The sequence below is a fragment of the Actinomycetospora soli genome, assembly GCF_021026295.1.
Lineage (GTDB): Bacteria > Actinomycetota > Actinomycetes > Mycobacteriales > Pseudonocardiaceae > Actinomycetospora > Actinomycetospora soli.
Window position 1 is genome coordinate 1 of record NZ_JAJNDA010000015.1, and the last position, 56,766, is coordinate 56,766.

Sequence of the window (56,766 nt, forward strand, 5' to 3'; positions counted from 1 at the left end):
GACATCCCGCCGCCCCCGTAACCGCCGGAGGACGACGAGGTGACCGAGGAGGACATGTACGCCGAGGCGCACGCCGACCCCGGCGGCGGCGAGCGCGTCGCGGCGCGCAATCCCGACGACGCCGCGATGGAGCTGCTCACCCAGCACCTCGGCGCCCGCCGGGTCGACGGGCGCTGAGGCGCCCGCCGCGCCGCGAGGTGCACGTCAGGCACATCCGGTCGCCCGGGACGCTGCCTGACGGCACCTTCGCGGCACGCGTGACTCAGCCCAGGACGCGCCCCAGGAAGTCGATGGCCCGCGGGTACGCGTCGAGCCGGTTGGCGCGCTTGGCCAGCCCGTGGCCCTCGTCGTCGTAGACCACCAGCTCCACCTCGACGCCGTTCCCACGCACGGCGGCCGCGACCTGCTCGGCCTCCGAGAGCGGCACCCGCGGGTCGTTGGCGCCGTGGATGACGAACAGCGGGGCGCGGACGTCGGTGATCCGGTTGAGCGGGGAGGCCGACTCCAGGAACTCCCGGTCGCGCTCGAGCGAGCCGTACTCCCGCTCGCGGTGCGCGCGGCGGTACGGCGAGGTGTTCTCCAGGAACGTCACCAGCGACGAGATGCCGACGATGTCGACGCCGGCCGCCCACCGCTCGGGCTGGAACGCGACGCCCGCGAGCACCATGTAGCCGCCGTACGAGCCGCCCCACAGCGCCGAGCGCGCCGGGTCCAACCCGAGCTGCGGCAGGAACTCGTGGATCGCGGCGAGGTCGGCGACCGAGTCGAGCCGACGCTCCACGTCGTCGAGCGAGTACCAGCGCTTGCCGTAGCCGACCGACCCGCGCACGTTCGGGACCAGCACGGTGTGTCCCTGCGCGACCAGCGCCTGTGTGATCGGCGAGAACGAGCGGACCGACTGCCCCTCCGGCCCGCCGTGGATGATCAGCACGCTCGACCCGGTGGGCGCGGCGGGGGCGTAGACGAAGCAGGGGACGGTCTCGCCGTCGGGCGTGGGGATCCCGACGCTGGTCGGGGTGACGAGGTCCAGACCGTCGAGGTCCTCGGACCACGACGCGACGGTGCCCGTGCGCCCGGTCGCGGCGTCCACGAGCACGACGTCCGCCGCGACGGTCGGCGACGTCCACGTCAGCGCGAGGCCCTGCGAGTCGGCCGACCATCGCGGCAGCGTGAGGAAGTCCCCCACCCCGACGCCGGGTGTGACCACGTCGCGCAGGTGCGCGCCGCTCTCCGCGTCGTGGATCGCGAACCGCGAGGACCCGTCGTCGTCGGTGACGACCAGCAGCAGCCGACCGTCGGGGGAGAGCCGCCCGGAGACGTCGTGCGCGTCGTCCGTCACCAGGTAGGAGACGTTTCCCGGGAACGACGCGGTCGGGTCCAGCCGGGCGATGCCCGTCCGGTCGCGCCCGGCGTTCGTGGTGACGAGCGCGGCCGAGGAGTCCGGCAGCCACTGCAGGCCCCCGAAGATGGCCGGCTCGTCGGCGGAGGTCACCTCGGTGGTCCCGCTGCCCGAGAGCAGCAGCACCTGGGAGCTCAGCGCCGACGTGCCCGGCCGCGTCATCAACGCCGCCGACCCGTCCGGCGCCACCGCTGCACCCCCGACCATGCCGCCGCCGTCGTAGAGCACCGTCTCCTCGCCGCTCGCCACCTGGCGGAGCACGAGGTCGAAGTCGACGCCGTTGCGGCGGTTCGTGGCGTAGACGACGCGCCCGTCGTCGAGGATCTCGGCGAGGGAGTGGATGTAGCGGGGGTCGCGGACGAGCGGCTCGAGGTCGTCGGTGCCGAGGGGAGCCTCGACGTCCTCGGGGCGCAGCAGGGAGAGCTGGGCGCGCTCGTCGCCGTCGGTGTCGTGCGAGACGACGATCGTGCGGGGCTCGACGCCCTTGAGGTAGCGCCCGGAGCACGCCCCCGGCAGCGCGGTCAGCGGGCGGCGGCTGCCGTCGGGCGCCAGCTCGACCAGCTGCACCGTGCCGGAGGTGTCGTCGCCGGCGAGGACCCGGCCGTCGGCCGCCACGTCGAAGGCCCGCCACGTGCGGGCGGACAGCAGGCGGGTCACGAGTTCGGCGGTGTCGCTCACGGCCCCACCCTGCCAGCCGGAACCCGCGGCCGTCGTCGGGAACGGGAGACGCCCTACCCTGGGGGTGTGCAGCCAGGACAGCCGGACATGCCCGACATGGGTGCCCTCCTCCAGCAGGCCCAGGCCATGCAGGAGCAGCTCATGAACGCCCAGGCCGAACTGGCGGAGACCGAGGTGACCGGCCAGGCCGGCAACGGCCTCGTCACCGTCACCCAGACCGCCGCCGGGGAGATCCGCGGGATCACGATCGACCCGAAGGTGGTGGACCCGAGCGACGTCGAGACCCTGCAGGACCTCGTGCTCGGCGCGCTCGCCGACGCCGCCGACGCCGCGCAGCAGCTCCAGGCCGAGAAGATGGGCCCGCTCGCCGGTGGGCTGGACATGGGCGGCGGCCCGCAGTTGGGGATGTAGCGAGCGTGTTCGAAGGCCCGGTCCAGGACCTGATCGACGAGCTCGGCCGGCTCCCCGGGATCGGGCCGAAGAGCGCCCAGCGCCTGGCGTTCCACCTCCTCGGTGCCGAGGAGGCCGACATCACGCGCCTGCAGGACGCGCTCGGCAAGGTGAAGGCCGGCGTCGTGTTCTGCGAGGTCTGCGGCAACGTCAGCGAGAAGCAGCGCTGCCGCATCTGCGCGGACGCCCGACGGGACGCGACGCTCGTCTGCGTCGTCGAGGAGCCCAAGGACGTCATGGCCGTGGAGCGCACCCGCGAGTTCCGCGGGCGCTACCACGTGCTGGGCGGCGCGCTCGACCCGATGGGCGGCATCGGGCCCGACCAGCTCCGCGTCCGCGAGCTCCTGCGCCGCATCGGCGGCCAGCCCACCGAGGGCGGGGAGCAGGAGCCCGAGATCAGCGAGGTCATCCTCGCGATGGACCCCAACACCGAGGGCGAGGCGACCGCGACCTACCTCGTCCGGCTGCTCCGGGACTTCCCGGGCCTCACGGTGACGAAGCTGGCCAGCGGCCTGCCGATGGGCGGCGACCTCGAGTTCGCCGACGAGCTGACCCTGGGGCGGGCGCTCGCGGGGAGGAGGCCTACGGCCTTGTGAGTACTTGTGACGGTCATACCCGTCACAAGTACTCACGGGTGTTCACCTCGTGGCCCGCGCGTACCGGGCCGCGAGGGTGCGGACGTGCTCGGCGAGGGCCGGCGGCTCGAGGACCCGGAAGTCCAGGTCGAGGAGCCCGACGAACACCGCGATCATCTCGAGGCTGTCCGCCCCGGTCACGAGGATCGACCGCTCGTCGTCGAGGGCCTCCACGGCCCCGACGGCGGGGTTGATGCGGGCGATCACCTCGTCCGCGGGCGCAGCGACCTCGATCCGGGCGTGCACCGCCCACCCGCTGCTGGCCACCTGCCGGACCACGAACGCGGCGTAGTCGTCGGCGGCGTGCACCCCCGGCTGCGCCGGCAGCGTCCGCGGGACGAAGCGCGCCCCGTGCGGGGGCCGCAGCCGGACCCGGTCGAGCCGGAGCGGACGCCACGACCCGTCCGCGACCTCGACGGCGACGAGGTACCAGCGCTGCTGCCAGCGCACGACGCGGTACGGCTCCACGGTCAGCGGCGGGGTCGGGGCGAGCTCGGTGCTCGCCGGGTCGACCCCGTCGTCGAGCCGGAGGCAGCGGCGGTCGCGGACCGCGGCCGACACCACCCGCAGGACGTCCGCCCCGACCTCGGGCTCCGGGTCGGTGCTCGCCGTCGTCCGGGGTCCCTCGACGGTCGAGTCGTGCAGGGCCGTCAGCTCGCGGCGCAGCCGGTCGGGCATCACCTGCTCGAGCTTGCGGAGGGCGCTCGCGCTGCTCCGGTCCACGCCCGCGACCCCCGCCGCCGCGCGGAGCCCCACCGCCACCGCGACCGCCTCGTCGTCGTCCAGGAGCAGGGGCGGGAGCGACCCGCCGGCGCCGAGCCGGTAGCTCCCCGTGCGGCCCGTCGTGGACTCCACGGGATAGCCGAGCGCCCGGAGACGGGCGACGTCGTTCCGGACGGTGCGGACCCCGACCCCCGTCCGGTCCGCCAGCTCCGGGCCGGTCCAGGACGGCCGGGTGGTCAGCAGCGCGAGGAGCGCCAGGAGCCGGGTCGAGGTCGTCGTCATCGTCGACGAGGATGGTTGGTTAACGAGGAACGATCCATACCTGGTTGCTTCCTACCGTTCTCCCATGAGCACAGCACCGGCCACCATCCGCCCCTTCACCGTCGCCGTCGGGCAGGCCGACCTCGACGACCTGCAGGACCGCCTCGCCCGCACCCGCTTCCCGGCGCCCGCGCCGGGCGACGACTGGACCTACGGGACCCCGACCGCCTACCTGCGCGAGATGGTCGAGGCCTGGCGGTCCTTCGACTGGCGGGCGGTGGAGGAGCGGATCAACCGCTTCGAGCACGTCCTGGTGGAGGTCGACGGCCGGACGGTCCACGCGATCCACGCCCGGTCCGCGGAGCCGACGGCCACCCCGCTGCTGCTCGCGCACAGCTACCCGGGGTCGTTCCTGGACTTCGTCGACATGATCGAGCCCCTCGTCGACCCGGTCGCGCACGGCGGCCGGCCGGAGGACGCCTTCCACGTCGTGGTGCCCTCGATGCCCGGCACCGGGTTCAGCCCGGCCGTCGACGAGCCCGGCTGGACGACGCGGCGGACCGCCGAGCTCTACGACCGGGTGATGCGCGGTCTCGGCTACGAGTCGTACGCCGTCCACGGCAGCGACGTGGGTGCGACCGTGGCCCGTGAACTCGGCCTGCTGGCCCCGGCCGGGCTGCTCGGGATCCACGTCCTGCAACTGTTCTCGTTCCCGTCCGGCGACCCGGCGGAGTTCGAGGGGTTCGGCCCCGAGGAGTACGCCGCCCTGGAGCACATGCAGTGGTTCCAGGCGGTGGGTGGCTACAACCAGATGAACGCGTCCCGGCCGCAGACGGTGGGCGCCCTGCTCGCGGACTCGCCGGTCGCGCAGCTGGCCTACGGCGAGCTGTTCGCGTCGTTCGGCAACGGGACGAGCCTGTTGACCCGCGACCAGGTGCTCGCCCAGGTCACGCTCGCGTGGCTGACCGACAGCGGCGCCGCCGCGGCCCGGTACTACCTCGAGGACGCCCGCGCCGCGGCCGAGCCGGCCGTCAACCACACGCCGACCGCCGTGCTCGTCTTCCCGGACGACTTCCGGACGATCCGGTCGCTCGCCGAGCGGGACAACTCCGCCGTCGTGCGCTTCACCCGGGCGACCCGGGGCGGGCACTACGCGTCGATGGAGAACCCGGCCGAGATCGTGGCGGACCTGCGGACTATGAGGTGGCCGGAGGCCTCGTGAGTACTTGTGACGGTCATACCCGTCACAAGTACTCACGGGACGAAGTCACCTCAGCGCCCGGTTCACCGCCGACACCACGGCCTTGAGCGAGGCGGTGAGGATCGAGCCGTCGATGCCGATGCCCCACACCTCGACGTCGGCGCCGGCCCCGTCGCCGACCGCGGCCTCGACGTAGGCCGCGGCCCGGGCGTCGTCGCCGGCGGCCATGGCGTGCTCGGCGTAGTCGAGGACCCGGACGTCGTAGCCGACGGAGGCCAGGGCGTCGACGAAGGCCGCGATCGGGCCGTTGCCGACGCCGGTCACCTCGTGGATCTCGCCCTCGACCTTCAGGGTCGCAGTCAGCTCGGCCTTGCCGTCGTCGTGCGTCGCGACCCGGGAGCTGACGAGCTCCAGCGGGCTGCGCCGCATCAGGTACTCCTCGGCGAAGATGTCGTACATCTCCTTGGCCGAGACCTCGCCGCCCTCGGTGTCGGTGACCTCCTGGACGCGGCGCGAGAACTCGATCTGCAGCCGCCGCGGCAGCTCCATCTGGTGCTCGGTCTTCATCAGGTAGGCGACGCCGCCCTTGCCCGACTGCGAGTTGACCCGGATGACGGCCTCGTAGGTGCGGCCGACGTCCTTCGGGTCGATGGGCAGGTAGGGGACCTCCCAGGGGTGGTCGGCCACGTCGTGGCCGGCCGCCGAGGCCTCGACCCGCATCGCCTCGAGGCCCTTGTTGATCGCGTCCTGGTGGGACCCGGAGAAGGCGGTGAAGACGAGGTCGCCGCCCCAGGGGTGGCGCTCGCCGACGGGCAGCTGGTTGCAGAACTCGACGGTGCGCCGGACCTCGTCGATGTCGGAGAAGTCGATCTGCGGGTCGACGCCCTGGCTGAACAGGTTCATGCCGAGGGTCACCAGGCAGACGTTGCCGGTGCGCTCGCCGTTGCCGAACAGGCAGCCCTCGACGCGGTCGGCCCCGGCCTGCACGCCGAGCTCGGCGGCGGCCACGCCGGTGCCGCGGTCGTTGTGCGGGTGCAGCGACAGGATGATCGAGTCGCGGCGCGCCAGGTTGCGGTGCATCCACTCGATCGAGTCGGCGTAGACGTTCGGGGTCGCCATCTCCACCGTCGCCGGCAGGTTGACGATCATCGGGCGCTCGGGGGTGGGCTCCCAGACGTCGCCGACCGCGTCGACGATCTCCTTGGCGTAGGAGAGCTCGGTGCCGGTGTAGGACTCGGGCGAGTACTGGAAGCGCCAGTCGGTGCCCGGACGCTTCTCGGCCTCGGCGCGGACCAGCTTCGCGCCGTCGGTGGCGATCTTCGTGATGCCGTCGCGGTCGGAGCGGAACACGACGCGGCGCTGCAGGATCGACGTCGAGTTGTACAGGTGCACGACCGCGGAGTGCGCGCCCTCGAGCGACTCGAAGGTCCGCGTGATCAGTTCCGGGCGGGCCTGGGTCAGCACCTGGATGCGGACGTCGGACGGCACCGCGTCCTGGGTGATGATCTCGCGGACGAAGTCGAAGTCGGTCTGCGACGCGGCGGGGAAGCCGACCTCGATCTCCTTGTAGCCCATGCGCACCAGCAGGTCGAACATGCGGCGCTTGCGGGCGGGGGACATCGGGTCGATCAGGGCCTGGTTGCCGTCGCGCAGGTCGACGGCGCCCCAGAGCGGCGCCTTGGTGATGACCGTGTCCGGCCAGGTGCGGTCCGGTACCGACACACGCTCGACCAGGTCGGCGAACGGGCGGTAGCGGTGCACCGGCATGCGACTGGGCCGCTGGGTGTTCCAGAACGGCTGGTCGGCCGGGATCTCGCCGTCGGGGTGGACGACGGTCTCGCGGATGCCGGCGGCCGGCATGTCAGGGGTGATGCTCATCAGGGTCTCCGTGCGGCGGTGCAGGAATCCCGGAGGTGTGTGGTCCGGGCCGACCGGCGAGCGCGCATCACCCGCGGCAGGGGGCCGGTCTCGGTCAGACCCCGCCGCGGCTGGGAAGGAGCAGCACGCTGAACATCGCCCGTCACGGTAGACCCAACCACCCCGGGTCGGGCAAGCGGGCGCACCCCGTGACGCGGACCACCGCTCGGCGACCACCCGGATGCGCGGTACCGGTTCGGCTTACCAGTCGGTAGTGATGCGTGCCATCATCTGCGCCATGACCCAGGACGCCGACACCGGCTCCCAGCGCAAGGCGAACACCTCGGCCGACCTGCGTGCGCTCGCGAGCAAGTCGCTCACCCTCGCCGCGTCGGTCATCAAGATCCTCTGCACGATCTTCGCCGCGATCCTCGTCATCCACATCGTGCTGACGGTGGCCTCGGCGAACCCGCAGAACGGGATCACGACGTTCTTCGCGGACGCCGCGAACAGCCTCACGCTCGGCATCGGGGACCTGTTCCTGCCGGCCAGCGAGTCGCTCAAGGTGATCCTGAACTACGGCCTCGCGGCCGTGGTCTGGCTGGTCATCGGGGCGGTCGTCGCGCGCATCCTCAACGCGCTGGCGCCCTGATCACAGGCCCGGCCCGGGCGATCTGACCTCGGCTAGGGTGGACGCGCACACGTCCACCAGAGGAGCCGGAGGTCGGTCGCCGTGGCGCTCGTCGTCCAGAAGTACGGCGGGTCGTCCGTCCAGTCCGCGGAGCGCATCAAGCGCGTGGCGGAACGGATCATGCGCACCCGCAAGGACGGCAACGACGTGGTGGTGGTCGCCTCCGCGATGGGTGACACCACCGACGAGCTGACCGATCTGGCGCTCGCGGTGCACCCGGCGCCGCCGCCGCGGGAGCTGGACATGCTCCTGACGTCGGGCGAGCGCATCTCCAACGCGTTGCTCGCCATGGCGATCAACGCCCTGGGCGGTCGCGCCCGGAGCTTCACCGGCTCGCAGGCGGGCATGATCACCACCGGCAAGCACGGCGACGCCCGGATCATCGAGGTGACGCCGGGGCGCATCTTCTCCGCGCTGGCCGAGGACGGGGTCGCGCTGGTCGCGGGCTTCCAGGGCGTGAGCGCGGACTCCAAGGAGATCACCACGCTCGGCCGGGGCGGCTCGGACACCACCGCTGTGGCGATGGCGGCCGCGATGCAGGCCGACGTCTGCGAGATCTACACCGACGTGGACGGCGTCTACTCCGCCGACCCGCGCATCGTCCCGAACGCGAAGCTGCTCGAGACCATCACCTACGAGGAGATGCTCGAGATGGCCGCGTGCGGGGCGAAGGTGCTGCACCTGCGCGCGGTGGAGTACGCGCGCCGCGAGGGCGTGCCGCTGCGGGTGCGGTCCTCGTACACCGACCAGCCCGGCACGACGATCGTCGGGTCCATCGAGGAGCTCAGCGTGGAACAGGCCGTCCTCACCGGGGTCGCGCACGACCGGTCCGAGGCCAAGGTGACCGTCGTCGGGGTGCCCGACCAGCCGGGCTTCGCCGCCCGCATCTTCCGGGCCGTCGCCGACGTCGACATCAACATCGACATGGTGCTGCAGAACATCTCGCACCTGAAGACGGGCAAGACCGACGTGACGTTCACGCTGCCGGTCAAGGACGGGCCCCGCGCGGTCGAGGCGCTCTCCGCCGTGCAGGCCGAGGTGGGCCACGAGGAGGTCATCTACGACGAGCACGTCGGCAAGGTGACCCTCGTCGGCGCCGGCATGCGCAGCCACCCCGGCGTCACGGCGACGTTCTGCGAGTCGCTCGCCGAGGCCGGCGTGAACATCGAGATGATGAACACCTCGGAGATCCGCATCTCCGCCCTGATCCGCGACACCCAGCTCGACGACGCCGTGCGCGCCCTGCACGAGGCCTTCGACCTCGGCGGCGACACCGAGGCCGTCGTCCACGCCGGCACCGGTCGCTAGGAGACCCGCATGACCACCCTCGCCATCGTCGGCGCCACCGGCGCGGTCGGCTCCGTCATGATCGACATCATCGACGCGCGCGAGACCGTGCCGTGGTCGGAGATCCGGCTCATCGCCTCGCCCCGCTCCGCGGGCAAGCGCCTCACCGTCCGCGGGCAGGAGATCGAGGTGATCGCGCTGTCCGAGGAGGCCTTCGACGGCGTCGATATCGCGATGTTCGACGTGCCCGACGAGGTCAGCGCCACCTGGGCGCCGGTGGCCGCCGCCCGCGGTGCGATCGCGGTCGACAACTCCGGCGCGTTCCGCATGGACCCCGACGTCCCGCTGGTCGTCCCCGAGGTCAACGCCGAGGCCGCGCGCACCCGCCCCAAGGGCATCGTCTCGAACCCGAACTGCACGACGCTGTCGATGATGGCGGCGATCGGGGCCCTGCACCGCGCCTTCACCCTCACCGAGCTGGTCGTCGCGAGCTACCAGGCCGCGTCCGGCGCGGGCCAGGAGGGCATCGACCGCCTGCAGGCCGAGGTGTCCGCCGTGGCGGGCAAGGACGTCGGCCACCGTGCCGGCGACGTGCGCGAGGCGCTCTCGGCCGCGGGCCTGTCCGCCGAGTCACCGTTCCCGGCGCCGCTCGCGCTCAACGTCGTGCCGTGGGCGGGGTCCTACAAGGACGGCGGGTGGAGCTCCGAGGAGCTCAAGGTCCGCAACGAGTCCCGCAAGATCCTCGGGATCGACGACCTCAAGGTGTCGGCCACCTGCGTGCGCGTCCCCGTCGTCACCACCCACGCCTTGGCGGTGCACGCGACGTTCGCCTCGCCGGTGGAGGTCGAGACCGCCCGCCAGGTGTTCGCGGCGCAGCCGTCGATCGTGGTCGTCGACGAGCCGCGCGAGGGCCGGTTCCCGACGCCGGCCGACGTCGTCGGCGAGGACCCCACCTACGTGGGCCGCGTCCGGCAGGCGCTGGACTTCCCGAACACGCTCGACTTCTTCGTGTGCGGCGACAACCTGCGCAAGGGCGCGGCGCTGAACACCTACGAGATCGCCGAGGAGCTCGTGCGTTCCTGACGGCGGGTGCCGACGGCGGGTGTCGCGGGGTCGGTGGATCGGGTAGCTCCGCCGGATCGCACTTCACCGGACGAGAGGTGACCCCGTGACCGCCGACGACCTGACCACGAACGTCGCCACCGACGACGCCGGCATCCCGGTGCAGAGTCAGGAGTTCTCCATGACGGTCGGGCCCGGTGGCCCGATCCTGCTCCAGGACCACTACCTGATCGAGCAGATGGCGAACTTCAACCGGGAGCGCATCCCGGAACGCCAGCCGCACGCCAAGGGCTCCGGGGCGTTCGGCACCTTCGAGGTGACGCAGGACGTCTCGGCGTTCACGAAGGCCGCGGTGTTCCAGCCCGGGGAGGTCACCGAGGGGATCATCCGGTTCTCGACCGTCGCCGGGGAGCGCGGCAGCCCCGACACCTGGCGCGACCCGCGCGGGTGGTCGCTGAAGCTGTACACCCGCGAGGGCAACTGGGACATGGTCGGCAACAACACGCCGGTGTTCTTCGTCCGCGACCCCATGAAGTTCCAGAACTTCATCCGCAGCCAGAAGCGCCGCGCCGACAACGGGCTGCGCGACCACGACATGCAGTGGGACTTCTGGACGCTCTCGCCGGAGTCGAAGCACCAGGTCACCTGGCTGATGGGCGACCGCGGCGTGCCGGAGACCTGGCGGCACATGAACGGCTACTCCAGCCACACCTACATGTGGATCAACGCCGCGGGCGAGGAGTTCTGGGTCAAGTACCACTTCATCTCGGACCAGGGCGTCGAGTGCATGACGCAGGACCGTGCGGACGAGATGTGCGGGATCGACAACGATCACCACCGCCGCGACCTGTTCGAGGCCATCGAGCGTGGCGAGTTCCCGTCGTGGACGCTGAAGGTGCAGATCATGCCCTTCGAGGACGCGAAGACCTACCGGTTCAACCCGTTCGACCTCACGAAGGTGTGGCCGCACGGCGACTACCCGCTGCAGGAGGTCGGGCGGCTCACGCTGAACCGCAACCCGGTCGACTTCCACACCGAGATCGAGCAGGTGGCGTTCGAGCCGAACAACCAGCCGCCCGGGCTCGGCCTCTCGCCCGACCGGATGCTGCTGGCCCGCGGGTTCTCCTACGCCGACGCCCACCGGGCCCGGCTCGGCGTCAACTACAAGCAGATCCCGGTCAACGCGCCGAAGAACCCGACGAACGCCCAGACCCATGCAGGCGCGATGCGCGTGGTGAACAGCGTCGACCCGGTGTACGTGCCCAACTCGAAGGGCAGCCCGCAGGTCCCGCAGGGCCAGGTGAACCAGGTGCCCTCCTGGTACGCCGACGGGGACATCCAGCGGGCCGCCTACGTGCAGCACCCGGAGGACTCCGACGAGGGCCAGGCGCGGACGCTGATGATGGAGGTCTGGGACGACGACGCCCGCGACCGCTTCGTCACGAACGTCTCCGGTCACCTCGCGGGCGGCGTCGGCGAGGACGTCCTCGAGCGGGCGTTCGACTACTGGCGCTCCATCGACCAGGGCATGGGCGACCGCGTCGAGCAGGCCACGCGGGAGCTCCTCGGCCAGGAGTCCCGGCAGCTCGCCCAGAGCTGACCCGCCGTCCGCCCAGGCTCGCCTCACCTATCGTGGGGCGGGTAACGGCATGGCCGGGCAGATTCCGGGCGAACCTCGTGTTGAACATTCCGTGAGCGGCCGACGCGACCGGCCGCGGGAGGAGAGAGACACATGACCACCGCGCCCATCACGAGCCCCCTGGCCGCCGAGGCGCAGGACGTCGTCGGCCGGGTGCTGCAGGAAGCCGTCGCCGACCTCACCGACCTGTCCCTGATCGGGAAGCAGGCGCACTGGAACGTCCTGGGCCGCACCTTCCGGGACGCCCACCTCCACCTCGACGAGCTCGTCGACCTGGCGCGCACGCAGACCGACGAGGTCGCCGAGCGCGCCGCGGCGCTGGGCATCTCGCCCGACGGCCGCGCCGAGACCGTGGGCAAGGAGAGCGGACTGCCGACCTTCGACGAGGGCTGGCACTCCGTCGAGGACGTCACCGCGAGGATCGTCGAGATCCTGGCCGTGCTGGTCCAGCGCCACCGCGCGCGCATCGCCGAGACCTCAGAGCCGGACCCGGTCACCGAGGACCTGCTGATCGGGCAGACGGCGAAGCTCGAGGAGGCCCACTGGATGTGGCAGGCCAAGCAGGCCGCCTGATCGCGGTGCACGACCTGGAGTGAACGAAGGGCCCCTTCCGTCGGGTAGACCGACGGGAGGGGCCCTTCGCTCGTCGCGGATCAGTACTTTGAGCCCTTCCTCGGGTCGAAGTAGTGCCCCTTCTCCAGGTCCTCGAGCAGACCCGGGCCGGTCGGCACCCAGCCGGTCAGCTCACGGGTGATCGCGTTCGTGGCCGGGCTGTCGAGGCCGAGGAAGCCACCGAGGAACCCGAAGTGCTCGTCGACCCGCTCGCGGGGGACCGACTCGACCGGCACGTCCAGGTGCCGGCCGATGACCTCGGCGATCTCGCGGAGCGGGATCCCCTCGTCGGCGACCCCGTGCAGGACCGAGCCCGCCGGAGCGACCTCGATCGCGAGGCGGAACAGACGCGCCGCGTCCTCCCGGGCGACCGCCGTCCACCGGGCCGACCCGTCGCCCGGGTAGCCGGAGACCCCCCGACGGCGGGCGATGTCGACGAGGGTCGGGACGAAGCCCGCGTCCCCGTCGCCGTGGACGGTCGGGGAGAGCCGCACGACCGAGGTGCGCAGGCGCGGGGCGAGCGCGAGGACGGCGGTCGCGGAGGCCTGCCGGCCCGCCGCCATCGACGTCGCCGCGGGCACGTCGCATTCGGTCGCGGGCCCGCCCGACGCCAGGCCGAGGATGCCGCCGGCGATGGTGAGCGCGCCGCCGTCGGGGAGGCCCTCGCCCAGGGCGGTGATCGCGGCTTGGTCCGAGGCGACGGCGTCGGCGAACCCGCCGCTGAAGGCGATGTCGTGGCGGAAGGCGAGGTGGACGACGGCGTCGGACGCGGCCGCGGCGGACCGGAGGACGTCGAGGTCGGTGACGTCGCCGCGGACGGTCGTGGCACCGGCGGCCTCGACGGCGGCGGCCGAGGCGTCGGAGCGGGCGAGCCCGGCGACGGTGTGGCCGACGGCCAGCAGTTCCGGGACGACGGCGGAGCCGATCCAGCCGGACGCACCGGAGACGAACACGCGCATGGGGATGACCTCCGAGGGGACCGAGGTCGCCGATGTCAGCGACTGACATCGACGCTACACCCTCATGTCAGAGTCTGACATCCCTAGGATCGGGCGCATGGGTCGATGGCAGCCGGGTGCGCAGGGGCGACTGCAGCAGGCGGCGATGGAGCTCATCGGCGAGCGCGGCTACGACCGGGTGACCGTCGCCGAGATCGCGGACCGGGCGGGCCTCGCCGAGCGCACGTTCTTCCGGTACTTCGCCGACAAGCGCGAGGTGCTCTTCGCGGGCCAGGACGACTTCCACGCGGTGATCCTCGAGGCGCTCGCCGGGGCGCCGGCCGGGACGGACGCACTGCCGGCCGTCGTCCTCGGCCTCGAGGCCACCGGCCGCTGGCTGGACGACGAGCGCCGGCCCGGCTCCCGGGCCCGGCAGGCGGTCATCGACGCCCATCCCGAGCTGCAGGAACGGGAACTGATCAAGCTCGCACGGGTCAGCACGGCGATGGCGGAGGTGCTGCGGGGGCGCGGGGTCCCCGACGGCGAGGCGGTGCTGGCCGCCGACGTCGGGGTCGCCGCCTTCCGGCTCGCGTTCGCGCGCTGGGTGGTCGACGACGCGCACGACCTGCCCTGGCACCTCCGCGCCGCGGTCGAGGTGCTGCGCGCGGTCGTGGCCTGAGCTATCCCTGCGCGTCGCCCAGGTGGCTGCGCGCCGCCTCCTCGAGGTGGGTGAGGTCGCTCGCGATGCTGCACCAGGTGAAGCCCTCGGCGAAGCGCCGGGACGCGACGGCGCCGCTCGGGGTGTGGATGCCGGCGATGATGCCCGCCGCCGCGCACGCGGCCCGGACGCGCTCGAGGGCCCGGTCGAAGACCTCGTCGTAGGCGGGGTCGTCCGGCGCGGCGCCGCCGAGGCCGAGGCGCAGGTCGGACGGGCCGATGTAGAGGCCGTCGACGCCGGGCACCGCGGCGATCTCCTCGACCGCCTCCAGCCCCTCGGCCGTCTCGATCATGGGCAGGCAGAGGACCCGGGCGTCGGCCTCGGCGGGCCTCGTCGGGAACCGCAGTTCCGCGCGGACCGGGCCCATCGAGCGTCGTCCCGTCGGCGGGTAGCGGCACGCGGCGACCGCGGCGCGGGCGTCGTCGGCCGAGTTCACCATCGGGATGATCACCCCGGCGGCGCCGGCGTCGAGGGCCTGGCCGATCCAGAACTGCTGGTTGTCCTGCACCCGCACGAGCCCGGCGCAGCCGCGGGCGTCGAGGGCGGTCAGCCCGTCCAGCAGGGCGCGGTAGTCGAGCAGCCCGTGCTGGGCGTCGAAGCAGACGTAGTCGTACCCGACGCCCGCCACCCGCTCCACCGCCTGCGGGTTGTCCGACAGCACCCAGTAGCCGATCGTCCGCGCGCCGCTGCGCAGCTTCTCCGCGAGAGTCACACCGGACCTCCTACCCTGGGATCGGGACCGACATGCCGAGCGCCCGGCGGACGAAGGCGATCTCGGCCGCGGTGTGGTTCAGCGTCTCGGACACCACGAGCGACCCGTGCCCGGCGTCGTAGCGCACCATCGCGTAGGGCTTCCCGCGCTCGGCGAGCGCGTCGAGGTAGTTGTCGATCTGCCGGATCGGGCAGCGCGGGTCGTTCTCGCCGGCCAGCACGAGCACGGGGGCGGCGACCTCGCCGACGTAGGTCAGCGGCGACGCGGTGCGGTACCGCTCGGGGACGTCGGTGGGCGACCCGCCGAAGAGCGACCGGTCGAAGGCCCGCAGCGGCTCCATCTCGTCCTCGTAGGCCGCGACGTAGTCCGCCACCGGCACGCCGGCGGCCCCGACGGCCCAGCGTCCCGGCTGGACGCCGAGCCCGAGCAGCGTCAGGTAGCCGCCCCAGGACCAGCCCTCGAGCACGCACGCCGCCGGGTCGGCGAGGCCGGAATCGACGGCCCAGGACTGCACGGTGGCGATGTCCTCCAGCTCGGTGGTGCCGGGCCGCCCCTCGATGGCGTCGCGCCACGCCGAGCCGTAGCCCGACGAGCCGCGGTAGTTCACGTGCACCACGGCGAAGCCCGCGTCCAGCCACACCGCGCGCACCGCCGAGTAGCGGTCCTCGTCGGCCGCCTGCGGCCCGCCGTGGATCATGAACAGGGTCGGGACCGGGCCGCTCGACCCGGCGGGCCGCGAGTACAGCGCGTGCACGTCGCCGCCGGGTCCGGGGACCCACGCGTCGTCGAGCACCACCGAGGGCACCGGCCGGTCGCCGGGCGGGGTCAGCAGCACCTCGTCGGTGCCGTCCGGGCGCAGCACGCGCACGCTGGACGGCTGCTCCGCCGAGGACCAGCCGTACTCCACCGACCCGTCCGGGCGGACGTCGGCGCCGCCGACCGAGCCGCGCGCCGTGGGCAGGTCGGTGAGCTCGCCGGTCGTCAGGTCGTAGCGGTGCAGCGTCGTGCGGCCGGCGCGGGTGTGGGCGACGATCAGCGCCGAGGCGTCGGGGTGGAAGCCCGCCGAGAGATCCCCCGGCAGGTCGATGGCGAGTTCGGTCTCGGTCCCCGTCAGCGGGTTCCAGATCAGCAGCTCGTCGCGGCCCCGGCGCTCGTGCTGCACCAGCAGCCGCGGGTCGCCGGCCACGGGCGCGAACTCGACCGGCTCGAGGCCCCGGCCCTCGCCGTCGTGCAGATCCGCCACCGCCTCGGCCCCGGGCAGACGCAGCACCCGGATCGCCGGGTGGCGCGAGTCGCCGTGCTCGGAGTGCGAGATCGCGAGCAGCGTCTCGTCGCGGGAGAGCGCGCCGATCCCGGCGTCCTCGGTGTGCGTGTAGACGGTGCGCAGCGCGGCGTCACCGACCTGCACGGCCAGCGTCGACCCGTCGTCGGTCGACCAACCGATCGCCGTGGTGGTCGCGCCGAGGTCGAGGCCCGCGGGATAGCCGCGCCCGGCGCCGGGAACCGCGGGCGCGACGGGCTCGTCGGACGGGGCGAACGGCTCACGCACCCACGTGCCGAACTCGTCGCCGTCGGTGTCGTCGAACCACCAGATCCAGTCGCCGTCGGTCGAGACCGTGGCGCCGCGGGTGCCGTTGGGGCGGTCGGTCACCTGCCGGTGGGCGCCGGTGGCGCGGTCCCAGGCGTAGACCTCCCAGGTCCCGCTGGCGTTGGAGGAGTAGACGCTGCGCTCCGGGGCGTCGCGGGCCCAGTCCGGCACCGAGATACGGGCCGCGGTGAAGCGGCCGCGCCACCGGGCCTCGGCCTCCGGGTCGGCGAACAGGGCCTCGGGGACGTCCACGGCGGGATCGCGTCGGGTCTCCACCCCCGAGATCATGCCCCTCCCGGTCGACCGCCGGCCGACGCCGGACCCCCGGTAGCGCGTACCGGGGGATCCGTGTGCGCAGTTCCGCACCGCCACGGACTGGCGAGTACGCCCCGGAAACGGCAAGTTTCACGCCATGGCGTCCGACGAAGGCCCCACGCCCTCCGCCGTGCGGCGGATCGCGATCGTCAATCGCGGCGAGGCGGCGGTCCGGCTCATCCACGCGGTGCGCGACATCAACGCCGAGCGCCGCGGTGCGGACCACGAGCCGATCCGCACCATCGCCCTGGCCACGGACGCGGAGCCCGCGGCGATGTTCGTGCGCGAGGCCGACGAGGTGTTCCCGCTCGGTGCGGCGGCGGACCGGCCCTACCTCGACCACGACCGGCTCCTCGAGGCCCTGGGCGCCGCCCGCGCCGACGCGGTGTGGGTGGGCTGGGGCTTCGTCGCGGAGGACCCGGGCTTCGCCCAGCGGTGCGCGGACGCGGGCATCACCTTCATCGGGCCGAGCGCGGAGGCGATGCGCCGACTCGGGGACAAGATCGGCGCGAAGCTGCTGGCCGAGGAGTCCGGGGTCCCCGTCGCCCCGTGGAGCGGCGGCGCGGTCGAGTCGCTCGACGCGGCGCTGGCGGCGGCGGAGACGATCGGCTACCCGCTCATGCTCAAGGCCGCCGCGGGCGGCGGCGGGCGCGGCATCCGGACGATCCGCGGGGCCGACGACCTGCGGGCGGCGTTCCAGAACACCCGCGACGAGGCACGCCGCGCGTTCGGCAGCGACGTCGTGTTCCTCGAGCGCCTGGTCACCGGCGCGCGGCACGTCGAGGTGCAGGTGATCGCCGACGCCCACGGCACGGCCTGGGCCCTCGGCGTGCGCGACTGCTCCGTGCAGCGTCGCAACCAGAAGATCATCGAGGAGTCCGCGTCGCCCCTGCTCACCGTCGAGCAGACCGACGACCTCAAGGCCTCGGCGGAGCGGCTCGCGCAGCGCGTGGGCTACTGCGGCGCCGGGACCGTCGAGTTCCTCTACCACCCCGGCGACAAGACGTTCTCCTTCCTCGAGGTGAACACGCGCCTGCAGGTCGAGCACCCGATCACCGAGGTCACCACCGGCACCGACCTCGTCCGGCTGCAGATCCACGTCGCGGGCGGCGGTCGGCTCACCGGGTCGAAGCCGCCCGAGGTCGGGCACGCGGTCGAGGCGCGGCTCAACGCCGAGGACCCGGACCGCGACTTCACACCCTCGCCGGGCCGGATCGAGCTGCTGGAGCTGCCCAGCGGGCCGGGCATCCGGGTCGACACGGGCGTGAGCCGCGGCGACGTCATCCCGCCGGACTTCGACTCCATGATCGCCAAGATCATCGCCTCCGGCCGCACCCGCGACGAGGCGCTGGCCCGGCTGCGACGGGCCGTCTCCGAGACCGCCGTGGTGGTCGAGGGCGGCGTGACCAACAAGAGCTTCGTGCTGGACCTGCTCGACCGCCCCGAGGTGATCGACGGCTCCGCCGACACCGGCTGGATCGACCGGGTCCGCGCCGAGGGCGGCCTCGTCGAGGACCGGCACTCGGGCATCGCGCTCGTCAGCGCGGCCATCGAGGCCTACGAGAGCGAGGAGCGCGTCGAGGTCACGCGGCTGCTCGAGACCGCCCGCGGCGGCCGCCCGCAGGTCGGGCACCTCTCCGCCCGCCCGTTCGACCTCAGCCTGCGCGGCCGCAGCCACCGCCTCGAGGTCTCGCGCATCGGCGCCCAGCGCTTCCGCGTCACCGTGGTCGGCTCCGACGGCGCCGAGGACCGCGTCGTGCACGCGACGGTGCACCCGCTCGACAGCCACCACCGCCGCGTGGTCGTCGGCGGCCGTGGCCACCGCGTGCTCTCCGCGACCCACGGCCCGGTCCACTTCGTCGAGGTCGACGGCGTCGCCCACCGCGTCAGCCGCGACGAGGGCGGCGTCGTCCGCGCCCCCGCGCCCGCGCTCGTCGTGGCCGCCCCGGTGTCCGTCGGCGACGAGGTCGCGGCCGGCGCCCCGGTGCTCGTGCTCGAGTCGATGAAGATGGAGACCCAGCTCCACGCCCCGTTCGCGGGCGTCCTGCGCGAGCTGCACGTCTCGACCGGCAGCCAGGTGGAGACGGGCACGCCGCTGGCCCGCCTCGAGCCGCTCGAGGACCCCGACGAGGCCGCCGCGCCGGACGACGAGGCCGCGGCCGAGCTCGATCTGCCCGACGCCGACGACGACGCCGGCGGCGCGCTCGACGAGCTGGTGGCGGTGCTGCTCGGCTACGACGTCGGGCCGGGCTCCGACGACGGCCGGGGCGGCCGGGGCACCGAGGCGGCCCTCGCCCGCTACCTCCCGGACCGCGACGCGCGCGCCGCGGCCGGCGAGGACGTCCGCGACGCCGAGATCGACCTGCTCGCGGTGTTCGCCGACTTCGCCGAGCTCTCCCGCAACCGGCCCGCCGACGAGGAGGCCCGCGCCGAACTGCGGGTGCACAGCCCCCGCGAGTACTTCCACACCTACCTGCAGAGCCTCGACGTCGAGCGCGCCGGCCTGCCGGACATGTTCACGACGAAGCTGCGCAGCGTCCTCGCGCACTACGGCATCGACGACCTCACCCGCACCCCCGAGCTGGAGCGGGTCGTCTTCCGCGTCTTCCTCGCCCAGGGCCGTTCCGCGCCCGACGTCGCGATCGTCACCGCGATCCTGCAGCGGTGGCTGGTGGAGCCCGCGATCGACGACGACCGCGCCGTCGGGGTCCGGGAGCTGCTCGACCGGCTGGTCCGCGCCATGCAGCGGCGCTTCCCCGCGGTCGGTGACCTCGCCCGCAGCGTCCGCTACCGCTGGTTCGACGAGCCCGTGGTCGCGAGCGAGCGGGCCGGCGCGCTGGAGGGCGTCGCCGCCGAGCTCGCCTACCTCGACGACCACCCCGACGCCCCCGACCGCGCGGAGCGGATCGAGGCGCTCGCCGCCACCCCGGAACGGGTCGTCGGCCTGCTCGCCGACCGGCTGCTGGCGGGCGTCCCGGTCCGGGAACCGCTGCTCGACGTCCTGACCCGCCGGCACTACCGCGGGTACGAGCTGGCCGGGATGACCACGCCCACCGTGGCCGACCGCCCGGGCATCGAGGCGGACTACGTCCTCGACGAGCGACCGACCCGGCTGGTGTCCACGGTCGGCCGGGTCGACGAGCTGACGCCCGACAGCGCGCTGGTCACGGCCCTCGGCGAGCGGGTCGCGGCCCACGACCCGGGACAGGCCGCCGTGGTCGACCTCTACCTCGCCTGGCCGGACGCGCCGGACGACCCCGAGGCCTGCTGCGCGGCGCTGCGCGAGCGGCTCGGCGCGACGGCGTTCGCGCACGCCGTGCGGCGCGTCGCGGTCGCCGTCTGCACGCCGGGCCGGCCGGTCGGCTACTTCACGATGCGGCCGGGCGAGGACGGCGGGCTCGTCGAGGACGACCTGGTCCGCGGCGTGCACCCGATGGTCGGGCGCCGCCTCGACCTCTGGCGGCTGCGCGACTTCGACATCACCCGCGTCGACGCCCCGGACGACGTGCTGCTCTACCACGCCGTCGCGAAGGACAACCCCGCCGACCAGCGCCTCGTCGCCCTCACCCAGGTCCGCGAGCTCGCCGTCGTGCGGGACGCGGACGGACGGGTCGCCTCGCTGCCGCAGGTCGAGCGGGCCATCGCGGACTGCGTGGAGGGCATCCGGCGGGCCCGGGCGGCGCGGTCGTCACGGTCGGTGCCGCTGGACATGAACCACGTCTGGATCCACATCTGGCCGCCGATCGAGGCGGAGCTGGAGCAGGTCACGGCGGTCCGGGCGAGCATCGCGCCGATCACGTCCGGGGCCGGGATCGACGAGGTCCTCGCGTCCGGCCGGATCGCCACGCCCGAGGGCACCTATCCGATCACCGGCCGGTTCTACTCCCAGCCCGGCGCCGGCGTGCAGTACTCCGTGGGACCGCCCCCCACCGAGCGGCTCGCGCCGATGGACGACTACGGCCAGAAGGTCATGCGCGCCCGCCGCCGCGGCACGGTGCACCCGCACGAGGTGCTGAACGTCGTGGCCGGGGACCAGGGCACGGTCGTGGAGCACGACCTCGACGACGCCGGCGCGCTGGTGCCGGTGGAGCGCGCGCCCGGCGGGAACACCGCGGGCATCGTCGTCGCCGTCGTCACCACCTCCACCGACGCCTACCTGGAGGGCGTCACGCGCGTGGTGCTCGCCGGCGACCCGACGAAGGCGCTGGGCGCGGTCTCCGAGCCGGAGTGCTCGCGGATCATCGCCGCGCTCGACCTCGCGGAGCGGATGCGGGTCCCGGTGGAGTGGTACGCGCTCTCGGCCGGGGCGCGGATCGCGATGCAGTCCGGCACCGAGAACATGGACTGGGTGGCGCGCGGCCTCAAGCGCATCATCGAGTTCACCCAGGCCGGCGGCGAGATCGACATCGTGGTCGCGGGGATCAACGTCGGCGCCCAGCCGTACTGGAACGCCGAGGCGACGATGCTCATGCACACCAAGGGCATCCTGGTGATGACGCCGGAGTCGGCGATGGTGCTCACCGGCAAGCAGTCGCTGGACTTCTCCGGCGGGGTCTCGGCCGAGGACAACTTCGGCATCGGCGGCTACGACCGCGTGATGGGCCCGAACGGCCAGGCGCAGTACTGGGCGCCGGACCTGGGCAGCGCCCGCGACATCGTGCTCGCCCACCACGAGCACACCTACGTCGTCCCCGGGGAGCCCGGGCCACGCCGCCTGCCGACCACCGACCCGGTCGACCGCGACATCACCACGGCGCCGCACGACTCGCCGGACTCGACCTTCACCACGATCGGCGAGATCTTCTCGTCGACCACCAACCCGGACCGCAAGAAGGCGTTCGACATCCGCACCGTGATGCGGGCGCTCGCCGACGCCGACCACCCGACGCTGGAGCGCTGGGCGGGCATGGCGGACGCGGACACGGCGGTGGTGTTCGACGCGCACCTCGGCGGCCACCCGGTCTGCCTGCTCGGCATCGAGTCGCGCTCCGTGCCCCGCCGCGGCTTCCCGCCGACCGACGGACCGGACACCTACACCGCGGGCACGCTGTTCCCGAAGTCGTCGAAGAAGGCGGCGCGGGCGATCAACGCCGCCAGCGGGAACCGGCCCGTCGTCGTGCTGGCGAACCTCTCCGGCTTCGACGGTTCCCCGGACTCGATGCGCAACATCCAGCTCGAGTACGGCGCCGAGATCGGCCGCGCGGTGGTCAACTTCGACGGGCCGATCGTCTTCTGCGTGATCTCGCGGTACCACGGCGGGGCGTTCGTCGTGTTCTCGAAGGCGCTCAACCCGCGCATGACGGTGCTTGCCGTCGAGGGCTCGTTCGCGTCGGTGATCGGCGGGGCGCCCGCCGCCGCGGTGGTGTTCGCCGCCGAGGTCGACAAGCGCACCGAGGCCGACCCGCGCGTCACCGAGCTCACCGAGGCGGTCCGCGGGGCCGACGAGGTGGACCGGGCGCCGATCGCCGCTCGGCTGCGGGAGGTCCGCACGGCGGTGCGCTCGGAGAAGCTCGGCGAGGTCGCGGCCGAGTTCGACCGGGTGCACAGCATCCACCGGGCCGTCGAGGTCGGGTCGGTGGACGCGGTGATCTCGGCGGACCAGATGCGCCCACGGATCATCGCGGCCCTGGGCTGATCGTCCCGACGATCCCCCGCCAGTCCCGCTCCGGCGGGAGCTGGTGGCCCATGCCCTCGACGATGACGAGCTCCGCCCCGGGGATCGCCGCCGCGAGGGCGCGGCCGTGGGGGAGCGGGAACACCGGGTCGGCGCTGCCGTGCACGACGGTGACCGGGAGCCCGGCGAGCGCGCCGAGGTCGTCGGGCCCGGGGGTCGGGTCCCCGGCGACCAGGAAGTGGTTGGTCGCGGACGCCGGGTCCTGCGTGCGGGCGACGACGTTCCGCGCGATGGCCCGGACCCGGTCCTCCTCGAACCTCCCGGGGCCGGCGCACGGCCGTTCGCCCTCGACGATCGCCTCCACCGGGTCGTCGGGTTCCCGGCCGGGCGCGAGGGACGGGTCGGGGCCCGGGAGACCGGTGATTCGGGGGTCGACGGGGGTGGTGGCGATCAGGGTCAGGCCGGTGACCCGCTCGCGATGGTGCAGGGCGAGCTCCTGCGCGATGCCGCCGCCCATCGAGAGCCCGACGAGGTGTGCCGCGCGGATCCCCAGGTGGTCGAGCACGCCGAGCGCGTCGGTCGTCAGGTCCGCCCCGGTGTAGCCGGGCGCGCCCGGAGGCCAGTACTCGGCCTCGCCGGTGTCGCGGTGGTCGTAGCGGACCACCCGGAGGCCCCGCTCCACGAGGGGCGCCGTGGCGATCTCGTCCCACCAGTCGCGGGACCAGGTCGCGCCCCCGATCAGCAGGACGGGCGACCCGTCGTCGGGACCGAGGGACTCGGCTGGTGGCAACATGCAACCAGTTCTAGCGGCAAGCGGTGGTAAAGTGCAAGCACCATGGAGACCCGGTCCGGCTGTCCGATCAACCAGGCGGTGGAGGCCTTCGGCGACCGCTGGAGCCTGCTCGTGCTCCGCGACATCACCTTCGGTGGGCGGCGGCACTTCCGGGAGTTGCTCGCCGGCTCGCAGGAGGGGATCGCGTCGAACATCCTCGCCGACCGGCTGAAGCGGCTCGTCGAGAGCGGGCTGCTCACGCGGGACGACCCGGGCCGCGGCCGACGGGCGACCTACAGCCTCACCGAGGCCGCGATCCAGCTCGTCCCGGTGTACGCGGCCCTCGGCTCGTGGGGGCTGCGGCACCGCGGGACCTCCACGCCGCTGCGGGTGCGGGCCGAGCTGCTCGAGGCGGGCGGCCCGGAGCTGTGGGCGGAGTTCATGGCCGAGCTGCGCGCGGTGCACCTCGGCGCGCCGGCCCCGGACGGCCCGTCGGCGACGGAGAGACTGGCGGCGGCGTACGCGGCGGCCGCGGATTCCTGACGGCGGGTGTCAGCCGTGTGCCGCCGCTGACGTCGGGTGTCAGCCGTGGGCCACCGCTGACACGATGGCGCCGTGATCGAGACGCACGCCCACGACGCGGTGACCGAGCTGCGGATCGCCCGCCCGGAGCGCCGCAACGCCCTGGACACCGCGCACTGCCGCGACCTGCACGCCGCGCTGGACACGGCGGTCGCCGGGGGCACCCGGGCCGTGGTGCTGACCGGTGAGGGCACGGCGTTCTGCTCGGGCGCCGACCTGCACACGGTGGGCGACGCCGGGTTCCTCGACGCCCTCTACGCGGTGCTGCAGCGGGTGGTCGGGGTCGAGGTCCCGGTGATCGCGGCGGTGCAGGGCCCGGCGATCGGCGCTGGCACCCAGCTCGCGCTCGCGGCCGACCTGCGGGTCTGCTCCGACCGGGCGGTGTTCGGGCTGCCGACGGCCGCGCTGGGGCTCGCCGTCGACCCGTGGACCGTGCGGCGCCTCGCCCTGCTGGCCGGGGGCGGTCCGGCGCGCCGGATGCTGCTGACCTGCGAGCGGCTCGACGTCACCGCGGCCGCGGGCCTCGTCGACCGACTCGCCGACGATCCCCGCGCGGCCGCCCTGAGCTGGGCGGCCGAGGTCGCGGAGCTCGCCCCCCTCACGCTCGCCTACAACAAGCTCGCGGTGAACCGGCTGCTGGAGGACCCGACCGATCCGGAGACCCTCGACGCCGTCGCGGCCGGGTTCAGCGCGTGCTGGGCCAGCGAGGACCTCGCCGAGGGCCGCCGCGCCCGCGAGGAGAAGCGGGCACCCCGGTTCGTCGGGCACTGAGCGTGTCGACCTGCTGACGCCGGACGTCAGCGGTGGGCCACGGCTGCCGCCGGGTCAGTCCTCGCCCGGCCAGTTCGCCAGCGTGTCCAGGTACTGCTGCCGCACGCCCTCCACGTTCTCGTCCAGGTCCTTCGGGTCCCACGACGAGACGTCGATCGGCGGCAGCACCGCGACCTGCACGGTGCCGGGGTGGATGACCATGGCGTTGCGGCTCATCAGCGCCCCGGTGTTCCGGAACACCAGCGGGATCACCGGCACGCCCGCCTGCATCGCGAGGTGGAACGCGCCCTTCTTGAACCGGCCCGGGCTCGGCGTCGCCGACCGCGTGCCCTCGGGGGCGATGACCACCGAGACGCCCGAGCGCAGACGCTCGACGGCGGGTTCGAGGGCCTTGCGGGCCTGCGCGTTGTCGGCGCGGTCGATGAACGCCGTCTCCAGCAACCGCATGAGCGGGCCGAACAGCGGGTTGTTGGCCAGCTCCATCTTCGCCACCGGGGCGAAGTTGCCGCGCAGCAGGCCGCCGAGCACCAGCACGTCGAGCTGGCTCTGGTGGTTGAACAGGAAGACCGCGGGCTGGTTCTCCCAGATGTGGTGCCCGCCGACGACGTCGAGGGTGACCCCCGAGGCCAGCAGCGACAGGTCCCCGCCCAGGCCGATGCCCAGGTTGAGCCCCGCTCGGCGGGACCCGCCGAGCAGGCCCAGCCCCAGTCCCGTCACGAACCCGCCCATCATCCCGGCGTAGGTGCCGACGGTCCGGGCGACCTCGACGGGCCCGGTCCAGGGCCGGCCCGGGAAGTCGATGGTCGGCCAGCCGCGCTCGGCCGCGGCGCGACGCAGGCCCGACGACGGGTTCACCGCGGTCGGGCGCCCGACGGTCGCGAGGAAGGGCACGTCCTCGTTGCCGTTGGAGTAGGCGAAGCTCGCCTCGAGATCGATCTGGTGGGCGGCGGCGAAGTCCTTGACCGCCGCGGCCTTGCCCTCGCCGTAGGGGCTGCGGCCGTCGGGGCGGCCGGTGATCCGGCCGTCCTCGCCGACCTCCAGGGCCGTGTAGATGGTGTGGTCGACGCCGAGGGCCTCGGCGGCGGGCCCGACCTGGAACCGCGTGGCCGACGACGCCAGCACCACGGTGTGGCCCCGCTCGAGGTGGGCGCGCACCAGGCGCCACGCCTCCGGGTACACCGACGGTCCGATCTCGTCGCGGAACAGCTGCCGCCCGAGGGACTCCAGCTCCTCGGGCGTCCGGCCGGCCCAGCTGCGCAGGGTGATGCCGAGGAACTTGGTGAAGTCCTCCTCGGTCTCCAGCGACTGGCTGCCCGCCGCCGCGAGCGTGCGGACCGTCGTCGGCACGTCGATGTCGAGGTGGGTGATGTGGTGACGCATGAACGAGACCACCGAGTACCCGGCGATCACGGTGCCGTCGAAGTCGAAGAACGCCCCGACCGACGGTCCCTCGGGGGCCTCGCGGACGTCGGCGAGCAGGGACTCGGGGCTGGGGCTCGACACGCTAGGGCCTGACACCGGTGCTCTCCTGTCGGTTGCGGGCATCGGTCTCGTCGATGCGCACGACCCGGCCGACCACGGCGCGGATCTCCTCGGCGAATTCCCGACGACGGGTCGCGAGGCCCACGAGGGCCTCGGGCGTCGCGTCCTCGGGCAACTGCACGAGTCCCCTGTTCCCCGCCAGACGCAGTGCCGATGCGAACAACTCGCGGGACAACGCCTCCGGGCCGTGCAGCCGCCCCTGCAGGAGGAGCTGGCGGCCGACCGCGAGGCAGTCGTCGAAGAGCTCGTCGTCGACGACCGGCGTCGCCACGTCCCACGCGGCGAGGCGCTGCGCGAGCAGCCACTGGGCGTCGACGAAGGAGCGCAGCACGCGGTGGGCGCAGAGGAACTTGCTCGCGAGCAGCACCTCCTTCGTGCGCGCCACGGGCCGTCCGACCTCGGTCCAGTCCGGGTCGATCAGCGTCAGCTCGTCGGCCAGCTCGGCGCGGAAGGTCTCCTTGTCGGGGAAGAAGAACTCGTACTTGAGCAGGTCGCGCAGCGCGAGGGCGTGGGTGAAGCCCGCCGCGAGCGCCTCCCGCCCGTCGTCGGCGTCGTCGACCTCGAGCACGGACAGTTCGACGATCGCGCGGTTGACGAAGTGGTGGATCGCGGAGTTGCGGTAGAACGCGGCGACGATGTGGTGGCCCGGCTCGATCGAGAACACCGGCTCGGTGCCCTCGGTGTAGGCGGTGACCACCTTCTCCTGCCGCAGCGCCAGCAGCGCCTCGGCGACGCCGCCGTTGGTACGCAGCGACCCGATCCCGGTGTGCGGGAGCTTGCGGGCCTCGACGTAGTCGAGCACCGGCTCCACGACGCGGCGGACCTGGGACAGGGTCAGCGCCCGGTCGCGGACCCCGAGCAGCGCGAGCGCGGCCATCGCGATCGGCGTCACCGGGGTGACCCGGTTGATCCGCACGAAGACCTCGAACGCGGTCTTCTGCAGCGCGAGCCGGCGGGCCGCGGAGTCGGTGGCGTCGCCGTCGATGAGGTCGGGGTCGCGCTCGAGCGCCGGGTCGCCCGCCGTCGAGAGCGCCTGCCGCAGCGAGAGCGGCTCGCCGAAGGCGACGTGCAGCGACCCGACCCGGCGCCGCTGGGCCCGCGCGTACCCGGCGAGCCACCGCAGGCCCTCGGGGGTCTTCGTCCCGCCCGTCTGCTCGACGGCCATCTGGTGCACTTCCTGGAGCTGGTCGTGCGTGATCGACACCGGCACCAGGAACACGTCGGAGGTGCGGCGGGTCTCCACCGCGTGCGCGACGTCGGAGAGCAGGCCGTACTTCGGGGGCCGCAGCTTGCCCGTACGGGTGCGCCCGCCCTCCATGTACCACTCGAGGTTGAAGCGCTTGGCCGCGAGCCACGAGAAGTACTCGCGGACCATCGCCTTGTAGACCGAGTCCTTGCCGAAGCTGCGGCGGATGAAGATGATCCCGCTGCGCCGGGCCAGCGACTCCAGGCCCCAGATCCGCAGGTTGTTGCCGCCGAGGACGTGGTTGCGCGGGAAGTCGTTCTCCCGCAGCACCTCGGCCAGCACGAACGGGTCGGTGTAGGACCGGTGCGAGGGCAGGAACACGAGGGCGTGCTGGGCGTTCAGCGCGCGCAGCGGCTCGAGGCCGCTGGTGTCGGCGTGGACCTCCCAGGCCCGCTCGTGCATGGGGCGCAGCACGCCGGAGAACATGTCGACCGCGGTCGGGTCCATCGCGGCGACGAGCCCCTGCAGCTGCTTCTCCGCCTCGGCCGCGACCTGCTCCTCGGGCTCGCCGGTCTCCTGCGCGAGCCGTCGGACCTCGCGGGCGAAGTGGGCCCCGCCGACGATCTGGTCGGCCACCTCCCGCGGCACCTTCGAGCGGTTGCCGAGCACGCTGCGCTCGGCCCGGTCGAGGGCGAGCGCGGCCTGCTGGGTGACGAACCGGACGAAGTCCGCGGTCTCGGTCGACATCCGTTCGCGGCGGTGGCGCACGAGCAGCTCGCGCACGGTGGCCGGGCGGCCCACCACGACCCGGTGGCGCTGCCGGTCGGTGCGTTCCTGCTGGGCCCGGGCGGCGCGGGCCCGGTCGCGCAGCTTGGATCGGCGGGTGACGGCGTCGAGGACGCGCAGCAACGGCTTCGTCGGCACGGCCTCGCCGCCCGGCTCCCAGACCAGGCGCACGGGGACGAGCAGCGGGTTGTCGCCGCGGGTGAGGCGGGCGGCGAGCTCGCCGCCCTCGGCGGGCACGGTCTCCACCGCGCGGCCGTTGAGCGTGGCGTTCGCGGCGAGCCACCGGTCGATGAGGCGCCGCTCGAGCACGCTCGGCGCGTCGACGAGGACCACCAGCTGGCGGTCGCCGGAGTCCGGGAGGGCGCCGCCCACGGGGCGCGGCACGACCCTGCCCAGCGGACCCGACCTGTCGTCGGGAACGGGGTGGGCGGAGACCGGATCAGCTCCCACGGTGTGCACCTCCCGCGCCGGACCCCACGGCCTCGAGACGGCGGCGACGGGGGTGGGACCACCCTACCCGGCGGACCGGTCCCGGCTGATCGTCACGCGTCGTGGTTCCGATGCAGGGGTACGCATCGGTTCGACGAGGTCCCACGACGATGGAGTGACGACGTGCGTGCAGTGCAGGTGCCCCAGGCCGGCGGCGAGTTCGAGCTGGTGGAGCGCGATCTGCCCGAACCCGGCGAGGGCGAGGTGCGGGTGACGGTGCAGGCCTGCGGGGTGTGCCATTCGGACATGTTCGCCAAGGAGGGCGTGATGGGGGACGCGACGCCGTTCCCGATCGTCCCCGGCCACGAGATCGTCGGGCTGGTCGACGCCGTGGGCGAGCACGTGCGCGGGGACTGGACGCCCGGCGACCGCGTGGGCGTCGGCTGGTTCGGCGGCGCCTGCTACCACTGCGAGTCCTGTCGGCGCGGCGACTTCATCACCTGCGCCAACGGCCGCATCCCCGGCGTGACCTTCGACGGCGGCTACGCCGACGCCGTCGTCGTCCCGGCCGACGCCCTGGCCCGGGTGCCCGACGAGCTGTCCTCCGAGGAGGCCGCGCCGCTGCTGTGCGCCGGCGTCACGACCTACCACGCGCTGCGCTCGAGCGTCGTCCGTCCCGGCGACCGCGTCGCCGTGCAGGGCATCGGCGGCCTCGGGCACCTGGCGATCCAGTTCGCGGCCCGGATGGGCTGCGAGGTCGTCGCGATCTCGCGGGGCACGGCGAAGGCGGACCTGGCCAAGCAGCTCGGGGCGCACCAGCACGTCGACTCGGAGGCGACCGACCCCGGCGAGGCGCTCGCGGCGATGGGCGGGGCCACCGTGATCGTCGCGACGGCGACCGACGGCGGCGCGATCTCCGCGCTGGTGCCGGGGCTCGCGCCGCGCGGCCAGCTGATCGTCGTCGGCGCCGCGGAGACGCCGCTGACGATCGAGGCGATGTCGCTGATCGGGCCGGCCGCCCAGGTCGTGGGCCACCCGTCGGGCACGTCCAAGGACTCCGAGGACACCCTGAACTTCTCCCGCATCACCGGTGTGCGACCGATGATCGAGACGATGCCGTTGGAGCGGGCGGCCGAGGCCTACGCGACGATGATGGCGAACGACGCCCGCTTCCGGATGGTCCTGACGACGGGGAACTAGAACCGCTGCAGGGCCCGGGTGAAGGCCCAGGGCTCCTGGGCGATCCCGCTGCAGTCGTCGGCCTCGGTCGCGGTGCCGGGACAGCCCCCGTTGTCCCGCATCAGCGACCAGGCCCCGACGTAGCCGTAGCCCCGGGCGCGGGCGCCGTCGACCACGGCGGCCGCGTCGGCGACGGTGGTGGTCTCCGCGGTGTCGTTGCGGCCGATCATCGGCGTCAGCCCGATCCGCCGGGCGACGTCGGCGGGGTCGCTGCCCGGCCAGAGCCGCTGCAGCGCGGCGAGCGAGAGGTCGGCCGCGTCGAGCATCGACTCGGCCCAGGCGCCGCGCTGCTCGAAGTTCATGACCATGAGGTTGACGCGGGCGGCGACGCCCCGCGCGGACACGGTCTCGACGAGTTCCCGCGCGTCGTCGGTCATACCGGCGTCCGCGCCCTCGACCTGGACGGTCAGCGTGATCCGTGCGCCCCGCCGCTCCTGCAGCAGCGCCAGGGCGTCGGCGACGCGGTCCGTCGACACGGCGCGGCCCTTGTCGGTCTCGATGTCGACGTCGAGGTGGTCGGTCCCGACGACGTCGAGCGCCTGCCCGTAGGCCCGCGCCAGCGCCTCCGCGTCCGGGCACCGGGTCTCGAGGTAGTCACCGACCGCGCCGCCGGAGGACACCGTCACCGTGCCGCCGCGGCTCCTGAGCCCGGCGATCGAGGCCTGCACGGCGGGGTCGGTCAGCGGCGTGGTGCCGCCCCAGGTGGGGACGCAGCCCGCGCCGGCGAGGACGAACGCGAGCACCACGTCGCGCTGACCGGAGGCGTCCGCGACGGCACCGAGGTCGGGCAGGGGCGGCGTCGTCAGGTCGACGTACGGGGCGACGCGGGTGGTCGGGAGCGGCCCGTCGGGCGCCCGCGGGCCGGGGCGGGTCGGCGCGGAGGAGGTGGGGCCGGCGACGGTGGGCGAGCTCTGGGCGGTGCGGACCGGGGAGGGCAGCACCGCGAGCACGACGAGCACCACCGTCAGCAGCGCGCCGGCGAGCGCGGCGCGCAGCGCGACGATCACGTGTTCCGGAGCCTCGTGTCCGCCGCGGCGGGCTCGGTCTTCTGCTCCGGCACCGCGGGGGCCTGGACCTCGGGCTCCTTCTCCACCGGGGCGGGCACGACCGGGGCCGGGGCCGGGGCCGGGGCCGGCGCCACCGGGGCCGGGGCGACCCGACGCGGCGCGGTGGTGCGCGGGGCGACCTTCTTCGGGGTGGTCGTCCGCTTCTTCGCCGGCGCCTTCGTCGTCGTCGTGGTGACGTCGTCCGCCGGGGTCGCGACGATCGGGCTCGGGACGGGGGCGGGGACGACCGGGGCGGCGGGCGCGAGGGAGGCACCGTTGGCGACGGGCGCGGGTCCGCCTCCGACCGGCCCGGTCGCGCCGGCGAGCGCCCCGGTCACGACGACGCCCACGTAGCCCGCGGCCAGCGTGGCCGCGGCGACGGCGAGGCCCTTGAAGCGGCGGGCGCGGCGACCGCTTCCGTCGACGAAGATCGGGCCGGCCTTGGCGCGGTCGCCGGGCGAGTTCGGGATGAGCGTGGTGGTGGCGCGCGCGGAGACGTCGTCGGAGGAGCTGCGCCGCGCCGACACGCCGCGGATGTCCTCCGGGGCGCTGCGCCGGGCGGGCGCGGCGGCGGTCGGGGTGTGCTCGGTGACCGGCTCGGGCGCGGGCCGGGGCGCGGGCAGCGGAGCCCGCGTCGGCACGGGCCGGGGGGCCGCGACCGTGCGGGGCGCCGGCACCGCGATGGTGCGGGCGGTCGTCCCCCGGGGTGACGGGAGGTGGCCGGGAAGCCTCCGATCGGCGGAATCGAGCACCGTGTAGCGGCGCGCTGGTCCGTCCGTCGCGCGGTGATTGGCCATGATTCGTCCCTGCCGTCCCCGATCGGTGATCGACGCCCCTCCGGGCGTCACCCGTACGAGGTATCGGGGCAGAGGATGTCACCGTTACCTCACGGTGACCAGTTCGTGCCCGGTTCCGTGTGATCGAGGAGATAGGCGACCCGGAGGGCGCGGGAACGAGAACGGCCCCGGCTCTCCTGGGAGAACCGGGGCCGGACCGTGTGTGTCGGGGTGGCGGGATTCGAACCCACGACCTCCTCGTCCCGAACGAGGCGCGCTACCAAGCTGCGCCACACCCCGAGCGTGTCGCTCTGGTTCAGAGCCTACCTGGTGGGTCCGACGGGCCGGGACGGGGGCCGGGTGTCCCCGCCCACCGTCGCGTCGAGCGCCGTCGGACCGGTGCCGCGGGCCGGCACCAGCTCGAGCAGCGTGGCCTCCGGGCGGCAGCAGAACCGGGCGGGCGCCCACGGGGAGGTCCCCAGGCCCGCGGACACGTGCAGCCGCGTGTGCGAGCCCCAGCGCGACGGTCCCTTGACGCGGCTGCGGTCGATGCCGCAGTTCGTGACGAGCGCGCCGTACCCGGGGAGACAGAGCTGCCCGCCGTGGGTGTGTCCGGCGAGCACCAGGTCGTAGCCGTCCGCGGCGAACCCGTCGAGCACGCGGGGCTCGGGGGAGTGGGTGAGCCCCAGCCGCAGCACCGGCGGCCCGTCGTCGGGACCGGTCGACGGATCGGCGGGCCCGGCGATGCGGTCGTGGTCGTCACGGCCGATGTGCGGGTCGTCCACCCCGGCGACCGCGATCCGCTGGCCGGCGACGGTGAGCTCGAGGCGGGTGTGCGTGGCGTCCTGCCAGCCGTGCTCCACGAACACCGCCCGCAGGTCGCGCCAGGGGAGCTCCGGGCCCAGGACGCGGTGCTCGGGCCGGAACAGGTAGTTCGCCGGGTTCTTCGGGCGCGGGCCGTGGTAGTCGTTGCTGCCGAAGACGAAGACCCCGGGCCGGTCGAGCAGCCGCCCGAGGGCGCGCAGGACCACGGGCACGCCGCGCGGGTGCGAGAGGTTGTCCCCGGTGTTCACGACGAGGTCGGGCTCGAGCTCGGCGAGGCCCGCCACGAACCGCTCCTCGAGCCGCTGCCCGGGGCGCAGGTGCAGGTCGGAGACGTGCAGCACCCGCAGGGGACGGGCGCCGGGGGCGAGGACCGGCATCGTCACGCGGCGCAGCGCGAACCAGTGCCGCTCGACCACCGTGGCGTACCCGAGCCCGAGGGCGCCGGCGGCGCTCGCGCCGAGGGCGAGGCGCCCCGTCGTCCGGACGAGCCCGCGCAGGTCCGCCACCCGATCCTCCGTGTCTCAGCCGCCGGGCGCCGGGCCGACCGCCGGGGCCGCCACGGCACCCGGTGGCGGGGGCGGCGCGGGCACGGTGCCGCTGGCGACCTGCAGCGTGATGGCCTGGTCGGGCAGCGCCGACCCGCGCGGGGACTGCCCGACCACGGTACCGGCGGGTGCGCGGTTCGCGACCGAACTGCGCACGACCGTGAACCCGGCGTCCCGCAGGGTCTGCTCGGCCGCGTCGACCTGCTGGCCGGTGACCTCGGGGATCTGCTCGTTCGTGCCGCCCTGCACGTAGCGCGGGTCCGTCGGCGGCAGCGGCTGGACCGGCGTGGGCCCGACGATCGGGTTCATGGCCTTGTACCAGGTCCGCGCCGGCGTCTTGCCACCGAAGATGTTGCCGTCGGAGCAGGCGAAGGGCGGGGAGTCGCCCCCGCCGTCGCACAGCGGCCGCGGCGACGACGAGTCGTCGAAGGTGATCACCGCGCCGGAGATGCCGGGGGTGAAGCCGAGGAACGCGGCCGACTTGTTCTGCTGCGTGGTGCCGGTCTTGCCGGCCATCGGCCGGGTCCAGCCGTTCTCGGCCGCGGCCGCCGCCGAGGTCCCGCCGGGCTGGTCGTCCTTGCTCATGCCGTTCATCAGCGTGTCCGCGAGCGTCGGCGGGACGACCTGCTCGCAGGGCTGCTCCGAGACCGGCACCGCGGCACCGTCGGGACCGGTGATCCCGACGATCGGCGTCGGCGGGCACCACTTCCCGCGCGAGGCGAGGGTGGCGCCGACGTTCGAGAGCTCGAGCACGCTGGTGGGCGTGACGCCGAGGGTGAACGAGCCCTGGTTCTGCTCCTTGGCGATCTCGGCGATCGACTTGCCGCCGTTGCCCTGCGGCTCGGCGAGCGAGCGCATGCCGAGCTTGACCGCCATGTCGACCACCGGGGCGACGCCGGTGTACTCCATGAGCTTGACGAAGCCGGTGTTCGGCGACTGCGCGAGGGCGTCGGTCATCGAGAGCACCGGCGAGTAGCTGCCCGCGTTGCGGACCGGGAACGGGTTGCCCTGCCCGTCGCGGTAGATCGGCGACGCGTAGCCGTCCGGCGGGATCTGCATCTGGTAGTTGATGCCGAGGCCCTTGTCGAGCGCGGTCGCGGCCGTGAACACCTTGTAGACCGACCCGGCGCCGAGGTTGACCGGCTCCCAGGGCAGCCCGTAGCTGGTCTCCAGCGCGGCCCCGTCGACGCCGAACACGCGGTTCGAGCCCATCGCGGTGACCTCGTGGCGGTCCTGGCCCGGCGCGACCGCCGCCATGACGTCGGCGACGTTGCGCTGCTGGGCCGGGACCTCGTTGCGCAGCGCCGTCGTCATGGCGGTGAGCGCGGTCCGGTCGAGCGTGGTGCGGATCGTGTAGCCGCCGCGGTTGAGCTGCTCGGTCGAGAGCCCCGCCTGTCCGAGGTAGTCCACGACGTACTTGCAGAAGAACGCCGCGTCGCCGGCGCCGATGCAGCCGTTGGCGGGCGGGGCGGCGCTGCTGACGCCCAGCGGGCTCGCGGCGGCCTCCTGCGCCTGCTGCGGGGTGATCATCCCCTGCAGTCGCATCTGGTTGATGACCTCGTTGCGCCGGCCGGTGGCGGCCTGCGGGTGCGCGACCGGGTCGAACTGCGCCGTCGACTGCACCATCCCGGCGAGCATCGCGGCCTGCGGGATCGTCAGGCGGTCCGGCGTGGTGTTGAAGTAGGTGCGCGCGGCGGCGCCCACGCCGTAGGAGTTGTTCCCGAGGAACACGATGTTGAGGTATCGCTGGAGGATCTCGTCCTTCGCCTCGCGCTTCGAGGTGCCCTCGGCGAGCTGGCGCTCGAGCTGCAGGGCGACCCGGACCTCGCGCAGCTTGCGGGCGTAGGTCGCCTCGGTGGCCTTGAGCCGCTCCGAGGCGCTCCGCGCGGTGACGTAGAGCTGGTAGTTCTTGATGTACTGCTGGGTGAGCGTCGAGGCGCCCTGCTGGGTGGAGCCCGCGGACTGGTTGGTCACCAGGGCGCGCAGCGTGCCGGTCCAGTCCACGCCGTCGTGCTCGTAGAACCGGCGGTCCTCGATCGCGACGATCGCGGCCCGCATCGTCGGCGAGATCTGCTCCAGCGGCGTGTTCTGCCGGTTCTGGTCGTACAGGTAGGCGATCGGGGCGCCCTGCCGGTCGGTCACCGTGGTGACCAGCGGCAGCTGCCCCGCGGCCAGGTCCGACGAGGTGGCGCTGACGGTGTCGCTCGCGTCGTTCGAGATCAGCCCCACGCCGCCCACCAGCGGGAACGTGATCCCCGCGAGGATGAGCCCGGCGACCAGGCAGAGCCCCAGCAGTCGCGCCAGCGGGCGTGCCGCGACGCCGCGTCGGCCGCCGTCGTCCGGGTCGGTTCCCGTTCCCCCAGTCATCGGCGTCCAGGTTACTGGCCGCGTGGTGTGGTTCGTGCTCCCCGCGTGGCCTGGGGGTGTTCACACGCCAGATCCGGTTCCGGCCTTGGTCGATGGAACCGTTCGCTCCTAGAGTGCGTCGGAGCCCGTGAAGGGGCGTGCGCACGGCCGGCGGGGCCGGGCGCACCGGTGGCGGGGGCCGGGTCGGTCCCCGACGCCGGGAGCCGTGGGGCCACACGAGGGCGGGATGACGTGGACGACGAGGCGGGCACGACGAACTGGCGGCACGAGGCACGGTGCCGCCACGAGGACCCGGACACCCTGTTCGTGCAGGGTGCCCAGCAGCGCGACGTGCGGGAGGTGTGCCGGGCCTGCCCCGTGCGCACCGAGTGCCTGGCGCACGCCCTGGACAACCGGATCAAGTTCGGAGTGTGGGGCGGCATGACCGAGCGGGAGCGCCGGGCGCTGCTGAAGCGCCGCCCCGACGTCGTGTCGTGGTCGGCGCTGCTCGAGGCCGCCCGCCGGGCGGCCCTGCGCCCGCAGGAGCCGGCGCCGCAGCCCCGGACCGCCCCCGAGCCGCCCGCGCACCGTCGCGTGGGCTGAGCGGGTCGACCCGGACCCGACCCGACCCGGCCCGCCGTCAGGAACCGAGAAGGTCCCCGATGGCGCGCAGGCCGGCGAGGTCGTGCACGTCGGTCGCCATGGCCGGTACGTCCACGATCGGCACGGTCGGGTGCGCGCGGGTGAAGCGGGCGAGGACGCGGCGCTCGCGCTCGGCGGTCTCCACCCGGTCGGCGTGCAGGCGCAGCACGGCGGCCGTGGTGGCGTCGCCCCGCGCGGCCTCCAGCGCCTCGGCGCCCTCCCGCGCCCGGGCGCCCGAGAGCGTCGCGTGCACCGGGTGCGTCCGGTTCAGCACCATGCCCGCCAGCGGCATCCGCTCGGTGCCGAGCCGCTCGACGAAGTAGGAGGCCTCGCGCAGGGCGTCCGGCTCCGGCGCGGCCACGACGACGAACGCGGTGCCCGGGGCCCGGAGCAGCTGGTAGGTCGCGTTCGCGCGCTCCTGGAAGCCGCCGAACAGCGTGTCGAAGGCCTGCACGAAGGCCGAGGCGTCGGCGAGCATCTGGCCGCCCAGGATCGTCGAGACGGCCTTGGCGAACAGGTTGAACGTCGAGCCGACGAGCTTGCGCAGGGCGCTGCCACCGGCCCGGGCGGGCGCGGAGAGCAGCCGGATCATCCGGCCGTCGAGGAACGACGACAGCCGCTGCGGCGCGTCGAGGAAGTCCAGCGCGGAGCGCGACGGCGGGGTGTCGACGACGATCAGGTCCCACCGGCCGGTGGCCGCGAGCTGTCCGAGCTTCTCCATGGCCATGTACTCCTGCGTCCCGGAGAAGGACGAGGAGATGGTCTGGTAGAAGGGGTTGTCGAAGATCGCCTGCGCCCGGTCGGGCGTGGTGTGGCCGGAGACCATCTCGTCGAAGGTCCGGCGCATGTCGAGCATCATCGCCTGCAGTTCGCCGCCCGCGGCCGAGTCGGCGCCGGGCACCACCCGCGGCTCGTTGTCGAGCTCCTCGAGCCCCATGGACTGGGCCAGGCGCTTCGCGGGGTCGATGGTGAGCACCACGACGCGGCGCCCGCGGCCCGCGGCCCGCAGCGCGAGCGCCGCGGCGGTCGTCGTCTTGCCGACGCCGCCCGAGCCGCAGCAGACGACCACGCGGGTCGCGCGGTCGTCGATCAGGGCGTCGAGGTCCAGGTGCTCCGGACGGCGACCACGCCCGGCGTCGGGAACGGTCTCAGCGGTCATGGCGCACCCCCTGCTCGCGCAGCAGCTCCGCGAGCTCGTAGAGCCCGCCCAGGTCGACCCCGTCGGCGAGCTCGGGGAGCTCGATCTGCGGCATGCCCGCGGCGTCGAGCCGCGACCGCACGCCGGACTCGACCGCGAGCCGGTCGGTGTGCTCGGAGACCTCGGTGAGCAGCCCGCCCACCTCGTCGTCCTTGAGGAAGAGCCCGGCGGCCTCGAGGCCCGCGCGCAGACCGCCCTCGTCGACCCGGTCGGACACCGGCAGCCGCGCGGGCCGCACCCGGTTCACCATGATCGCGCCCGGCGGGAGGTTGGCCTCCGCGAGCTCGGCGACGGTGTCCAGGGTCTCCTGCACCGGCAGGTCCTCGAGCTGGGAGACGACGTGCACCACCGTCTGCGGCGAGTGCAGCAGCGCGACCACACCCTCGCTCTGCGAGCGGATCGGTCCGGTGCGCGCGAGCGTCCCCATCGCCTTCGTGACGTCGAGGAACTTGACCACGCGGCCGGTGGGCGGCGCGTCGAGGACCACGGCGTCGTAGAGCGGCTGCCGCGACCCGCGGCCGCGGCGGTCCTCCCCGACCGTGCGCCCGACGCACTCCTTGACCTTGCCGGTGAGCAGCACGTCGCGCAGACCGGGCGCGAGCGTCGTCGCGAACTCGACCGCGCCCATGCGGCGCAGGGTCCGCCCGGCGAGCCCGAGGTTGTAGAACATCTCGAGGTACTCGAGCAGGGCCTCCTCGGCGTCGACCGCGAGGCCGCGGACCTCGCCGCCGTCCGGGGCGACCGCGATGCGCTGCTCGGCGTAGGGCAGCGGCGGGGTGTCGAAGAGCTGGGCGATGCCCTGCCGGCCCTCGACCTCCACGAGCAGGGTGCGGCCGCCGCCGGCCGCCAGGGCCAGCGCGAGGGCGGCGGCGAGCGTGGACTTGCCCGTGCCGCCCTTCCCGGTCACCACGTGCAGACGTGCCCCGGCGAGGGCGTCCGGCCACCGCTCGACGCCGGCCTCGTCGAAGAGACCGCCACCTCCGGACTGCCGCTGATTGCTCACGGCGACCAGCGTAGGACCGTGCCCGCCGGGGCGCGGGCCCCGGCCGGAGGGGCTGGGTCACACCGGTCCCCGGGCGCGGTCACCGTCCGTGCGCGCGGGGTCCCCGCCGGTGGGACGGGGCGGCGTCCGGATCGGGGCGCGGCCCGGAGTGTCGGGGTGGACATCTACCCTCGGCGTCCATGAGTGCCCAGACGTGGGAGTACGCCACCGTCCCCCTGCTGACCCACGCCACCAAGCAGATCCTCGACCAGTGGGGTTCCGACGGCTGGGAGCTCGTCACCGTGCTCCCCGGTCCGACGGGCGAGCAGCACGTGGCCTACCTCAAGCGACCGCTGTCGTGACGAGCCCGACCGCGCGGCTCGCGCAGCTCGGCGTCGAGCTGCCGCCGGTCGCCCCGCCGAAGGGGATCTACGTCCCCGCGAAGCGGGTCGGCGCGCAGGTCTGGACCTCGGGGCAGCTCCCGCTCGTCGGCGGCGAGCTCCCCGCGACCGGGCTGGTCGGCGCGGACGTGTCGGTGGACGACGCCGCGGCCTACGCCCGGATCGCCGCGCTCAACGCGCTGGCCGCGATCGACGCGCTCGTCGGGCTGGACGCGGTGGCCTCGGTCGCCAAGATCGTCGGCTTCGTGGCGTCCGCGCCCGGGTTCGGCGGCCAGCCCCAGGTGGTGAACGGCGCCTCGGAGCTGATGGGTCAGGTCTTCGGCCCGGCGGGCGAACACGCCCGCTCGGCGATCGGGGTGGCGGCGCTGCCGCTGGGCGCCCCCGTCGAGGTTGAGGTCGTCGTCGACCTCGCGTGAGCTGGTGACGAGTGCCGCGGACCGCCGCGGCGGTAGGGGGTAGGGACGTGTCGAGCACGGGCCGCGACGCCGCGGACGCCGCGGACATCACGGGCACCGCCGGCGGCAGCCGGCCCGGCGCCCGCGCGTGCCACGACCTGCTGGTCGCGCTCGCCGGCCGCGTCCCCGACCACGCGCTCTGGCGGCTGCGGGACTGGCTGGCCGCCGGGGCCGACACCGCGCTGCGCACCGCGGTCCCGCGCACGCTGCTGCGGCACCGGGTCGGGGTCACCGACGCCGAGCGCGAGCTGCTCCGCGACGCCGTCTCGGCGTGGCGCGGCTCGTCGCGCCTCGTCGACGCCGTGCTGCACGCCGAGGTCGCCCCGGAGCCCGCCCCGGCCTTCACCGACCCCGGCGCGGCGGCGTGGGACGCGGCCGACCTGGTGCTGCGCGCCGTGGTGCCGGCGGCCGGCGACGTCGGGGAGGTCCGCCGGGCGTGGCGCTCGGGCGGCCCGCGGGTGGTGCTGGTGAGCGCCGCCGGCGATCTCGCCGCCCTCACCGGCATCGTGCAGCGGGCCCTGCGCGCCCACGGCGACGCGGCACCGTGCGTCGAGGTGATCGGCGCCGGCACGCCCACCACGGGCTACCACCGCGCGGCGCTCGCTGCCTCGGACGTCCTCTGGCGGGCGGGCGGGTCGGCGGCGCACGACGCGTCCGACCACGCCCGACTGCCGGACCCCCGCTCGGGCGTCCCGTCGTCACCCCCGGAGCTGGTGCGCCATGGCTGAGGCCGGAGTCCCGCGTCCCGACGGGCCGCGCCCCGAGCGCCCCGAGGTGCCCGAGCGGCCCGGACGGACCCGGGGCGGTCGGGACCCGGTCGCCCTCGCCGCGTGGCGTCGCGTCGCCGAGCAGCGGCGCCGGTCCGCGGGCGGCGCGGAGGAGCCGGTCGACGTGCCACCCCACGACGAGCCCGCCGCGCGCGTGGACGTGCCCGAGCCCGCCCTCCCGGCCCCGCCCGACACCGCCGACGACACCGACGACGCCGACTCCGCCGACGACGCCGTGGTGCTGCGCGACCACGCGGCCGACGCCCCCCGGGAGGCCCCGGCGGCCCGCGCCGGGGACCCGGCCGCGCCGACCGAGCGCCGCCGTCCCGACGACGGGCCGCCCGCCCCGGGCCGGCTGCACGAGGTGCTGCTCGGGCTCGCCGGCCGGATCGACGACGACGCCCTCACCGCGGTCCGCGAGATGGTCGCGGCCGAGGACGACGCCGAGGCCGCCGAACTGCTCGGGGGCTGTCTGCTCGCCGACGAGGTCGGGTTGAGCTCCGACGAGCGCGCCGTCCTCACGCCCTGGTTCGCCGCCGCGCGGGTCGACCCGGACCTGCTCGCCGGGCTCCCCGCCGACCCCGACGCGCTGCGGCGCTCCGGCCACCGCTTCGTCCCGACGACGGCGGGGGCGGTCCCGGCCGCGCCGCTCGCCCGGGCCGCCCGGCGGCTGTCCGGCGTCGTGTCGGTGCGCGAGAGCTGGCGGGTGACCCCCGCCGGCGCGGCGCCCGGACCGGTCCCGCACCGCGTGGTGCTCGTCGAGACCGCCGAGCCCGACGACTGCGACCACGTCGTCCACCACCTCGCGCACGCCGCGCGGGGACTCGGCGGCACCTCCGTCGAGGTGTTCGCCTCCGGCATCACCCTGCCCGCCTACCACCGCGACGCCCTCGCGGCGGCCCGCCCGCTCGGCACCACCGACCCGCTGCCCACGCGCACCCCGGACGTCGTCCGTGAGGACGGGGAGACCTGGCGGACGGTGGCCGACGCGGGGACGTCCCGCGTGGGCCCGCCGCCGGTCGAGCCGCCGGTCGAGCTCCCGGAGCCCGCACGCCCCGCCGTCGGGGTCGAGCCGCCCGTCGACGAGCCCGCGGCGGCCGCGCCGCCGGCCGTCGAGGAGCCCGAGGCCGCGCCCGAGACCTCGATCGACGACGACCTCTCGCTGACCGCCCGCCGGATCGCGGCCCTGTGGGCGCGCCCGGTCCCCGAGGACTTCTCGGCGCCGCTGCCGCCCGGGACGCTCGAGGCCACCCGCCTCGAGCCCACCCTTCCCGACGACGGGTCGGTGCCGGTGGACGGGCCCGACGTCCGGCCCGAGGCCCTCCCCGACGGCGCCCCGGACGTTCCCGCGGTGGACAAGCCGGTCGTCGACGGGACGGTCGGGCGCCACGGCCGGGCCCCCGAGGGCGACCCCGGGACGGACGCCTTCCTCGCCCGTCCGCCGCGCCCCGCGCCGGCCGCGAACGGGCACCACCTCGGCGAGCACCCGTCGCCCGACGCCGACGAGGTCCCCGGGGACCCGACCCCGCCCGAGGGCACCGCGCTCGGCGTCGACGGTGACGGCGACCGGGTCCCCCGCGCCCGGCACCGCGGGGCCCGCCCCGAGGACACCGGGCCGCCCACGCCGTTCGGGCACGACGCGCGCTACGGCGCCGGGCCCGGCCCCGCGTGGTCCGGCGCGCCCGTCACGGGCGACCGTCCCGGCCCCGACACGATCTTCACCTCGCCCGTGGAGATCGGCGAGGAGCCCGTGACGCTCGGGACGAACGGGCACCGGCACGACGCGGTGCCCGTGACCCGACCGGAGCCCGAGGAGCCCGCGACCGGCCCCGTCGCCTGGGCCGCGGCACCGTCGACGGACACCGCGCCGACCCGCCGGGAGGGCCCGGCGCCGCACGCGGGCGGCGACGTCGCCCCGCCGTGGGCGGCCGACGCGCCCGCCTGGCCGCAGGAGCAGGCGCCGTGGACCCCGCCGCCCGCCGCGCCCGCCCCACCGGCGCCGCCCGGGCCGTCGGGACCGCCCGGGCCGTCGGGTGCGTCGGGGCCCTCGGGGCCGGAGGCCACCGGCGCGTGGTCGCCCGACACCGACGACTCCGTCGCCCAGCTCTCCGACCGCGAGCGCGAGCTGCTGGCGCGCCTGCACGAGGAGCTCGCGCAGCGGGAGCGGGCCGAGGGCGCCGACCCGTTCGCGGGTCCGGCGGGTCGGCCGCAGCCACCGCAGCCACCGCAGCCACCGCAGCCGCCCCGTCCGGCCGGCCCTCCGCCGGAACGACGCAACGGGCAGGGGCCGTACCCGGGCCGGACCAACGGCCACGGCCTGCCCGGCGGGCCCGACCCGGCGTCGTGAGCCGGGACGCGTCGGGCCCTCTAGGGTCCTCGACGTGTCCGACACGCACCCGGCGTACGAGGTCCTGCGTCCCGTGACCGAGGCGGCGGGGGTGGTCCTCGCCGACAACCCCTCCGGCATGACGCTGGACGGCACGAACAGCTGGATCCTGCGGGCGCCCGGCCACCGGGGCTGCGTCGTCGTCGACCCGGGTCCGGACGACCCGACGCACCTGGAGCGGCTCTGGGAGCAGGGCCCGGTCGAGCTCGTCCTGCTGACCCACCACCACCTCGACCACTCCGAGGCGGCGCGCACCTTCGCCGGGCTGACGGGCGCACCGGTGCGCGCGCTGGACCCGACGCTGTGTCTCGGGGCCGAGGGGCTCGGCGCGGGGGAGGCCCTCGGGGCGGCGGGCCTGGACATCCGGGTGCTCGCGACGCCGGGCCACACCACCGACTCGCTGTGCTTCGTCATCGACGGGGACGGCTCGGTGCTGACCGGCGACACCGTGCTCGGCCGCGGGACGACCGTCCTCGGCGACCACCACGGCGCCCTCGGCGACTACCTGACCTCCCTGGAGCGCCTCGCCGGGCTGCCCGCGGGCACGACCCTGCTGCCCGGCCACGGGCCCGACCTGCCCGACGCCCCGCAGACCGCGCGGGACTACCTCGCCCACCGCGAGCAGCGGCTCGACCAGGTCCGGGCGGCGCTGCGGCAGCTGCAGGCGGACCCGGAGCCGCGGCAGGTCGTCGAGATCGTCTACGCGGACGTGGACGAGTCGCTGTGGCCGGCCGCCGACATGTCGGTCGCGGCACAGCTGGAGTACCTGCGGGAGACGTAGCGACCCCCGGACGAGCGAAGGGCACTCCCGCGCACCGGAGGCTGCGGGAGTGCCCTTCGCTGCGGAGCAGGGGCCCTAGCGGGCGCGACGCGCCAGGCGGTCCGGCTCGAGGATCAGCACGCTCTTGCCCTCGAGGCGCAGCCAGCCGCGGGCGGCGAAGTCGGCGAGCGCCTTGTTGACGGTCTCGCGGGAGGCGCCGACGAGCTGGGCGATCTCCTCCTGCGTGAGGTCGTGCGTCACGCGGAGCAGGCCCGCCTCCTGGGACCCGAAGCGCTGCGCGAGCTGCAGCAGCGCCTTCGCGACGCGGCCGGGCACGTCGGTGAAGATGAGGTCCGCGAGGAGGTTGTTCGTGCGGCGCAGCCGGCGGGCGACCACGCGCAGCAGCTGCTCGGCGATCTCCGGGCGCTGCGCGATCCACTCCTTCAGCGCGGTGCGGTCCATCGAGTAGGCCCGGACGTCGGTGACGCACGTGGCGGTCGACGTGCGGGGGCCCGGGTCGAAGATGGACAGCTCGCCGAACATGTCGGACGGACCGAAGATCGACAGCAGGTTCTCGCGCCCGTCCGGCGAGCGACGGCCGATCTTGACCTTGCCGCTCTGCACGATGAACAGGCGGTCACCGGGCTCGCCCTCGTTGAAGATGACGGTGCCCCGCGGGAACTCGACGCGATCGAGCGACTCCGTCAACACCTCGATGGCGGCGGGATCCACGCCCTGGAAGATCCCTGCCCGCGCCAGTACCTCGTCCACCGTCGTCCGCTCCTCGCCGACTCTTGAGACCCCCACGGGCCCGGGCATCCTGCCCCCGGAACTCCGCTGTGTCACCAGTCACGTCTGCCGCAAGTCTAATCGCGTGCATGGTCATGATCACGCAGCACGCGGCCGACGATCCCCGGATCTAGCCCTGTTCCGTCGTCGTCCGCGAGCAGTACCCCCCGAATGGACGACACTACTCGCCGATCGTGACGCCGCTGGGTGAGCGTCAGACGCCCGTCGTGCTCTGGCCGGACGGCTCGGACGTCCGGGTCCCGCGGCGGGTGGGCCCGCCGCGCTTGCCGAGGTTGCGCAGCCGGAACAGCGTCAGCGCGCCGCCGATGCCCTGGCGGAACAGGGCCTTCACCTCGTCGGGCCGAGCGCGCTCGAGGAAGTCCTCGACCTCGTCCTCACGGACGGTGCCCGCGCGCAGTCTCGTCTCCAGGCGCTCCATGCCCAGGGCGAAGACCATGATGAGCAGGGGGATGAGGATCGCGATCCAGGCGGTCATGGTGTCCCGCATCGTCCCGCACCCGCGGGCGGGGACCGGCACCGGGGGTGCCCCGGCGTGTCGCGGGTGCTCCCGGGCCGCCACGGTGTCGGGGGTCTTCTCTACCCTGGTCGAATGACCTCGGGCGCCCTCAAGCCGGGAGAGACGCACCTCGGCCTCGTGCGGCGGGCCCGTCGCATGCACCGCGCGCTCACGGCCGCCCACGTCGACGCGCACTGCGAGCTCGACTTCACCTCGCCGCTGGAACTGCTCGTGGCCACGGTGCTCTCGGCGCAGACCACGGACGTGACCGTCAACCGTGTCACCCCGGCCCTGTTCGCCCGCTACCCCGACGCGCCGGCCTACGCGGGCGCCGACCGCACCGAGATGGAGGAGATCCTCCGTCCCACCGGGTTCTACCGGGCCAAGACCAACTCGGTGATCTCGCTCGGGCAGGCGCTCGTCGAGACGTTCGGCGGGGAGGTCCCGGGGCGGCTCGAGGACCTCGTGACGCTGCCGGGGGTCGGCCGCAAGACCGCCAACGTCGTGCTCGGCAACGCCTTCGGCGTCCCCGGCATCACCGTCGACACGCACTTCGGGCGCCTGACCCGCCGGTGGGCGTGGACCGCCTCGGAGGACCCGGTCCAGGTGGAGAAGGAGGTGGGGGAGCTCATCGAGCGCAAGGACTGGACGATGCTGTCCCACCGTGTGATCTTCCACGGCCGCCGCGTCTGCCACGCCAGGAAGCCCGCCTGCGGCGCCTGCTCGATCGCGAAGGACTGCCCGTCGGCCGGGATCGGCGAGACCGACCCGGTGAAGGCGGCGAAGCTGGTCAAGGGCCCGGAGGCCGACCACCTCCTGGCCCTCGTCGGTCTCGAGCGGTGACGCGCACGGAGGTCGGCTCGACCCTGCTGGTGCTCGTCCTCGTCGTCCTCGGCGTCGTCGCCCTCTGGCCGCGCGACTCGGATCCCGGTCCCGACGCCGGGTCGGCGCCGGCGAGCAGCGTGTCCGCCGCCGACCCGCAGGCGCTGGCCGATGCGCGGACCCGTGCCGGGCTCGCGGAGTGCCCCGCGCCCACCGGTCGGCCGGCGGCCGGGCCGCCGCTGGCCGGGTTGACCCTGGAGTGCCTCGGGGCGCCCGGGTCGGTCGACCTGGCGGCCGCGCTGCCGGGCCGGGTGACGCTGGTGAACCTCTGGGCGTCGTGGTGCGGGCCGTGCCGCGAGGAGATCCCGGCGCTGACCGCGTACGCCGCCCAGCCGGGCGCCGCGGCCGTGCTCGGCGTCGACGTGGCCGACGACCCGACCGACGCGCTCGCCCTCCTCACCGCCCTCGGCGCGCGCTACCCGTCGGTGTCCGACCCCGACCAGGTCGTCGGACGCCGCCTCGGCGCGGCGCCGGTGCTGCCCGCGAGCCTCGTGGTGCGCGCCGACGGCACCGTGGTGCCGTTGCCGCCGCAGGTGTTCGCGACACCCGAGCAGGTGCGGGCCGCCGTCGCGAGGGCGGCCGCGTGAGCCCCCTGCTGCACCCGGAGGCCGCCCCGGAGTGGCTGCGCGGCCTCGTCGACGCCTGCGGGCGCGTGTCGCCGGACGACGTGCCGTTCCGGCGGCGTCCCGGCGGGAACGGCCGGGAGGCCGCCGTCGTGCTGCTCTTCGGCGACGACGGGCCGGAGCCGGACGTCGTGCTCACCGAACGCGCCGCCGACCTGCGCTCGCACGCCGGCCAGGCCGCCTTCCCCGGTGGGGGCGTCGACCCCGCCGACGGGACCGGGCTCGACGGGCTCGTGACAGCCGGGCTCCGCGAGACCGAGGAGGAGATCGGCGCCGACCCCGCCGGCATCGTCCCGCTGGCCACGTTGCCCCCGCTGACGATCCCGGTGTCCGGCTTCGCGGTGACCCCGGTGCTGGCGCACTGGGCGACGCCGATGCCGATCGGCGTGGTCGACCCGGGTGAGACGGCCGCCGTGGTGCGGGTGCCGCTCTCGGAGTTGACCGACCCGGCGCGGCGCTTCACGGTGACCTCGCCGGGCGGATACCAGGGTCCGGCCTTCACGGTGCGGGGACTGCTCGTGTGGGGCTTCACCGCGGGCGTGCTCTCCTGGGTGCTCGACCTCGCGGGGTGGACGATCCCGTGGGAGCGCAGCGACGTACGCGATCTCGGCGAGGCGTGGGCCCGTCGGCACGAGGGGGAAGCGATCCGATGAGCTGGGTCGACATCGTCGTCGTGCTGCTCGCCGTCGCCGCGGCCATCTCCGGCTGGCGGCACGGGCTCGCGGTGGCCGCCCTGTCCTTCCTGGGCGTCATCGGCGGCGCGCTGCTCGGGCTGAAGCTCGCGCCGCTGGTGGTCGGCGCGTTCGACGGCGACACCAGCCGCGTCGTGGTCAGCGTGCTCATCGTCATCGCGCTCGTCGCCCTCGGCGAGACCCTCGGGGTCTACCTCGGGCGTGCGGTCCGCGACCGGATGCGCCTGGGGGCGGTCCGCACGGTCGACTCGACGTTCGGCGCCGTGCTGCAGGCCCTGACCGCCCTCGTCGTCGCCTGGCTGATCGCGCTGCCGCTCGCGTCGTCGTCGAACGTGGCGCTCTCCTCGGCGCTGAAGAACTCCGCGGTGCTCTCGACCGTCGACTCGGTGATGCCGACGCCGCTGCGCGCGCTGCCGAACGAGCTGCGGGCGATGTTCGACGCGTCGGGCTTCCCCGACGTGCTCTCGCCGTTCTCCCCGACGCCCGGGGTCGCCGAGGTGGCGCCGCCCGACGAGGGCCTGGTCCGCGACCCGGTGGTGCAGCGGGCCCGTGCGAGCGTGCTCAAGATCCGCGGTCGGGCCCCGTCGTGCTCGCGGGCCCTCGAGGGCACCGGCTTCGTCATCGGCCCGGAGCGGGTGATGACCAACGCGCACGTGGTCGCCGGCACCAACGAGGTGTCGGTGGAGGTGCCGCGCTCCGGTGGCGGGGCCGACACCGAGGCCGCGCGGGTCGTCTACTACGACCCCGAGGTCGACGTCGCCGTGCTCGCCGTCCCCGGTCTGGAGGCGCGGTCGCTGCCGATCCAGTACGCGGGCGCCGACACCGGCGACAACGCCGTGGCGCTCGGCTACCCGCTCGACGGCCCGTTCTCGTCGAGCCCCGCGAAGATCCGCCAGCGGATCCAGCTGCGCGGCCCGGACATCTACGACTCCCAGACCGTGACCCGCGACGTCTACACGATCCGCGGCACCGTCAAGTCCGGGAACTCGGGCGGGCCGCTGGTCAACCCGCAGGGCGAGGTGATCGGCGTGGTGTTCGGCGCGGCCGTCGACCAGGGCGACACCGGCTTCGTGCTCACCGCCGACCAGGTGCGGTCGGCGCTGAACGCGGCGCAGTCCTCGACCGCGCGGGTGTCGACGGGGAGCTGCGCTTCGTGAGTAGTTCTGACGGTGATAGCCGTCAGAACTACTCACAGGCGACGGAGGAGCACCTCGCACACGTGCCGCGGGGCCTCCTGGTGCGGGAAGTGCCCGACGCCGGGCACCGTGACCACCTCGTGGTCCGGCGCGAAGCGTGCCGAGTCGTGCACCACGTCCGCCGGCACCCACGGGTCGGCCGCGCCGCGCAGGTGCAGCACGGGCACCTCGACGGGCCGGGCGAGGGCCGCGGCGAACCGTGACCCGTCGGGGCGGGCCTGCGAGCGCACGGCCCAGCGGAAGTACTCCAGCGAGCAGTGCGACGTGCGCGGCGTGAGCAGGGCCGCGGCGTGCCGGGCGGCGACCCCGGCGAACTCGGGGCTCGCGGGCCAGGCCGCGCCCGCACCCGCCGTCAGGAAGGCGCCGGCGGCCGCCGCGCGGTCGCGGCGCAGCGAGCGCTCGGGCAGGCGCGGGAGCTGGAAGAAGGCGACGTCGCGCAGCGCGCGGGTCCAGCGCCACGGACGGCGGCGGACCGCGCGGCGCAGCGCGAGCGGGTGCGGGGTGGCGACGACCGCGAGCCGGGTGACGATGCGCGGGTGCAGGGCGGCCAGGGTCCAGGCGACGGCGCCGCCCCATCCGGCGCCGACGACGGTGGCGCGGCGGGCCCCGAGGGCGGGCACCAGCCCGGCGACGTCACCCGCGAGGGTCCAGAGGTCGTACCCGCGCGGGGGCCGGTCGGAGCCGCAGTAGCCGCGGAGGTCGACGGCCACCGCCCGGTGCCCGGCCGCGCCGAGCGCCGTGAGCTGGTGGCGCCAGGACCACCAGAACTCCGGGAACCCGTGCAGCAGGAGCACCGGGTCGCCCGTGGCGGGACCGCACTCGGCGACGTGCAGCCGGATGCCGTTGGCGGACACGCTGCGGTGCCGCCACGGCCCGGCGAGCGCCGCCGGGTCCTCGTGCCGGTGGTTCAGCGCCGCTCGGCGACGGTCGACGGCGAGGCGTCCGACCGGCCGCGGCGCAGCGCCTCGACGGACTCCTTGGCGGTCTCGATGGTGCGCTGCGGCGCCTGGATCTTGCGGACCTTGAGGTAGCCGAGGAGCCCGGCGATGCCCGCGATGACCAGCATCAGCACGAAGACGACCGCGAAGCCCGCCCACCGCTGCGACGGCCAGATGAGGTTGAACGCCTCGGCCGCGGCGAAGAAGAAGAACCACAGGCTGAACAGGGCGACGACACCGGCCAGCACGAAGAAGATGCTGCCCTGCACGCCCTTCTTCACCTCGCCGGTGATCTCCTGCTTGGCGAGTTCGACCTCCGCACGCACCAGGGTGGAGACGTGCGTGGTCACCTCCTTCACCAGCGCTCCGACCGACGCGTCGCCGTTCTGGCGGGCCGGTTCGGCGTGGAGCGGGATGGAGGGCACCACGGGCGGGCCTCCGGGGGACGACGGCGAGGTCACGGGCCCTCCTGGCGGGTCGGGTCGAGCGGGGGCACATCGTGCCACGACCACGCCGAGGGCGATCGGTGACACGGCAGCACGGCCCGTGTCTTCCCGATCATGGCGTCGTCCAGTCCTGCAGTTGACGCTGCTTACTCGGACGGGGCGCGCCGCAACGCCTTGCGGTCGGACCGGCGGCGCTTGTCCTCCAGGCGGCGCAGCTTCGCGCCCCGGCTGGGACGCCGGGCCCGGCGCGACGGCGGGTCGGGCCGCCGGGCGTGCTCGATCCGCTCGACGGCGCGGGCCAGGGCGGCCTCGCGGTTGCGCAGCTGCGAGCGGTGCTCGGACGCCGTGACGTGCAGCACGGGGCCGAGGCGCTCGACGAGCCGGTCGTGGTCGGGCAGCGCCGTGAGGTCGACGACGAGTTCGACTCGGGAGTCGGTGGTGTTCACGCCCTGCCCGCCGGGCCCCGAGGACCGGGAGAACCGCCAGGTCAGGGCACGCTCGGGCAGCAGGTCGGTGCTGTCCATGCCTCCAGTGTGCTCGGTGTGTCGAGCCGTTAAGCACCTTTCGGTGCCAGCAGTGCGTCACTGCTTGCACCCAGTGACAGGACAGGCTGCTCCGTCGACCTGGGACGATGGAGCGCATGACCGCCCCGACCACCGACCCGCTCGCGCCGCTGCTCGACCTGCCCGGCGTGGCCGAGGGCGCCGAGTCGATCCGCCGGCACGTCGAGGGCGTGCACGGGCACCGCACGAACCGCCGCGGCTGGCCGACCACGGCCGCCGAGGCGAGCGTCCGCGCCGCCCGCGCCTCCGCCGCGCTCGACGGCGGGTCGGCCGACCTCCCCGAGGACGGTCCGGTGACCGACCCGGTGCTCGCCGGCTCCCTGCGTGTCGCCGAGGCGCTCGGCGGACTGCTCCCGACGTGGCGCCGCGCCCCGCTGCAGGCGCTGGCGAAGCTGCACGTGCTCGCCGCGACCGACCGCGTGCCGGAGTCGGAGCTCGGTCGGCCCCGGGTCGGCCCCGAGGTGGGCGCCCGGCTCGACGGGCTCGCGGGCCTCGTCGTCGGCGGCACGTCCGTGCCCGGACCGGTCCTCGTCGGCGTCGTCCACGGCGAACTCCTCGCCCTCGCGCCGTTCGCGGTCGGCAACGGCGTCGTCGCCCGCGCGGCCGCACGGCTCACGGCGATCAGCACCGGCCTGGACCCGAAGGGCCTCGTGATCCCCGAGGTCGGTCACCTGCGGGCGCAGGCCGAGTACGTCGCCGCGGCCGAGGGCTTCGCGACGGGGACCGCCGACGGCCTCGGCCGCTGGTTCGCCCACGAGGTGACCGCCTGGCGCACCGGCGCCAAGGAGGCCACGGGCATCGCCGACGCCGCCGGGTAGGCCGTCCGGCCCCGCGCTCCGTCCCCACCGGCACCGCGGGTGCGACCTGTCCCCAGCCCGGGGTGCACCGGCACCCGTCGTCGGGACGATCACCGCACCCTGCGGGGTGTGGACGGACGACGAGTGATCCTGCTGTGCGACGACGAGGACCTGGCCGACGACGCGGTGCGCGTCGCGGCGGCCGCGGGTGCCGACCTGGAGCGGGTGCCCGACGCGACGGCGCTGCGTCGGCGGTGGTCGGGCGCGGCGATGGTGTTGCTGGACGAGCGCGGCGCGGCCGCGGTGGGCGCCGCCGCGGCCCGACCGGGGCGCCGCGACGGCGTGGTGGTGCTCTGCCGGGGCGAACCGCCGGGCACCGTCTGGGAGCGCGCGGTGGCGGTCGGCGCCGAGCACGTCGTCTCGCTGCCCGAGGGGGAGGACTGGCTGGTCACGGCGCTCTCCGACGCCGGAGGGGGCCTTCCCGACGGCGGGTCGGGGCGGGTCGTGTGCGTCATCGGCGGCCGCGGCGGGGCGGGCGCCTCGGTGCTGGCGGCGGCGGTCGCGGTGCGCGCCCGGGACGGCGGCGCCCGCGTCCTGCTGGTCGACTGCGACCCGCTGGGTGGCGGGCTGGACCTCGTCGTGGGTGCGGAGCAGGTCGACGGCCTGCGGTGGCCCGGGCTGGCGCTCGGGGGCGGACGGGTGGCCGCATCGTCCCTGCACGAGGCCCTGCCGACCGCCGGCGGGCCGCTCACCGTGCTGTCCTGCGACCGGCACGGACCCGGACCGGCACCGGACGCGGCGGTCGCCGTCGTCGAGGCCGGACGACGGGCGGGCGACACCGTCGTGTGCGACCTCCCGCGCCACCTCACCGACGCGGCGGCCGCGGTCCTGGCGGTGGCCGACCTGACCGTGCTGGTGGTGCCCGCCGAGGTCCGCGCGACCGCAGCGGCGTCACGGGTGGCGCGACAGGTCGCCGAGCACGGCGCCACGGTGTGCGTGGTGGTGCGGGGGCCGTCGCCGGGCGGGCTGGCGGGTGAGGACGTCGCGGCCGCGCTGGGGCTCGAGGTCCTCGCGTCGGTGGACGCGGAGCCGGGGCTGGCGGCCGCGATGGACCACGGGACGGTGCCGGGCGTCCGGCGCGGTCCGCTGGCCGACGCGGCGGGCGCGGTGCTCGACGCCCTCGACGCGAGCGGGGGTCCGTCGCTGGCGGCGTGACCGACCGCGTCCTCGACCCGGCTCCCCGTGGGGGAGCCGGGTCGTCGTCGTGCCCGGGTCGCGTGGCGTTCGGAGCAGCGGTCCGTCCGCACCGGCAGCCGCGTTCCCGGTTGTCCACAGAGCACTGATCGCCGGTCGCCTGCGGCGCGCGTGCTCGGGCAGCGTCGTCGGTGTCGATCACGGGATCGGGCGGCGTGGGGAGGTGCGGGGGATGGCGGACGGCGGGGTGCCGGACCTGGTGGAACGGGTCCGGACGCGGCTCGCGGCGGCGGGCGGCGAGGCGGGGGTGGCGGAGCTGGCGGCGGCGGTGCGGGCGGAGGCGCGCGGGGTGGTGGGGGACGCCGACGTCCTCGCCGCGGTGCGCACGCTGCAGCGCGAGTTCGTCGGAGCGGGGCCGTTGGAGCCGCTGCTGCGCGACCCGGCGGTCTCCGACGTGCTGGTGACCGCGCCCGACGCGGTGTGGGTCGACCGGGGCGCGGGGCTGGAGCGGGTGGCGGTGTCGTTCGCCGACGAGGACGCGGTGCGGCGGCTCGCGCAGCGGTTGGCGGCCGCCGCGGGCCGGAGGCTGGACGACGCGAGCCCGTACGTCGACGCCCGCCTGCCGGGCAGCGGGGTGCGGCTGCACGCGGTCCTCCCGCCGGTCGCGGCCGACGGCACGTGCGTGTCGCTGCGGGTGCTGCGGCCGGCCCGGCACGACCTCGACGCGCTGGAGGCCGGCGGCACGGTGGACGCGCCCGGCCGGGCGCTGCTGGAGGCCGTGGTGGCGGCGCGTCTGGCGTTCCTCGTGGTCGGCGGCACCGGGTCGGGGAAGACGACCGTGCTCAGCGCGCTGCTCGCCCGGGTGCCGGCCCACGAGCGGATCGTCGTGGTCGAGGACGCCGAGGAGCTGCGACCGGCGCACCCGCACGTGGTGCGGCTCGTGTCGCGCCCCGCGAACGTCGAGGGCGCGGGCACGGTGCTGCTGCGCGACCTCGTGCGGCAGGCCCTGCGGATGCGGCCCGACCGGCTCGTGGTGGGCGAGGTCCGCGGCGCCGAGGTCTGCGAGCTGCTCGCCGCCCTCAACACGGGCCACGACGGCGGGGCGGGCACGGTGCACGCCAACTCCCCGCGCGAGGTCCCGGCGCGGCTCGAGGCGCTCGCCGCGCTCGGCGGCATGACGCCGCCCGCCCTGCGCAGCCAGATGGCGGCGGCCGTGCAGGCCGTCCTGCACGTCCGGCGGGTGCCCGACGGGCGGCGGGTCCTGGAGGCGGTCGGGGTCCTCCGGCGCACCGACGGCGACGCCGTGACGGTGGTGCCGGCGTGGGACCGCGCGGACGGGTGGGCCGTGGGCCGCGCCGACCTGGGCGCCATGCTCGCCGAGCGGGGCGTCGACGCGCCGTGGTGCGCGGCCCCGCCGCGGCGCGCCCCGACGTCGGACGTCGCCGCCCGGCCCCTGCTCGCCGGGGTCGCGGACCTGCGGTCGGTGTCGGCGTGAGCGGCCCCGTCGCACTCGTGCTGGGGGCCGCCGCGCTCCTGGTCTGGCCGGGCTCGCCCGCGCCGGGCCGGGTCCGCGCCCTCGTCGCCGGGCCGCCGTCGGCAGGGCCCGTCCGCCGTCCGCCGCTCGTCGCGGTCGCGCTGGTCGGCCTCGGTGTCGTGGTCGTCGTCGCGGGGGTCGGCGGGGCCGTGGCGGTCGCCGTGGTCGGCACGGTGCTGGGACGGGCCCGTCACGCGCGGCGCCGCGACACCGACCGCCGGGAGGCGGTCGCCGGGTTCGCCGAGGGGCTCGCCGGGTTCGCCGCGGACCTGCGGGCCGGACACCCGCCCGCCGCGGCCGCCGGGGCGGCGGCCCGGGACGCCCACGGGACCTGCTCGCGGGTCCTGACCGCCGTCGAGGCGACCGCCCGGCTCGGCGGCGACGTGCCGGTGGCCCTGCGCGGGCTCGCCGCGACGGAGCCGCTCGTCGAGCCGCCCGTCCGTCGGCTCGCCGACGCGTGGTCGCGCGCCGACCGCCACGGCATCGGGCTCGCCGCCCTCGCCGAGGCGCTCGCCGACGACCTGCGCGCCCGCACCCGGTTCGAGGGGCGGCTCGGGGCCCAGCTCGCCGGTCCCCGCACGACGACGGCCGTGCTCGCGGGGCTCCCCCTCGTCGGCCTGCTCCTCGGCCAGGCGCTCGGGGCCCGCCCGTGGGCAGTGCTGACCGGGACGGCCCTCGGCCAGGGACTGCTCGTCGTCGGGGCGGTGCTCGTGGCCGTGGGGCTGGAGTGGAGCGCGCGACTCACCGCCCGGGTCGTCCGGTGAGCGCCCTCGTCCTCGGGACGCTGCTGCTCGCCGCGGCCCTGCTCGTCGCGCCCGGCCCGGTCGACGCCGCACGGCGGCTCGTCGCCCTCGACCGACGCGCCGTCGTGCCCGGGCCCCGGAGCCGTCCGGAGCGACCGGACCCGTGGCGGGAGGCGGGCGGCTGGGACGAGCTCGCGGCCTGCCTGCGCGCCGGGTTGTCCCTCGACCGTGCGGTCCGGGCGGTCGCGGAGTCCGCCCCGGCGGCGACCGCGGCGGCGCTGACGCGGGTCGCCGACCTCGTCGCGCTCGGCGCCGATCCCACCGCGGCCTGGGCCCCGGCCCTCGACGAGCCGTCGACCGCCCGGCTCGCCCGCGCGGCCCGCCGGTCGGCGCGCAGCGGCGCGGCGGTCGCCGAGGTGGCGGCGGCGGTCGCGGCCGACGTCCGCGCCGAGGCCGCCGAGGCGGTCGCCGCCCGGGCGGAACGCGCGGGCGTGCTCGTGGCCGGGCCGCTCGGCCTGTGCTTCCTGCCGGCCTTCCTGGCGCTGGGGATCGCCCCGGTCGTCATCGGGCTGGCGAGTCCGCTGCTGGAGCGGACGTGAACGCCGGCGCCCACCCGGGGCCCCGGACGGAAGGAGAACACCATGGAGAACCCCACGACCGTGATCGCGCTGCTGACGGCCCGACTGACGGCCCTGCTGCGGTCGGACGAGGGCATGTCGACGGTCGAGTACGCGGTCGGCCTCGTGGCCGCGGCGGCCTTCGCCGGCCTGCTCATCGCGATCGTCAACGGCGGAGCCGTCATGGACGCCCTGACCGGGCTCGTCGAACGGGCCCTGGCACCCGGCGCCGGCTGATCGCCGACGACCGGGGCCTGGCCACCGTGGAGGCGGCGATCGTCCTGGGCGCCCTCGTCCTGGTGTTCGCGGTCGTGCTCGCGGGCCTGGGCGCCGTGGTGGCCCGCATCCGCTGCGTCGACGCCGCGGGCGAGGCCGCCCGGCGTGCGGCCCGCGACGACGTCGCCGGCGCCCGCGCCCTGGCCACCGAACTGCCGGCGGGCACCGAGCTGACGGTCACCGTGGAGGGGGACACGGTGGTGGTCCGGGTTGCGATGCCACCGCTGGGCGGTGCGCTGCGCGCGCTCCGGGTCACCGCGGAGGCGGTCGCCGCCCGGGAACCGGCCGTCGCCGCCACGACGGGTGTCGTCCCGGACGGTGCCCCCACGGACCGCGCCCCTGACCCGACCGACGCCGACCCGACCGACGCCGACCCGGCCGACGCCGACCCGCCAGGTGCCGACCCGACGGGGACGGACCCGGCGCCGCCGGTCGCCGAGGAGCTCCCGCCGTGAGCGCCATGACCGCTGTGACCGGCGGGTGGGACGACGACCGGGGCGCCGCCACCGTGGTGGCCGCCGCGATGATCGGCGTGCTGACGCTGCTCCTCGCCACGGTGCTCGTGCTCGGCGCCGCGGTGGCCACGCGGCACCGGGCGGCGGTCGCGGCGGACCTCGCCGCGCTCGCCGGGGCGGCGGAGGGCGTGCGGGGACAGCAGGCGGGGTGCGAGCGCGCCCGGGTGCTCGCCGCGCGGAACGGCGGGGAGCTCCGCGCGTGCACCTGGCAGGGTTGGGAGCTGGAGGTCGACGTGGTCTCGACCTGCGGATGTCTCCCCGTCGCCGACTCCACCACGGTGCGCGCGCGGGCAGGTCCTGTGGTGAAGGTCATGCGGTGAATCGCCGGAGGCTCGGTCACCGATCGTCACCGGACCGTGTCCTCCGCGGACGAGCGGCCCGGCGCCCCCGCCGAGCGGCGACACGGATGGTGCAGTCGGGACGAGTGGTGCGGCGACCGCCCACCGAATGCACGTTCGCCCGCTCGACGGTGCCGAGGAGGGCGCTCGGCGTTCCCGCGGGCCCGATGGGCGACGACGGGTGGAAATCGGGCGAGAACCTGCCGTTACTGGAGCAGGAACACCGCACGGGGTGGACCAGTACCGGGAGGACCCGCATGCAGTGGTGGGACAGCTACCGCGCCGTCTACGGCACCGAGCTCCGCGCCGAGGCGATGGTGCTCGCCGACCACGGCTGGGCGGTCGTCCCCGGGACCTTCCCGCAGGGCGAGGTCTGGACGGGCCGGACGGACGCCCCGCAGGTCGGTCCGGTACCGGTGCTCGACGACTGGGCCGCGAAGGCCACGACCGACACCACCCAGATCGCCGAGTGGTGGTCCGGGCTGCCCTACTCGATCCTGCTGCCGACCGGGCTGACCTTCGACGTCATCGAGGTGCCGGCGAGCATCGGTCGCCGCGCGGCGGCGGCGCTGCGTGCGGTCGGTGCGCCGGTCCCGATCGCGGCCACGCCGACCGGTGAGTGGCTCTTCCCGGTGCTCCCGGGCGAGCCGCTGCGCCCCGACCTCGCGGGTCGCCCGGGCATGACCCTGCACGGCCGCGGCAGCTACCTCGCCGCGCCGCCCTCGACGTTCCCCCAGGGGTCGATCCACTGGCGGGTCCGTCCGGCGGTGTCGGGCTGGCGGCTGCCCGACCCCTACAGCGTCCAGGACGCGATGGCCGAGGCCGTCCGCGAGCGCCCGCACCGCGGGCTCGGCGGCAGCTCGACCTACCGCCTGGCGACGGTCGCCACGGGCATCCGCTCGTAGCGACCCGCACCACCACCACAACTGAAGACTCGGGTCGGCCAGGACCGCCGACGACGTCCCGCGGAGCGCGCCTGCCCCGCTGCTGCCCGCGAGGGGGACGTCCCGGTCCGGCAGACCCGCGGCGGTGGGCACCGGGACGAGCGGCGCCCGCCCGACGGCCACGGGAGACGTGCCGTCGTCCGCGTGGAGCGCGCCCCTGGTGCCCACCGCCGCCCGAGGCAGCGCCGCAGGGCGGGTCGAGTCGACTCCCCGCCCTGCGGCGTGGCAGACCTCCCCGCGGGCCGGGAGCCCCGAACCCCGGCCCGCGGTGGAACCCAGGTCCACCGTGACGGGCGCGCGAGTGCCGTCGGCTCGGCCGGATCAGCCCAGCCGGGCCAGCACCGCC

At 75.1% G+C, this 56,766-nt stretch carries 54 protein-coding genes and 1 tRNA gene (1 of these 55 only partly in view); 33 read left to right on the plus strand and 22 right to left on the minus strand.

What is annotated here, in order from left to right; genetic code table 11:
- Positions 1–39: 39 nt before the first annotated feature.
- Positions 40–177 (plus strand): hypothetical protein, encoded by a 138-nt coding sequence (locus LN037_RS22270; RefSeq protein WP_230757042.1) that lies wholly within the window; start codon positions 40–42, stop codon positions 175–177.
- A gap of 85 nt (positions 178–262) precedes the next feature.
- On the opposite strand, the gene LN037_RS22275 is transcribed toward LN037_RS22270, so the two are convergent.
- Positions 263–2,077, minus strand: a complete 1,815-nt coding sequence (locus LN037_RS22275; protein WP_230757045.1) for a S9 family peptidase — start codon at positions 2,075–2,077, stop codon at positions 263–265.
- A gap of 87 nt (positions 2,078–2,164) precedes the next feature.
- Here LN037_RS22275 and LN037_RS22280 point away from each other — a divergent pair, with 87 nt between their 5' ends.
- Positions 2,165–2,488 (plus strand): YbaB/EbfC family nucleoid-associated protein, encoded by a 324-nt coding sequence (locus tag LN037_RS22280; RefSeq protein ID WP_230757499.1) that lies wholly within the window; start codon positions 2,165–2,167, stop codon positions 2,486–2,488.
- Between the two features lie 5 nt (positions 2,489–2,493).
- The gene (recR, locus tag LN037_RS22285; protein WP_230757048.1) at positions 2,494–3,123 is read left to right on the plus strand and encodes a recombination mediator RecR; all 630 of its coding nucleotides are present in this window, start codon (positions 2,494–2,496) and stop codon (positions 3,121–3,123) included.
- Positions 3,124–3,165: 42 nt separating this feature from the next.
- On the opposite strand, the gene LN037_RS22290 is transcribed toward recR, so the two are convergent.
- Positions 3,166–4,167: a helix-turn-helix transcriptional regulator gene (locus tag LN037_RS22290; RefSeq protein WP_230757050.1), complete on the minus strand. Its 1,002-nt coding sequence runs from the start codon at positions 4,165–4,167 to the stop codon at positions 3,166–3,168.
- Between the two features lie 64 nt (positions 4,168–4,231).
- On the opposite strand from LN037_RS22290, the gene LN037_RS22295 reads away from it, so the two are divergent.
- A complete protein-coding gene (locus LN037_RS22295; protein ID WP_230757052.1) occupies positions 4,232–5,368 on the plus strand; it encodes an epoxide hydrolase family protein in 1,137 nt (378 codons plus the stop codon).
- 45 nt (positions 5,369–5,413) lie between these two features.
- Here LN037_RS22295 and leuA read toward each other — a convergent pair whose 3' ends face one another.
- Positions 5,414–7,207 carry a 2-isopropylmalate synthase gene (gene leuA, locus LN037_RS22300; protein ID WP_230757500.1) on the minus strand — a complete coding sequence of 598 codons (1,794 nt, stop codon included), beginning with the start codon at positions 7,205–7,207 and terminating at the stop codon, positions 5,414–5,416.
- Positions 7,208–7,502: 295 nt separating this feature from the next.
- Between leuA and LN037_RS22305 the strand changes: the two genes are divergently transcribed.
- The 5 genes from LN037_RS22305 to LN037_RS22325 all read left to right on the plus strand — a co-directional run bounded on the left by LN037_RS22305 (position 7,503) and on the right by LN037_RS22325 (position 12,456).
- Positions 7,503–7,856, plus strand: coding sequence for a hypothetical protein (locus LN037_RS22305; RefSeq protein WP_230757054.1), 354 nt, complete (start codon positions 7,503–7,505; stop codon positions 7,854–7,856).
- A gap of 81 nt (positions 7,857–7,937) precedes the next feature.
- A complete protein-coding gene (locus tag LN037_RS22310; protein WP_230757056.1) occupies positions 7,938–9,203 on the plus strand; it encodes an aspartate kinase in 1,266 nt (421 codons plus the stop codon).
- Between the two features lie 9 nt (positions 9,204–9,212).
- Positions 9,213–10,265 carry an aspartate-semialdehyde dehydrogenase gene (locus tag LN037_RS22315; RefSeq protein WP_230757062.1) on the plus strand — a complete coding sequence of 351 codons (1,053 nt, stop codon included), beginning with the start codon at positions 9,213–9,215 and terminating at the stop codon, positions 10,263–10,265.
- An 85-nt stretch (positions 10,266–10,350) separates the two neighbouring features.
- Entirely contained in the window at positions 10,351–11,844 is a 1,494-nt protein-coding gene (locus LN037_RS22320; RefSeq protein ID WP_308286175.1) for a catalase, read from the plus strand.
- Positions 11,845–11,976: 132 nt separating this feature from the next.
- Complete coding sequence (locus LN037_RS22325) at positions 11,977–12,456, plus strand: Dps family protein (protein ID WP_230757064.1); 480 nt, start codon at positions 11,977–11,979, stop codon at positions 12,454–12,456.
- Between the two features lie 80 nt (positions 12,457–12,536).
- On the opposite strand, the gene LN037_RS22330 is transcribed toward LN037_RS22325, so the two are convergent.
- Complete coding sequence (locus LN037_RS22330; RefSeq protein WP_230757067.1) at positions 12,537–13,454, minus strand: NAD-dependent epimerase/dehydratase family protein; 918 nt, start codon at positions 13,452–13,454, stop codon at positions 12,537–12,539.
- Between the two features lie 97 nt (positions 13,455–13,551).
- Here LN037_RS22330 and LN037_RS22335 point away from each other — a divergent pair, with 97 nt between their 5' ends.
- The gene (locus LN037_RS22335; RefSeq protein WP_230757070.1) at positions 13,552–14,112 is read left to right on the plus strand and encodes a TetR family transcriptional regulator; all 561 of its coding nucleotides are present in this window, start codon (positions 13,552–13,554) and stop codon (positions 14,110–14,112) included.
- Position 14,113: 1 nt separating this feature from the next.
- On the opposite strand, the gene LN037_RS22340 is transcribed toward LN037_RS22335, so the two are convergent.
- Both LN037_RS22340 and LN037_RS22345 read right to left on the minus strand, forming a co-directional pair.
- Positions 14,114–14,863, minus strand: a complete 750-nt coding sequence (locus LN037_RS22340; protein ID WP_230757072.1) for an HpcH/HpaI aldolase family protein — start codon at positions 14,861–14,863, stop codon at positions 14,114–14,116.
- 10 nt (positions 14,864–14,873) lie between these two features.
- On the minus strand, positions 14,874–16,727 hold the full coding sequence (locus tag LN037_RS22345) for a S9 family peptidase (protein ID WP_230757075.1): 1,854 nt from the start codon (positions 16,725–16,727) through the stop codon (positions 14,874–14,876).
- Positions 16,728–16,863: 136 nt separating this feature from the next.
- Here LN037_RS22345 and LN037_RS22350 point away from each other — a divergent pair, with 136 nt between their 5' ends.
- Entirely contained in the window at positions 16,864–22,401 is a 5,538-nt protein-coding gene (locus LN037_RS22350; protein WP_230757079.1) for an ATP-binding protein, read from the plus strand.
- Here the strand turns inward: LN037_RS22350 and LN037_RS22355 are convergent.
- Positions 22,382–23,173: an alpha/beta fold hydrolase gene (locus LN037_RS22355; RefSeq protein WP_230757088.1), complete on the minus strand. Its 792-nt coding sequence runs from the start codon at positions 23,171–23,173 to the stop codon at positions 22,382–22,384. The genes LN037_RS22350 and LN037_RS22355 overlap by 20 nt on opposite strands.
- A 42-nt stretch (positions 23,174–23,215) precedes the next feature.
- Between LN037_RS22355 and LN037_RS22360 the strand changes: the two genes are divergently transcribed.
- Complete coding sequence (locus LN037_RS22360; RefSeq protein WP_230757090.1) at positions 23,216–23,695, plus strand: winged helix-turn-helix transcriptional regulator; 480 nt, start codon at positions 23,216–23,218, stop codon at positions 23,693–23,695.
- 72 nt (positions 23,696–23,767) lie between these two features.
- Positions 23,768–24,505 (plus strand): enoyl-CoA hydratase, encoded by a 738-nt coding sequence (locus tag LN037_RS22365; protein ID WP_230757092.1) that lies wholly within the window; start codon positions 23,768–23,770, stop codon positions 24,503–24,505.
- Positions 24,506–24,559: 54 nt separating this feature from the next.
- Here LN037_RS22365 and LN037_RS22370 read toward each other — a convergent pair whose 3' ends face one another.
- Together LN037_RS22370 and LN037_RS22375 are read right to left on the minus strand one after the other, a co-directional pair.
- Positions 24,560–26,023 carry an HAD-IB family hydrolase gene (locus LN037_RS22370; protein WP_230757093.1) on the minus strand — a complete coding sequence of 488 codons (1,464 nt, stop codon included), beginning with the start codon at positions 26,021–26,023 and terminating at the stop codon, positions 24,560–24,562.
- Positions 26,010–28,469 (minus strand): glycerol-3-phosphate 1-O-acyltransferase, encoded by a 2,460-nt coding sequence (locus tag LN037_RS22375; protein ID WP_230757094.1) that lies wholly within the window; start codon positions 28,467–28,469, stop codon positions 26,010–26,012. Before LN037_RS22375 ends, LN037_RS22370 begins: the two co-directional genes overlap by 14 nt.
- 162 nt (positions 28,470–28,631) lie before the next feature.
- Between LN037_RS22375 and LN037_RS22380 the strand changes: the two genes are divergently transcribed.
- Positions 28,632–29,648, plus strand: a complete 1,017-nt coding sequence (locus LN037_RS22380; RefSeq protein ID WP_230757095.1) for an alcohol dehydrogenase — start codon at positions 28,632–28,634, stop codon at positions 29,646–29,648.
- On the opposite strand, the gene LN037_RS22385 is transcribed toward LN037_RS22380, so the two are convergent.
- The 5 genes from LN037_RS22385 to LN037_RS22405 all read right to left on the minus strand — a co-directional run bounded on the left by LN037_RS22385 (position 29,645) and on the right by LN037_RS22405 (position 35,246).
- Positions 29,645–30,694 (minus strand): glycoside hydrolase family 18 protein, encoded by a 1,050-nt coding sequence (locus tag LN037_RS22385; RefSeq protein WP_230757096.1) that lies wholly within the window; start codon positions 30,692–30,694, stop codon positions 29,645–29,647. The two genes, LN037_RS22380 and LN037_RS22385, sit on opposite strands and share 4 nt — an antisense overlap.
- On the minus strand, positions 30,691–31,410 hold the full coding sequence (locus LN037_RS22390; RefSeq protein WP_230757097.1) for a hypothetical protein: 720 nt from the start codon (positions 31,408–31,410) through the stop codon (positions 30,691–30,693). The genes LN037_RS22385 and LN037_RS22390 overlap by 4 nt, the downstream gene beginning before the upstream one ends.
- A 325-nt stretch (positions 31,411–31,735) precedes the next feature.
- Positions 31,736–31,809 (minus strand) — tRNA-Pro (locus LN037_RS22395).
- Positions 31,810–31,832: 23 nt separating this feature from the next.
- A complete protein-coding gene (locus LN037_RS22400) occupies positions 31,833–32,840 on the minus strand; it encodes a metallophosphoesterase (RefSeq protein ID WP_230757103.1) in 1,008 nt (335 codons plus the stop codon).
- A gap of 15 nt (positions 32,841–32,855) precedes the next feature.
- Positions 32,856–35,246 carry a penicillin-binding protein gene (locus LN037_RS22405; RefSeq protein ID WP_230757106.1) on the minus strand — a complete coding sequence of 797 codons (2,391 nt, stop codon included), beginning with the start codon at positions 35,244–35,246 and terminating at the stop codon, positions 32,856–32,858.
- A 231-nt stretch (positions 35,247–35,477) separates the two neighbouring features.
- Between LN037_RS22405 and LN037_RS33800 the strand changes: the two genes are divergently transcribed.
- Positions 35,478–35,828 carry a WhiB family transcriptional regulator gene (locus LN037_RS33800; protein ID WP_230757109.1) on the plus strand — a complete coding sequence of 117 codons (351 nt, stop codon included), beginning with the start codon at positions 35,478–35,480 and terminating at the stop codon, positions 35,826–35,828.
- 37 nt (positions 35,829–35,865) lie between these two features.
- Here the strand turns inward: LN037_RS33800 and bagB are convergent, their stop codons facing one another.
- Together bagB and bagA are read right to left on the minus strand one after the other, a co-directional pair.
- Entirely contained in the window at positions 35,866–37,026 is a 1,161-nt protein-coding gene (gene bagB / locus LN037_RS22415; RefSeq protein ID WP_230757111.1) for an ATPase BagB, read from the minus strand.
- Positions 37,016–38,068, minus strand: a complete 1,053-nt coding sequence (gene bagA / locus LN037_RS22420; protein WP_230757116.1) for an ATPase BagA — start codon at positions 38,066–38,068, stop codon at positions 37,016–37,018. Before bagA ends, bagB begins: the two co-directional genes overlap by 11 nt.
- 179 nt (positions 38,069–38,247) lie before the next feature.
- On the opposite strand from bagA, the gene sp36 reads away from it, so the two are divergent.
- The 5 genes from sp36 to LN037_RS22445 are packed head-to-tail and all read left to right on the plus strand — an operon-like array spanning position 38,248 to position 42,837.
- On the plus strand, positions 38,248–38,409 hold the full coding sequence (gene sp36 / locus LN037_RS22425; RefSeq protein ID WP_179796080.1) for a Sp36 family protein: 162 nt from the start codon (positions 38,248–38,250) through the stop codon (positions 38,407–38,409).
- Complete coding sequence (locus LN037_RS22430; protein ID WP_230757119.1) at positions 38,406–38,864, plus strand: RidA family protein; 459 nt, start codon at positions 38,406–38,408, stop codon at positions 38,862–38,864. Before sp36 ends, LN037_RS22430 begins: the two co-directional genes overlap by 4 nt.
- Before the next feature lie 47 nt (positions 38,865–38,911).
- Positions 38,912–39,631, plus strand: coding sequence for a hypothetical protein (locus tag LN037_RS22435; protein WP_230757122.1), 720 nt, complete (start codon positions 38,912–38,914; stop codon positions 39,629–39,631).
- Complete coding sequence (locus LN037_RS22440) at positions 39,624–42,017, plus strand: hypothetical protein (protein ID WP_230757125.1); 2,394 nt, start codon at positions 39,624–39,626, stop codon at positions 42,015–42,017. Before LN037_RS22435 ends, LN037_RS22440 begins: the two co-directional genes overlap by 8 nt.
- 34 nt (positions 42,018–42,051) lie before the next feature.
- Positions 42,052–42,837, plus strand: a complete 786-nt coding sequence (locus tag LN037_RS22445) for an MBL fold metallo-hydrolase (RefSeq protein ID WP_230757128.1) — start codon at positions 42,052–42,054, stop codon at positions 42,835–42,837.
- Positions 42,838–42,912: 75 nt separating this feature from the next.
- On the opposite strand, the gene LN037_RS22450 is transcribed toward LN037_RS22445, so the two are convergent.
- Positions 42,913–43,587 (minus strand): Crp/Fnr family transcriptional regulator, encoded by a 675-nt coding sequence (locus LN037_RS22450; RefSeq protein ID WP_026204588.1) that lies wholly within the window; start codon positions 43,585–43,587, stop codon positions 42,913–42,915.
- Between the two features lie 232 nt (positions 43,588–43,819).
- Positions 43,820–44,101 carry a hypothetical protein gene (locus tag LN037_RS22455; RefSeq protein WP_230757130.1) on the minus strand — a complete coding sequence of 94 codons (282 nt, stop codon included), beginning with the start codon at positions 44,099–44,101 and terminating at the stop codon, positions 43,820–43,822.
- 114 nt (positions 44,102–44,215) lie between these two features.
- Between LN037_RS22455 and nth the strand changes: the two genes are divergently transcribed.
- From nth to LN037_RS22475, 4 genes are read left to right on the plus strand one after another with little or no spacing between them, the layout of a single operon-like run.
- Positions 44,216–44,965 carry an endonuclease III gene (gene nth, locus LN037_RS22460; protein WP_230757133.1) on the plus strand — a complete coding sequence of 250 codons (750 nt, stop codon included), beginning with the start codon at positions 44,216–44,218 and terminating at the stop codon, positions 44,963–44,965.
- Positions 44,962–45,591 carry a TlpA family protein disulfide reductase gene (locus LN037_RS22465; RefSeq protein ID WP_230757136.1) on the plus strand — a complete coding sequence of 210 codons (630 nt, stop codon included), beginning with the start codon at positions 44,962–44,964 and terminating at the stop codon, positions 45,589–45,591. The genes nth and LN037_RS22465 overlap by 4 nt, the downstream gene beginning before the upstream one ends.
- Entirely contained in the window at positions 45,588–46,280 is a 693-nt protein-coding gene (locus LN037_RS22470; RefSeq protein ID WP_230757138.1) for an NUDIX hydrolase, read from the plus strand. The genes LN037_RS22465 and LN037_RS22470 overlap by 4 nt, the downstream gene beginning before the upstream one ends.
- Entirely contained in the window at positions 46,277–47,476 is a 1,200-nt protein-coding gene (locus tag LN037_RS22475; RefSeq protein ID WP_230757141.1) for a MarP family serine protease, read from the plus strand. The genes LN037_RS22470 and LN037_RS22475 overlap by 4 nt, the downstream gene beginning before the upstream one ends.
- Before the next feature lie 32 nt (positions 47,477–47,508).
- Here the strand turns inward: LN037_RS22475 and LN037_RS22480 are convergent, their stop codons facing one another.
- The 3 genes from LN037_RS22480 to LN037_RS22490 form a co-directional block, all read right to left on the minus strand.
- Positions 47,509–48,369: an alpha/beta fold hydrolase gene (locus tag LN037_RS22480; protein ID WP_230757143.1), complete on the minus strand. Its 861-nt coding sequence runs from the start codon at positions 48,367–48,369 to the stop codon at positions 47,509–47,511.
- A 53-nt stretch (positions 48,370–48,422) separates the two neighbouring features.
- Entirely contained in the window at positions 48,423–48,914 is a 492-nt protein-coding gene (locus LN037_RS22485) for a phage holin family protein (RefSeq protein WP_230757146.1), read from the minus strand.
- Between the two features lie 131 nt (positions 48,915–49,045).
- Complete coding sequence (locus LN037_RS22490) at positions 49,046–49,423, minus strand: peptide chain release factor-like protein (protein ID WP_230757148.1); 378 nt, start codon at positions 49,421–49,423, stop codon at positions 49,046–49,048.
- 116 nt (positions 49,424–49,539) lie between these two features.
- On the opposite strand from LN037_RS22490, the gene LN037_RS22495 reads away from it, so the two are divergent.
- From LN037_RS22495 to LN037_RS22535, 9 genes are all read left to right on the plus strand, one after another.
- Complete coding sequence (locus LN037_RS22495) at positions 49,540–50,280, plus strand: oxidoreductase (protein ID WP_230757151.1); 741 nt, start codon at positions 49,540–49,542, stop codon at positions 50,278–50,280.
- 108 nt (positions 50,281–50,388) lie between these two features.
- The gene (ssd, locus tag LN037_RS22500) at positions 50,389–51,474 is read left to right on the plus strand and encodes a septum site-determining protein Ssd (protein ID WP_230757154.1); all 1,086 of its coding nucleotides are present in this window, start codon (positions 50,389–50,391) and stop codon (positions 51,472–51,474) included.
- Between the two features lie 211 nt (positions 51,475–51,685).
- Positions 51,686–52,948, plus strand: a complete 1,263-nt coding sequence (locus LN037_RS22505) for a TadA family conjugal transfer-associated ATPase (RefSeq protein WP_230757157.1) — start codon at positions 51,686–51,688, stop codon at positions 52,946–52,948.
- Positions 52,945–53,751, plus strand: a complete 807-nt coding sequence (locus LN037_RS33805) for a type II secretion system F family protein (protein ID WP_230757158.1) — start codon at positions 52,945–52,947, stop codon at positions 53,749–53,751. The genes LN037_RS22505 and LN037_RS33805 overlap by 4 nt, the downstream gene beginning before the upstream one ends.
- Positions 53,748–54,329: a type II secretion system F family protein gene (locus LN037_RS22515; RefSeq protein ID WP_230757160.1), complete on the plus strand. Its 582-nt coding sequence runs from the start codon at positions 53,748–53,750 to the stop codon at positions 54,327–54,329. The genes LN037_RS33805 and LN037_RS22515 overlap by 4 nt, the downstream gene beginning before the upstream one ends.
- A 42-nt stretch (positions 54,330–54,371) precedes the next feature.
- Entirely contained in the window at positions 54,372–54,584 is a 213-nt protein-coding gene (locus tag LN037_RS22520) for a DUF4244 domain-containing protein (RefSeq protein WP_230757163.1), read from the plus strand.
- Between the two features lie 26 nt (positions 54,585–54,610).
- Positions 54,611–55,078 (plus strand): TadE family type IV pilus minor pilin, encoded by a 468-nt coding sequence (locus LN037_RS22525; protein WP_230757166.1) that lies wholly within the window; start codon positions 54,611–54,613, stop codon positions 55,076–55,078.
- A gap of 5 nt (positions 55,079–55,083) precedes the next feature.
- On the plus strand, positions 55,084–55,458 hold the full coding sequence (locus LN037_RS22530; RefSeq protein ID WP_230757502.1) for an Rv3654c family TadE-like protein: 375 nt from the start codon (positions 55,084–55,086) through the stop codon (positions 55,456–55,458).
- A 275-nt stretch (positions 55,459–55,733) separates the two neighbouring features.
- Complete coding sequence (locus LN037_RS22535; RefSeq protein WP_230757168.1) at positions 55,734–56,381, plus strand: bifunctional DNA primase/polymerase; 648 nt, start codon at positions 55,734–55,736, stop codon at positions 56,379–56,381.
- Between the two features lie 360 nt (positions 56,382–56,741).
- On the opposite strand, the gene sftH is transcribed toward LN037_RS22535, so the two are convergent.
- Positions 56,742–56,766, minus strand: the final stretch of a protein-coding gene (gene sftH / locus LN037_RS22540; protein ID WP_230757170.1) for a DEAD/DEAH box helicase. Its footprint extends 2,351 nt past the window's final position; 25 of the gene's 2,376 nt are visible here — the last part of the coding sequence; its start codon lies beyond the right edge, outside the window; the stop codon is at positions 56,742–56,744.

Excerpts from the sequence above, each read along its gene's own strand:
- LN037_RS22280 (WP_230757499.1), top strand. The coding sequence starts at position 2,165 with ATGCCCGACATGGGTGCCCTCCTCCAGCAGGCCCAGGCCATGCAGGAG.
- LN037_RS22290 (WP_230757050.1), bottom strand. The coding sequence starts at position 4,167 with ATGACGACGACCTCGACCCGGCTCCTGGCGCTCCTCGCGCTGCTGACC.
- LN037_RS22295 (WP_230757052.1), top strand. The coding sequence starts at position 4,232 with ATGAGCACAGCACCGGCCACCATCCGCCCCTTCACCGTCGCCGTCGGG.
- leuA (WP_230757500.1), bottom strand. The coding sequence starts at position 7,207 with ATGCCGGCCGCCGGCATCCGCGAGACCGTCGTCCACCCCGACGGCGAG.
- LN037_RS22305 (WP_230757054.1), top strand. The coding sequence starts at position 7,503 with ATGACCCAGGACGCCGACACCGGCTCCCAGCGCAAGGCGAACACCTCG.
- LN037_RS22315 (WP_230757062.1), top strand. The coding sequence starts at position 9,213 with ATGACCACCCTCGCCATCGTCGGCGCCACCGGCGCGGTCGGCTCCGTC.
- LN037_RS22325 (WP_230757064.1), top strand. The coding sequence starts at position 11,977 with ATGACCACCGCGCCCATCACGAGCCCCCTGGCCGCCGAGGCGCAGGAC.
- LN037_RS22330 (WP_230757067.1), bottom strand. The coding sequence starts at position 13,454 with ATGCGCGTGTTCGTCTCCGGTGCGTCCGGCTGGATCGGCTCCGCCGTC.
- LN037_RS22335 (WP_230757070.1), top strand. The coding sequence starts at position 13,552 with ATGGGTCGATGGCAGCCGGGTGCGCAGGGGCGACTGCAGCAGGCGGCG.
- LN037_RS22350 (WP_230757079.1), top strand. The coding sequence starts at position 16,864 with ATGGCGTCCGACGAAGGCCCCACGCCCTCCGCCGTGCGGCGGATCGCG.
- LN037_RS22355 (WP_230757088.1), bottom strand. The coding sequence starts at position 23,173 with ATGTTGCCACCAGCCGAGTCCCTCGGTCCCGACGACGGGTCGCCCGTC.
- LN037_RS22360 (WP_230757090.1), top strand. The coding sequence starts at position 23,216 with ATGGAGACCCGGTCCGGCTGTCCGATCAACCAGGCGGTGGAGGCCTTC.
- LN037_RS22405 (WP_230757106.1), bottom strand. The coding sequence starts at position 35,246 with ATGACTGGGGGAACGGGAACCGACCCGGACGACGGCGGCCGACGCGGC.
- bagB (WP_230757111.1), bottom strand. The coding sequence starts at position 37,026 with ATGACCGCTGAGACCGTTCCCGACGCCGGGCGTGGTCGCCGTCCGGAG.
- sp36 (WP_179796080.1), top strand. The coding sequence starts at position 38,248 with ATGAGTGCCCAGACGTGGGAGTACGCCACCGTCCCCCTGCTGACCCAC.
- LN037_RS22440 (WP_230757125.1), top strand. The coding sequence starts at position 39,624 with ATGGCTGAGGCCGGAGTCCCGCGTCCCGACGGGCCGCGCCCCGAGCGC.
- LN037_RS22455 (WP_230757130.1), bottom strand. The coding sequence starts at position 44,101 with ATGACCGCCTGGATCGCGATCCTCATCCCCCTGCTCATCATGGTCTTC.
- nth (WP_230757133.1), top strand. The coding sequence starts at position 44,216 with ATGACCTCGGGCGCCCTCAAGCCGGGAGAGACGCACCTCGGCCTCGTG.
- LN037_RS22475 (WP_230757141.1), top strand. The coding sequence starts at position 46,277 with ATGAGCTGGGTCGACATCGTCGTCGTGCTGCTCGCCGTCGCCGCGGCC.
- LN037_RS22490 (WP_230757148.1), bottom strand. The coding sequence starts at position 49,423 with ATGGACAGCACCGACCTGCTGCCCGAGCGTGCCCTGACCTGGCGGTTC.
- LN037_RS22495 (WP_230757151.1), top strand. The coding sequence starts at position 49,540 with ATGACCGCCCCGACCACCGACCCGCTCGCGCCGCTGCTCGACCTGCCC.
- LN037_RS22505 (WP_230757157.1), top strand. The coding sequence starts at position 51,686 with ATGGCGGACGGCGGGGTGCCGGACCTGGTGGAACGGGTCCGGACGCGG.
- LN037_RS22520 (WP_230757163.1), top strand. The coding sequence starts at position 54,372 with ATGGAGAACCCCACGACCGTGATCGCGCTGCTGACGGCCCGACTGACG.
- LN037_RS22530 (WP_230757502.1), top strand. The coding sequence starts at position 55,084 with ATGACCGCTGTGACCGGCGGGTGGGACGACGACCGGGGCGCCGCCACC.
- LN037_RS22535 (WP_230757168.1), top strand. The coding sequence starts at position 55,734 with ATGCAGTGGTGGGACAGCTACCGCGCCGTCTACGGCACCGAGCTCCGC.